Annotated in this window: 48 protein-coding genes and 1 pseudogene; 15 read left to right on the forward strand and 34 right to left on the reverse strand. The window is 68.3% G+C overall.

Going from position 1 to position 44,735, the window contains the following annotated elements:
- Positions 1-188 precede the first annotated feature (188 nt).
- Entirely contained in the window at positions 189-860 is a 672-nt protein-coding gene (locus H5J31_RS29005; RefSeq protein WP_236005448.1) for a hypothetical protein, read from the reverse strand.
- 153 nt (positions 861-1,013) lie between these two features.
- Between H5J31_RS29005 and H5J31_RS29010 the strand changes: the two genes are divergently transcribed.
- The 3 genes from H5J31_RS29010 to H5J31_RS29020 all read left to right on the forward strand — a co-directional run bounded on the left by H5J31_RS29010 (position 1,014) and on the right by H5J31_RS29020 (position 4,197).
- Positions 1,014-1,604, forward strand: coding sequence for a biotin transporter BioY (locus tag H5J31_RS29010; RefSeq protein WP_181775835.1), 591 nt, complete (start codon positions 1,014-1,016; stop codon positions 1,602-1,604).
- A gap of 124 nt (positions 1,605-1,728) precedes the next feature.
- Complete coding sequence (locus H5J31_RS29015; RefSeq protein WP_181775836.1) at positions 1,729-3,786, forward strand: ATP-dependent DNA helicase; 2,058 nt, start codon at positions 1,729-1,731, stop codon at positions 3,784-3,786.
- 57 nt (positions 3,787-3,843) lie between these two features.
- On the forward strand, positions 3,844-4,197 hold the full coding sequence (locus H5J31_RS29020) for a hypothetical protein (RefSeq protein ID WP_181775837.1): 354 nt from the start codon (positions 3,844-3,846) through the stop codon (positions 4,195-4,197).
- A gap of 71 nt (positions 4,198-4,268) precedes the next feature.
- Here H5J31_RS29020 and H5J31_RS29025 read toward each other — a convergent pair whose 3' ends face one another.
- The 5 genes from H5J31_RS29025 to ctaD form a co-directional block, all read right to left on the reverse strand.
- Complete coding sequence (locus tag H5J31_RS29025) at positions 4,269-4,673, reverse strand: OsmC family protein (protein ID WP_181775838.1); 405 nt, start codon at positions 4,671-4,673, stop codon at positions 4,269-4,271.
- An 11-nt stretch (positions 4,674-4,684) separates the two neighbouring features.
- Complete coding sequence (locus tag H5J31_RS29030; protein WP_181775839.1) at positions 4,685-6,439, reverse strand: serine/threonine-protein kinase; 1,755 nt, start codon at positions 6,437-6,439, stop codon at positions 4,685-4,687.
- A gap of 17 nt (positions 6,440-6,456) precedes the next feature.
- On the reverse strand, positions 6,457-7,215 hold the full coding sequence (locus H5J31_RS29035; protein ID WP_181775840.1) for a peptidyl-tRNA hydrolase: 759 nt from the start codon (positions 7,213-7,215) through the stop codon (positions 6,457-6,459).
- Complete coding sequence (gene serB / locus H5J31_RS29040; RefSeq protein ID WP_181775841.1) at positions 7,212-8,441, reverse strand: phosphoserine phosphatase SerB; 1,230 nt, start codon at positions 8,439-8,441, stop codon at positions 7,212-7,214. The genes H5J31_RS29035 and serB overlap by 4 nt, the downstream gene beginning before the upstream one ends.
- 88 nt (positions 8,442-8,529) lie before the next feature.
- On the reverse strand, positions 8,530-10,308 hold the full coding sequence (gene ctaD / locus H5J31_RS29045; RefSeq protein WP_181775842.1) for an aa3-type cytochrome oxidase subunit I: 1,779 nt from the start codon (positions 10,306-10,308) through the stop codon (positions 8,530-8,532).
- 135 nt (positions 10,309-10,443) lie between these two features.
- Between ctaD and H5J31_RS29050 the strand changes: the two genes are divergently transcribed.
- Positions 10,444-11,277: a phosphotransferase gene (locus H5J31_RS29050; protein ID WP_181775843.1), complete on the forward strand. Its 834-nt coding sequence runs from the start codon at positions 10,444-10,446 to the stop codon at positions 11,275-11,277.
- Positions 11,278-11,489: 212 nt separating this feature from the next.
- Here the strand turns inward: H5J31_RS29050 and H5J31_RS29055 are convergent, their stop codons facing one another.
- Both H5J31_RS29055 and H5J31_RS29060 read right to left on the reverse strand, forming a co-directional pair.
- Positions 11,490-12,743 carry a glycosyltransferase gene (locus H5J31_RS29055; RefSeq protein ID WP_181775844.1) on the reverse strand — a complete coding sequence of 418 codons (1,254 nt, stop codon included), beginning with the start codon at positions 12,741-12,743 and terminating at the stop codon, positions 11,490-11,492.
- A 111-nt stretch (positions 12,744-12,854) separates the two neighbouring features.
- A complete protein-coding gene (locus tag H5J31_RS29060; RefSeq protein ID WP_181775845.1) occupies positions 12,855-13,592 on the reverse strand; it encodes an alpha/beta fold hydrolase in 738 nt (245 codons plus the stop codon).
- Between the two features lie 41 nt (positions 13,593-13,633).
- On the opposite strand from H5J31_RS29060, the gene H5J31_RS29065 reads away from it, so the two are divergent.
- A complete protein-coding gene (locus H5J31_RS29065) occupies positions 13,634-14,134 on the forward strand; it encodes a GNAT family N-acetyltransferase (protein WP_181775846.1) in 501 nt (166 codons plus the stop codon).
- 1 nt (position 14,135) lies between these two features.
- Here H5J31_RS29065 and H5J31_RS29070 read toward each other — a convergent pair whose 3' ends face one another.
- On the reverse strand, positions 14,136-14,423 hold the full coding sequence (locus H5J31_RS29070; RefSeq protein ID WP_181775847.1) for a hypothetical protein: 288 nt from the start codon (positions 14,421-14,423) through the stop codon (positions 14,136-14,138).
- 26 nt (positions 14,424-14,449) lie between these two features.
- Positions 14,450-15,202 (reverse strand): AraC family transcriptional regulator, encoded by a 753-nt coding sequence (locus tag H5J31_RS29075; protein WP_181775848.1) that lies wholly within the window; start codon positions 15,200-15,202, stop codon positions 14,450-14,452.
- A gap of 51 nt (positions 15,203-15,253) precedes the next feature.
- Between H5J31_RS29075 and H5J31_RS29080 the strand changes: the two genes are divergently transcribed.
- Positions 15,254-15,817 carry a class I SAM-dependent methyltransferase gene (locus H5J31_RS29080; protein ID WP_181775878.1) on the forward strand — a complete coding sequence of 188 codons (564 nt, stop codon included), beginning with the start codon at positions 15,254-15,256 and terminating at the stop codon, positions 15,815-15,817.
- A gap of 67 nt (positions 15,818-15,884) precedes the next feature.
- Here the strand turns inward: H5J31_RS29080 and H5J31_RS29085 are convergent, their stop codons facing one another.
- Complete coding sequence (locus H5J31_RS29085) at positions 15,885-17,009, reverse strand: alkaline phosphatase family protein (RefSeq protein WP_181775849.1); 1,125 nt, start codon at positions 17,007-17,009, stop codon at positions 15,885-15,887.
- 52 nt (positions 17,010-17,061) lie between these two features.
- On the opposite strand from H5J31_RS29085, the gene H5J31_RS29090 reads away from it, so the two are divergent.
- Together H5J31_RS29090 and H5J31_RS29095 are read left to right on the forward strand one after the other, a co-directional pair.
- The gene (locus H5J31_RS29090) at positions 17,062-17,277 is read left to right on the forward strand and encodes an FmdB family zinc ribbon protein (protein ID WP_181775850.1); all 216 of its coding nucleotides are present in this window, start codon (positions 17,062-17,064) and stop codon (positions 17,275-17,277) included.
- A 97-nt stretch (positions 17,278-17,374) separates the two neighbouring features.
- Positions 17,375-18,304 carry a mechanosensitive ion channel family protein gene (locus tag H5J31_RS29095; RefSeq protein ID WP_181775851.1) on the forward strand — a complete coding sequence of 310 codons (930 nt, stop codon included), beginning with the start codon at positions 17,375-17,377 and terminating at the stop codon, positions 18,302-18,304.
- Between the two features lie 34 nt (positions 18,305-18,338).
- On the opposite strand, the gene H5J31_RS29100 is transcribed toward H5J31_RS29095, so the two are convergent.
- Complete coding sequence (locus tag H5J31_RS29100) at positions 18,339-18,722, reverse strand: DUF6401 family natural product biosynthesis protein (RefSeq protein ID WP_181775852.1); 384 nt, start codon at positions 18,720-18,722, stop codon at positions 18,339-18,341.
- Between the two features lie 53 nt (positions 18,723-18,775).
- Positions 18,776-19,894, reverse strand: a complete 1,119-nt coding sequence (locus tag H5J31_RS29105) for a trans-sulfuration enzyme family protein (protein WP_181775853.1) — start codon at positions 19,892-19,894, stop codon at positions 18,776-18,778.
- Positions 19,895-19,953: 59 nt separating this feature from the next.
- On the opposite strand from H5J31_RS29105, the gene H5J31_RS29110 reads away from it, so the two are divergent.
- Positions 19,954-20,427, forward strand: coding sequence for an Lrp/AsnC family transcriptional regulator (locus H5J31_RS29110; protein WP_181775854.1), 474 nt, complete (start codon positions 19,954-19,956; stop codon positions 20,425-20,427).
- Positions 20,428-20,429: 2 nt separating this feature from the next.
- Here H5J31_RS29110 and H5J31_RS29115 read toward each other — a convergent pair whose 3' ends face one another.
- The 11 genes from H5J31_RS29115 to H5J31_RS29165 all read right to left on the reverse strand — a co-directional run bounded on the left by H5J31_RS29115 (position 20,430) and on the right by H5J31_RS29165 (position 31,429).
- Positions 20,430-21,254 carry a YwqG family protein gene (locus tag H5J31_RS29115; RefSeq protein WP_181775855.1) on the reverse strand — a complete coding sequence of 275 codons (825 nt, stop codon included), beginning with the start codon at positions 21,252-21,254 and terminating at the stop codon, positions 20,430-20,432.
- Positions 21,255-21,264: 10 nt separating this feature from the next.
- Positions 21,265-21,630 (reverse strand): hypothetical protein, encoded by a 366-nt coding sequence (locus H5J31_RS29120; protein ID WP_181775856.1) that lies wholly within the window; start codon positions 21,628-21,630, stop codon positions 21,265-21,267.
- Positions 21,631-22,148: 518 nt separating this feature from the next.
- A complete protein-coding gene (locus H5J31_RS29125) occupies positions 22,149-23,924 on the reverse strand; it encodes a 3-hydroxyacyl-CoA dehydrogenase family protein (RefSeq protein ID WP_181775857.1) in 1,776 nt (591 codons plus the stop codon).
- A 101-nt stretch (positions 23,925-24,025) separates the two neighbouring features.
- Complete coding sequence (gene dhaM, locus H5J31_RS29130) at positions 24,026-24,700, reverse strand: dihydroxyacetone kinase phosphoryl donor subunit DhaM (RefSeq protein WP_181775858.1); 675 nt, start codon at positions 24,698-24,700, stop codon at positions 24,026-24,028.
- Positions 24,697-25,320 (reverse strand): dihydroxyacetone kinase subunit DhaL, encoded by a 624-nt coding sequence (dhaL, locus tag H5J31_RS29135; protein WP_181775859.1) that lies wholly within the window; start codon positions 25,318-25,320, stop codon positions 24,697-24,699. The genes dhaM and dhaL overlap by 4 nt, the downstream gene beginning before the upstream one ends.
- Positions 25,320-26,321: a dihydroxyacetone kinase subunit DhaK gene (dhaK, locus tag H5J31_RS29140; RefSeq protein WP_181775860.1), complete on the reverse strand. Its 1,002-nt coding sequence runs from the start codon at positions 26,319-26,321 to the stop codon at positions 25,320-25,322. Before dhaK ends, dhaL begins: the two co-directional genes overlap by 1 nt.
- 68 nt (positions 26,322-26,389) lie before the next feature.
- The gene (locus H5J31_RS29145) at positions 26,390-27,391 is read right to left on the reverse strand and encodes a DUF3558 domain-containing protein (protein WP_328701643.1); all 1,002 of its coding nucleotides are present in this window, start codon (positions 27,389-27,391) and stop codon (positions 26,390-26,392) included.
- Positions 27,392-27,438: 47 nt separating this feature from the next.
- A complete protein-coding gene (locus tag H5J31_RS29150; RefSeq protein WP_181775861.1) occupies positions 27,439-27,702 on the reverse strand; it encodes a hypothetical protein in 264 nt (87 codons plus the stop codon).
- A 10-nt stretch (positions 27,703-27,712) separates the two neighbouring features.
- Positions 27,713-29,410, reverse strand: coding sequence for a sodium:solute symporter family protein (locus H5J31_RS29155; RefSeq protein WP_181775880.1), 1,698 nt, complete (start codon positions 29,408-29,410; stop codon positions 27,713-27,715).
- A 233-nt stretch (positions 29,411-29,643) separates the two neighbouring features.
- A complete protein-coding gene (locus H5J31_RS29160; protein WP_181775862.1) occupies positions 29,644-30,420 on the reverse strand; it encodes a hypothetical protein in 777 nt (258 codons plus the stop codon).
- A gap of 46 nt (positions 30,421-30,466) precedes the next feature.
- Positions 30,467-31,429, reverse strand: coding sequence for a patatin-like phospholipase family protein (locus tag H5J31_RS29165; protein WP_181775863.1), 963 nt, complete (start codon positions 31,427-31,429; stop codon positions 30,467-30,469).
- Between the two features lie 355 nt (positions 31,430-31,784).
- Here H5J31_RS29165 and H5J31_RS29170 point away from each other — a divergent pair, with 355 nt between their 5' ends.
- Positions 31,785-32,189, forward strand: a complete 405-nt coding sequence (locus tag H5J31_RS29170; RefSeq protein ID WP_181775864.1) for a hypothetical protein — start codon at positions 31,785-31,787, stop codon at positions 32,187-32,189.
- Positions 32,190-32,281: 92 nt separating this feature from the next.
- Here the strand turns inward: H5J31_RS29170 and nucS are convergent, their stop codons facing one another.
- Complete coding sequence (nucS, locus tag H5J31_RS29175) at positions 32,282-32,941, reverse strand: endonuclease NucS (protein WP_034308895.1); 660 nt, start codon at positions 32,939-32,941, stop codon at positions 32,282-32,284.
- A gap of 37 nt (positions 32,942-32,978) precedes the next feature.
- Here nucS and H5J31_RS29180 point away from each other — a divergent pair, with 37 nt between their 5' ends.
- Positions 32,979-33,518, forward strand: coding sequence for an NUDIX domain-containing protein (locus H5J31_RS29180; RefSeq protein WP_181775865.1), 540 nt, complete (start codon positions 32,979-32,981; stop codon positions 33,516-33,518).
- Positions 33,519-33,598: 80 nt separating this feature from the next.
- On the opposite strand, the gene H5J31_RS29185 is transcribed toward H5J31_RS29180, so the two are convergent.
- Entirely contained in the window at positions 33,599-34,372 is a 774-nt protein-coding gene (locus tag H5J31_RS29185; protein WP_181775866.1) for an enoyl-CoA hydratase-related protein, read from the reverse strand.
- A complete protein-coding gene (locus H5J31_RS29190) occupies positions 34,345-35,331 on the reverse strand; it encodes a GlxA family transcriptional regulator (protein ID WP_181775867.1) in 987 nt (328 codons plus the stop codon). The genes H5J31_RS29185 and H5J31_RS29190 overlap by 28 nt, the downstream gene beginning before the upstream one ends.
- 72 nt (positions 35,332-35,403) lie before the next feature.
- On the opposite strand from H5J31_RS29190, the gene H5J31_RS29195 reads away from it, so the two are divergent.
- A complete protein-coding gene (locus H5J31_RS29195; protein ID WP_181775868.1) occupies positions 35,404-35,964 on the forward strand; it encodes a cysteine hydrolase family protein in 561 nt (186 codons plus the stop codon).
- A gap of 63 nt (positions 35,965-36,027) precedes the next feature.
- Here the strand turns inward: H5J31_RS29195 and ehuA are convergent, their stop codons facing one another.
- From ehuA to H5J31_RS29230, 7 genes are all read right to left on the reverse strand, one after another.
- Positions 36,028-36,792 (reverse strand): ectoine/hydroxyectoine ABC transporter ATP-binding protein EhuA, encoded by a 765-nt coding sequence (ehuA, locus tag H5J31_RS29200; protein WP_181775881.1) that lies wholly within the window; start codon positions 36,790-36,792, stop codon positions 36,028-36,030.
- Positions 36,793-36,799: 7 nt separating this feature from the next.
- Positions 36,800-37,456 carry an ectoine/hydroxyectoine ABC transporter permease subunit EhuD gene (gene ehuD / locus H5J31_RS29205; RefSeq protein ID WP_181775869.1) on the reverse strand — a complete coding sequence of 219 codons (657 nt, stop codon included), beginning with the start codon at positions 37,454-37,456 and terminating at the stop codon, positions 36,800-36,802.
- Positions 37,456-38,151 carry an ectoine/hydroxyectoine ABC transporter permease subunit EhuC gene (gene ehuC / locus H5J31_RS29210; protein WP_181775870.1) on the reverse strand — a complete coding sequence of 232 codons (696 nt, stop codon included), beginning with the start codon at positions 38,149-38,151 and terminating at the stop codon, positions 37,456-37,458. The genes ehuD and ehuC overlap by 1 nt, the downstream gene beginning before the upstream one ends.
- 13 nt (positions 38,152-38,164) lie before the next feature.
- Positions 38,165-39,058 carry an ectoine/hydroxyectoine ABC transporter substrate-binding protein EhuB gene (ehuB, locus tag H5J31_RS29215; protein ID WP_181775871.1) on the reverse strand — a complete coding sequence of 298 codons (894 nt, stop codon included), beginning with the start codon at positions 39,056-39,058 and terminating at the stop codon, positions 38,165-38,167.
- A gap of 117 nt (positions 39,059-39,175) precedes the next feature.
- Positions 39,176-41,197, reverse strand: coding sequence for a protein meaA (locus tag H5J31_RS29220; protein WP_181775872.1), 2,022 nt, complete (start codon positions 41,195-41,197; stop codon positions 39,176-39,178).
- 143 nt (positions 41,198-41,340) lie between these two features.
- The gene (locus tag H5J31_RS29225; protein WP_181775873.1) at positions 41,341-41,967 is read right to left on the reverse strand and encodes a hypothetical protein; all 627 of its coding nucleotides are present in this window, start codon (positions 41,965-41,967) and stop codon (positions 41,341-41,343) included.
- A 97-nt stretch (positions 41,968-42,064) separates the two neighbouring features.
- Positions 42,065-42,622, reverse strand: a complete 558-nt coding sequence (locus tag H5J31_RS29230) for a hypothetical protein (protein WP_181775874.1) — start codon at positions 42,620-42,622, stop codon at positions 42,065-42,067.
- 392 nt (positions 42,623-43,014) lie between these two features.
- Between H5J31_RS29230 and H5J31_RS29235 the strand changes: the two genes are divergently transcribed.
- From H5J31_RS29235 to H5J31_RS29245, 3 genes and pseudogenes are all read left to right on the forward strand, one after another.
- Complete coding sequence (locus H5J31_RS29235; RefSeq protein ID WP_181775875.1) at positions 43,015-43,641, forward strand: LysE family translocator; 627 nt, start codon at positions 43,015-43,017, stop codon at positions 43,639-43,641.
- Entirely contained in the window at positions 43,638-44,258 is a 621-nt protein-coding gene (locus H5J31_RS29240; RefSeq protein ID WP_181775876.1) for a LysE family translocator, read from the forward strand. Before H5J31_RS29235 ends, H5J31_RS29240 begins: the two co-directional genes overlap by 4 nt.
- Before the next feature lie 60 nt (positions 44,259-44,318).
- A pseudogene (locus H5J31_RS29245) lies at positions 44,319-44,735 on the forward strand (hypothetical protein); the annotation flags it as partial.

Genomic DNA, 44,735 nt, shown 5'->3' on the forward strand with positions numbered 1-44,735 from the left:
CCACTTTCGCAACGTTCAGTGTTGCGAAAGCCACTTTCGCAACACGCCTTCGCGGCGGCCCGTACTGGGACGATGGGGTCGTGAGTGGCGATTCGGGTTAGAACCCGAATCGCCACTCACGACCCACGGCACCGACCACGCCGCTTTCGCCCTACCCCTGAACCGCGTTTCGCCCTCGCGATAGTGGGTCAGGGCTTCTTCTTGCCGTAGGGATCGCAGCGCGCGGTTCCGAGGTAGATGTCGCCCTTCGCCGGTCCGCCGCCCTGCGGGAACAGCTTGATGTGCAGCATGTGCGTCACGAGGCTCCCGTCGGGCGGCGTCGGCGTGACGGTCTCGTTGACCGTGATCGACGCCAGCGCCGTCCCGCCCTTGCCACCGGCGATCGTCAGCCGGTAGTTCTGCGGGATCGACTCCGGCAGCGTGAAACCGGAGACGTCGCCGAACTCGATGTAGCCGAGGCTGCCGTCCTTCGTGGTGCTGCATTTGGCCATGAACGTGCGGACCTTGATCACCGGACCGCCGAACTGCCTGAGCAGCGTGGTCTCGAACCGCCGCCCGGTCGCCTCGCCGACGGCCACCGCGCCGGTGCGGCCGCAGGACGATTCGCCCCCGCCGAACTTGGCGAAGTCGCCGGTGGCCCCGCCCTGGGTCTTCGCGGACAGGGGTCCGTCGACATCGCACGGCGCGAGTTCGCCGGTGACGACGTGCTCGTCGCCCATCTCCACGTCGAGCGACCCGACCGACGCCGACGCCGTCGCGGGCGCCGCCTCGGCCGAAGCCGTCAGCGGGCCTCCCGCCACCAGCGCCCCGGTCAGCATCGTCACCGACAGCAGCCGCCCCGCGGTCCTGGGTTTCGTCATGGTTGGCAGCTTCCATCAAGTGCATGATCGGCGCAGGGCCACACCACCCGGTCGAGTGGACGGGCGATGACCGTGAGGTGGCCGACATTCGGTCCACGGCCCGGCGTCTGGCGTTAACCTCGGTTCACATTCGTGTACTCATAGGAGGTCTGAGTGTCTTCGCTGTCTGTGGCCGGCCACCGTCCGGTCCTCGCCGACCTCGTTCCCGGCGCCCTGGTCCGTGACGCGGTCCTGGTCGCCGGTGGTGCCGCCCTGACCGGCGCGGCCGCGCAGATCATGATCCCGGTGCCGGGTTCGCCGGTGCCGATGACCGGCCAGACGTTCGCCGCCCTGTTGGTCGGCGCCGCACTCGGCTGGAAGCGCGGCGCGTTGTCGATGGCGCTGTACCTCGCCGTCGGCGCGGCGGGCTTCGGCTGGTTCCAGAACGGCTCCTCGGGCCTGTTCGGCGCCAGCGCCGGCTACATCGTCGGATTCGTCTTCGCCGGCGCCCTGGTGGGCGCGCTCGCCGGCCGCGGCGGCGACCGCACGCCGCTGCGCACCGCGGGCACGATGGTGCTCGGCAACCTCGTCATCTACTCGGTCGGCGTGCCTTGGCTGATGGCCTCGACGGGGCTCGGCCTGTCGACCGCGCTGGAGAAGGGCGTCGTCCCGTTCCTGATCGGCGACGCGCTGAAGATCGCCGTCGCGGCGGCGCTGCTTCCGGGCACCTGGGCGCTCGTCTCTCGCTTCCGCAAGGACGCGTGACCGGTCCTTTCACCGCCCCACGAGCTGCTATGAACGGCCCGTTCCTTGCAAATTTCGCAAGTAACGGGCCGTTCATTGCACGGTGGAGCCGATCTTGACGGTGGGCCCGGCTATCGTCTTGTCCGTGCCCACCCGTGCTGATTTCCCCGGTGTCCTCGAACTCCTGACCCACGCGGTCGAGTCCGTGGGTGGTGCCGAGCGCGAGGGCCAGGTCCAGATGGCCGACGCGGTCGGCCGCGCCATCCGCACCGGCGAGCATCTGGCCGTGCAGGCGGGCACCGGTACCGGGAAGTCGTTGGCCTACCTCGTTCCCGCGATCCGGCACGCGGTCGAGAAGGAGGCCACGGTCGTGGTCTCCACGGCCACCATCGCGCTGCAACGCCAGCTCGTCGACCGCGATCTCCCCCGGCTCGCGAAGGCGCTAAAGAAGCCCCTCGGCCGCGAACCGACCTTCGCGATCCTCAAGGGCCGCCGCAACTATCTCTGCCTCCACCGTCTCGACTCCGGCGCGCCGGACGAGCCGGAGGACCAGCAGCTGTTCGACCCGTTCGCCGTCTCCCGGCTGGGCAAGGAGGTCACGCGGCTGCGGGAATGGTCGTCCGACACCGAGACCGGCGACCGCGACGAGCTCGTCCCCGGTGTCACGGACCAGGCCTGGCGCCAGGTTTCCGTGACAGCGAGGGAATGCCTGGGCGCTTCGCGTTGTCCCATCGGCACCGACTGCTTCGCCGAGCAGGCCCGCGCCGAGGCGGGTAAGGCCGACGTCGTGGTCACCAATCACGCGCTGCTGGCGATCGACGCGCTGCAGGGCTATCAGGTGCTCCCCGAGCACGATCTGGTGATCATCGACGAGGCGCACGACCTGGTCGACCGCGTGACGTCCGTGGCGACCGGCGAGCTGACCAGCGGCATGGTCTCCGCCGCCGCCCGGCGCTGCGGGAAGCTGGTCGACGACGAGGTGGCCGACCAGCTGCTGGAAGCGAGCGACGGGCTGGCCCTGATCCTCGACGACCTGCCGTCGGGCCGCATGGACTCGCTGCCTCAGGCCCTCACCGGCGCGGTCCCGGCCGTCCGTGACGCCGCGCACCGCTGCATCACCGCGCTCGGCAAGGACCGGAAGGAAGAGGTCGAAGGCGCCACGGCCCGCAAACTGGCCCGGTCGCTGCTCGAAGAGGTCCATGACACCGCCGTCCGGCTGCTCGAAGCCTTCGACGACGACAAGGCGCACCAGCGCGACGTCGTCTGGCTGACCGGGGACCGGTTCTCCACCAACCCGCGGCCGCCCGCGCTGAAGGTCGCCCCGCTCGGTGTCGCCGGGCTGCTGCGCGAGCGTGTCTTCAACCAGCACACGACCGTCCTCACGTCGGCGACGCTGACGTTGGGCGGCACGTTCGACACCATGGCCCGCCAATGGGGTCTCCCGCCCGGCGGGGCCAGGGTCGAGAAGGCGCCGGGCGCCGCGACCGACAAGGCCGCCCCGGCCGACAGCGACGATGTCGACGGCCCGAAGTGGACCGGCCTCGACGTCGGCTCACCGTTCGACCACAAACGCAACGGGATCCTGTACCTGGCCAAGCATCTGCCGCCGCCGGGACGGGACGGCCTCCAACCCTCGACGATGGACGAGCTGGCCGAGCTGATCGAGGCCGCGGGCGGGCGCACACTGGGTCTGTTCTCCTCGATGCGCGCGGCGAAACAGGCCACCGAAGAGATGCGGGAGCGGCTCGACCTGCCGATCCTCTGCCAGGGCGACGATTCCACCGGTCTGCTGGTGCAGAAGTTCTCCGAGGACGTGCGCACCTGCCTGTTCGGCACACTGTCGCTGTGGCAGGGCGTCGACGTGCCCGGCCCGGCGCTCCAGCTCGTCGTGGTCGACCGCATCCCGTTCCCGCGTCCGGACGACCCGGTCTCCTCCGCGCGGCAACGCGCCGTGGAGGCCAGGGGTGGCAACGGTTTCCTCACCGTCGCGGCCACGCACGCCGCGCTGCTGCTCGCCCAGGGCACCGGACGGCTGCACCGTTCGACCAGCGACCGCGGTGTGGTGGCGATCCTGGATTCGCGGCTGGCCACGGCCCGCTACGGCGGATTCCTGCGCGCCTCGCTGCCGCCGTTCTGGCCCACCACCGACCCGAAGGTCGCCCGCGACGCCTTGCGCCGCCTCGACGCCGCCGCCCCGGCCTGAGTGGTCTGGAACACGGCCGAGTACCGTAAACGGAACGCCGAAGACAGGGAGAACCGGTTGTCCCACGAGTCGCCCAACGCACAATCCCGGACCGTCAGCGTCGATGACACCGGAGTGCGGCGCCAGCTCGCGGACGGCAGCGAAGAAGCCGTCACGTGGTCGGAGCTGTCCGCGGTGGTGGTCAGAGTGATCCCTGAAGGCCCGTGGAAGGAAGACGTCTTCTTCATGCTCGCCGGCGCCAACGGGAAGGGCACCGCGATCCCCAGCGGCGACCCGGCCGCCGACGCGTTGATCGAGCGCCTGCAGACGCTGCCCGGCTTCGACAACGAGAAGTTCATCGAGGCGATGACCACCGACGCCGACGAGGCGTACGTGGTCTGGAGCTCCGAAGGCCACGCCGCGAAGCACTAGAGCCAAACGCTATGAACGGCCCGTTCCTTGCAAATTTTGCAAGGAACGGGCCGTTCATAGCATCGGGGCACCTACTCGACCGGGAAGCTTTCCGTGACCGGGATGCCCTTCTTGAGCGTCCGGCTCACCGTGCACAGCCGCTCGATGGCGCGGTCGACCGCCGTCGCGAGCGCCTCCCGGTCCTCAGCAGCGAGCGAAGACACGTCGACGTCGAAGGCGACGTGGACGGCGTCGAGTTCCGAAGCGCCTTCGCGCCTGTCCGCGGTGACGCCGACCCGGAACTTCGAGTCCTCCCCGATCCGCCGTGTGATGAGGTTCTCCGCGGTGACGGCCGAGCAGCCCGCCGCCGCGATCTGCAGCAGTTCGGCGGGCGAGAAGGCGCCCTCGGCACCCTTGCGGCCGATCACGACTTCGGCGCCGCGTTCGTTGCGGCCGACGAAGCGGTGCTCGCCGTCGCGCTGGACTTCCAAGGACACGGTCTTCCCTTTCAGAGTGGGGGCAGCTTGGGCGCGATGGCCCTGGCGAGCCGTTCCGCCGCACCGCACATCTCCTGCGGTGGCTTGACCTTGTGCGAAACGTAGATCTCCACCGTTTCGATCATGTCACGGCCCGCCGACTTGAAGGGACGGTGCGGAATCTCGGCCTGACACGCATTCCACCCCTCCTCCACGACTTCGACATAGGCGTCCCGCATGCCGAGAGGGACGCGGGTGCCGTCTTCCTCGTCGTCCGCCCACTCGCGTTCGAACCGGATGTCCACCTGGGTCTCGCGATGGTTCCAGTAGCACTCCCACTTGCCGAAGACCGGATCAGGCTCAGCGGGGCCTTCGAGGACCGGCCGCACCTGGTCTCCGCCCAGCGCACAGGCGTCGATACTCCCCAGAGTCCCGGCGCCGAAAGGAGCGGGACGCCGCGGGATCGGTCCCCGGTTCAGCACCGAGGCCGCGTGCGCGGTCACCGGATCGACGTAATCGCACAGATGGGCGTGCCAGCCCTGGATGTGGCGGGCGTGGACCCAGACCTGGTTGCCGTCCGGCAGCGGGATGACCCGCTCGCATTTCTCTTCGGGGTCGCCCGGCACCTCGCGCACGGTCAGCTGTCCTGGCGCGGGCTTCTCCATCAAGGGCGGGTTCGGAATCGTCAGCTCGAGCCGGATGTCCACGATGTCCCCGTCCTCGGGGCTCTTGCGCAGAAGAATGCTGCAGGCGTTGAAGTTGCCGATGGTCGAATCCACTTCGGGCGTACCGAGTTGCTTCAGCACCGTTGGGTCCAGGAGTGCGCACGGATCCGCTGTCCGCTGGTCGCCGACCGAATCGGCGGGCAACGTGGGCGACGCCATCGAGGCCGGTTCCCGCGTGGCGTAGACCAGGCCGCCCACCAGCACGAGAGTCGCGGCGACGGCACCGATCGCGACTGCGCGTTTCGTCATCCGGAACCGTCGCGCCCGAGCGGGAACGGCGACATCGGCGACCTCGGCCAGGAGTTCGGCGGCCCGGGTGGCCGTCGGCCGCCCGGCGGGTTTGCGCCGCAGCAACTCGGTCAGCACCGGCGCCAGCGGACCGGCCTGGCGCATCGGTTCGAGGGTGTACGACGTCGCCCGCTTGAGCTGGACGAACGGCCCCGCGCTCGCGTCGCCCCACACCGAGGTGCCCTCGACAGCGGCGAACAGCGTCGCGCCGAGCGAGAACACGTCCGCGGCGGCACCCGCCGGCTGTCCTTCGGCCATCTCGGGCGCGACGTAACCGGGAGTCCCGACGTCGAGACCGCCTCCAGTGCGCGTCACCTCCGCCCACTGCGCGATGCCGAGGTCGGTGAGCTTGGCGGTGCCGTCCTCGGCCACCAGGACGTTCCCCGGTTTGAGGTCGCGATGGACCATGCCCTTGTCGTGCATCTCGGCGAGCGCCGCGGCGAGCTGGACGCCGATCTTCGCGACCTTGCCGGGCGAGAGCGGTCCGTCGGTGTCGAGGATGTCCGCGAGACTGCGTGAAGGCAGGTATTCCATGACGAGCCAGCGGTCGTCACCGTCCATCACCGCGTCGAAAACGGTGACCACGTTCGGATGATGCAGACCCGCGCCGATCCGCGCCTCACGCCGGATCTGGCCACTGTCCCCGACCTGGGAGCGTTTGAGCGCGACGACCCGCCCGAGGTCCTGATCGGTGGCACGCCAGACCACACCCATGCCTCCGGCGCCGATCCGCTCCTCCAAGCGGTAGCGCCCGGCGATCAGCCGGTCACCCATGCGGGGAGTATAAGAGGTTAAGCCCTTTGGGCTAGGACAGTGACCGTTCCGGGATCAACCTCGGTGAACCCCGCGTCCCGGACCGCGACGACGCCGTCGCGACGCCAAGAGCCTTCCGGGTCCTCGACCGGGCACAGCGCCTTCCACGTCGCGACCGGCGGCGTCCGCACCGAGCACCGGAACCCGGTCTCGGCCCAAGCGGCCAGTGCGGCCTCGTCCAGCAGCGAAGCGAGGATCATCGTCGCGTGCCCGACCTGGGCGGAGCCCTTGCCGACGGTCATCGAGACCTCGGGGTTCAGCAGCAGCCGCGGGACGCCGTCCGGAGCGGGTCCGGGCTCGTCGGCCGGGAGTTCGCTCCCGGAGATCTGCAGCCGTGAGACCTCTTTCGGCGTATCGACGACACGGCCTGGAACGAGCGCCCGCGCCTCGGCGCCGTCGACCTCGATCGTGATGCCCGGCAGGTCCTGGACGGCCTGCCAATGCGCGCCCCGCGCGCGGCGGGCGACCTTGCGGATCCGGCCGTCCACCCAGGCCTTGAGCGGCTCGTGCCATTCGCCTTCGGGCAGGGCGCGCTCGTCGAGACAGACGGCGACGGCGGCCGCCGCGGCGGCTTCCAGCAAAGCTGTCCGGGACGGCGGTTCGGCGCGTTCCATCCGGAGGATCACCGGCATGGCGCGGACCTCGGCGGGGTCCTCGTCGGAGGTGTCCACCGTGCTTTCCGCGGGCAGGCCGAGCCAGTACGCGTAGCGCGCGGCCAGTGGTTCCAGAACGCTCATGGCCGGGACAGTTCGAGCCCGTCGGCCGCGTCCGCGGCCTCGATCTCGCCTCGGGTGACGCCGAGCAGGAACAGCACGGCGTCGAGGTACGGGTGCGAGAGCGCGGTGTCGGCGACTTCGCGCAGCGCGGGCTTCGCGTTGAACGCGACGCCCATCCCGGCGACCGACAGCATGTCGATGTCGTTGGCCCCGTCGCCGACCGCGACGCACTGCTGCAGCGAGATGTCGTACTCCTGGGCGAACCGGCGCAGCGCGGTCGCCTTGCCCGCGCGGTCGACGATCTCCCCGACCACGCGGCCGGTGAGCTTGCCGTCGACCACTTCGAGCTCGTTCGCGGCGGCGAAGTCCAGGCCGAGATCGTCCACAAGGGACTGGATGATCTTGGTGAACCCGCCCGAAACGACACCGCAGCGGAAACCCATCCGCTTCAGCGTGCGGATGGTCGTGCGCGCGCCCGGGGTGAGCTCGATCGACGCCGCGACCTCCTCGAGCACCGTCTCCGGCAGCCCTTCCAGCAGCGCGACCCGGCGTTCCAGCGATTCGCTGAAGTTCAGCTCGCCACGCATGGCGGCTTCGGTGATCTCGCGGACCTTCGGCTCGACGCCGGCGTGAGCGCCGAGCATCTCGATGACCTCGCCCTGGATGAGCGTGGAATCGACGTCGAAGACGACCAGGCGTTTGGCGCGGCGGGCGAGCCCGGCCCGCTCGACCGAGATGTCGATCCCGGCCTCGACGGCGGCGTCGGCCAGCGCGGTCCGCAGCGCGGCGTCGGCCTCGGGGGTGTCCTGGGCGAGCGAGGCGTACAGCTCAAGCCCGGTGACGGGGTAGTCGGCGACGCTGCGGATCGAGTCGATGTTGACGTTCAGCGCGGCGAGGCGGCGCGCGACGTCGGAGAACGCCCGCGCGGTCACGGGACGGCCGAGCATCAGCAGGACATGCGTCGAGTCCTTCTGGCCGATGGCGAACGGGTCGGCACCGATGGCCGAGCCGATCTTCACCTCGACCTGCATCCCGACCGACGCCATCGCCTGTTCGACGTACTCCTGCAGGCCCTCGGGATCGCGGTAGACGCCGGCGAGCACGCCGAGCACCAGCTGGCCGCGGATGACCACCTGCTCGACATCGAGGACGTCGACGTCGTGCCGAGACAGCACGGCGAACAGGACCGAGGACACGCCCGGCTTGTCGGGACCGGTGGTGGTGATGAGAACTGGTGTCTGCGTCACGGGGCTCAGTCTCTCTTAGCCGGGTACGAAAAAGGCGCGTGCCGCACCTCGGTGTGAGGCAGGGCACGCGCCATTTCCGCTTATCGGGTCACTTCTCGCTGGAGTTGTCCTGGGAGTGATCACCCGGCATGACCGCCTCGGTGAGCACCTGGGACGGCGCCCGGTGGGTGTTGACCTTCTGCTTCCCGAAGAAGCCGATCTCACCCTCCTTGTGGATGCGCTCGACCATATGCGGGTAGTGCAGTTCGAACGCCGGGCGCTCGGACCGGATCCGCGGCAGCTCGGTGAAGTTGTGCCGCGGCGGCGGGCAGGACGTCGCCCATTCGAGCGAGTTGCCGTAGCCCCACGGGTCGTCCACCGTGACGATCTCGCCGTACCGGTAGCTCTTGAAGACGTTCCAGATGAACGGGAGCGTCGAGGCACCGAGGATGTACGCGCCGATCGTGGAGATCGTGTTCAGCGTGGTGAAGCCGTCGGACTGCAGGTAGTCCGCGTATCGCCGCGGCATACCTTCGGCGCCCAGCCAGTGCTGCACCAGGAACGTGGCGTGGAAGCCGATGAACGTGGTCCAGAAGTGCCACTTGCCGAGCTTCTCGTCCATCATGCGGCCGGTGATCTTCGGGAACCAGAAGTAGATCCCGGCGAACGTGGCGAACACGATCGTGCCGTAGAGCACGTAATGGAAGTGAGCGACGACGAAGTAACTGTCGGACACGTGGAAGTCGATCGCCGGCGCGGCCAGCATGATGCCGGTCAGACCGCCGAAGAGGAACGTGACGATGAAGCCCATCGAGAAGATCATCGGCGTCTCGAAGGACAACTGGCCCTTCCACATCGTGCCGATCCAGTTGAAGAACTTCACGCCGGTCGGGACCGCGATCAGGAAGGTCATGAAGGAGAAGAACGGCAGCAGCACGGCGCCGGTCGCGTACATGTGGTGCGCCCACACGGCCACCGAAAGCGCGGCGATCGCCAGCGTCGCCCAGACCAGGCCCTTGTATCCGAAGATCGGTTTGCGGCTGAAGACCGGGAAGATCTCCGACACGATCCCGAAGAACGGTAGGGCCACGATATAGACCTCTGGATGGCCGAAGAACCAGAAGAGGTGTTGCCAGAGGATCACGCCGCCGTTCGCGGGGTCGAACACATGCGCCCCGAGATGCCGGTCCGCCAGCAGGCCCATCAGGGCCGCGGTCAGGATCGGGAACGCCAGCAGGATCAGGATGCTGGTGACCAGGATGTTCCAGGTGAAGATCGGCATCCGGTACATCGTCATACCGGGGGCGCGCAGGCAGATCACCGTGGTGATCATGTTGACGCCACCGAGGATGGTGCCCAGACCGGAGACGACCAGACCGGAGATCCACAGGTCGGCGCCGACGCCGGGCGAGTGGATGGCGTCCGACAGCGGGGTGTAGGCGAACCAGCCGAAGTCGGCGGCGCCACCCGGGGTCAGGAAGCCGGACATCACGATCAGGCCGCCGAAGAGGTACAGCCAGTACGAGAACGCGTTCAACCGCGGGAACGCGACGTCGGGCGAACCGATCTGCAGCGGCAGCACGAAGTTCGCGAATCCGAAGAGGATCGGCGTCGCGTACAGCAGCAGCATGATCGTGCCGTGCATCGTGAACAGCTGGTTGTACTGCTCCTGCGAAAGGAACTGCTGTCCCGGCCGCGCGAGTTCCGAACGGATCAGCATCGCCATCGCGCCGCCCACCATGAAGAAGGCGAACGACGTGACCAGGTACATGATGCCGATTTGCTTGTGGTCCGTCGTGCGGAACAACCGCAGCAGGTACGAACCCTTAACCGACTCGCGCGCGGGGTATGGGCGCGTGGCGATCGGCTTGGGGGCTACGGCCGTCACTCCTGCCTCCAACACTCAAACCTTGTGGTGGTCAACTTTCGGCCGTCGGGCGGGTTCGGGACCCACTCCGGCGGTTAATGGGGATCGTAGCCCTCACTACCCACCGTCGCGCGCACCGGCTGGCAAGATCGCGCCGTGGCCGACGAATACACACGCGCGGGGGTGGCCGCGGCGATCGCGGTGGGTGACCGTTTCGACCTGCCGACCGGCGATCCCGATGTCCTGCATTTCAAGTCGAACGTGCTGGTGAGGCTGGGTCCGGTGGTAGCGAGGGTGCCGGCCACGACACGCTTCGCCCGCGCCGATCCGTCGGCCTGGCTCAGACGGGACGTCGAGCTGTCGAAGCACCTCACGGAACGTGATGTGCTCGTCGTCTCACCGACCACGGATCCCCCGGCCGGACCCCATTTCGCTGACGGCCTGCCGGTCACTCTCTGGCATTACACGCCCCATGAGCCGGGAGACACGCTGTCGCCGCGGGAGGTGGCTTCATCACTCGCCCGGGTCCACGCGGCGCTCGCGGACTACCCCGGTGACCTGCCCGAACTCGGACCGGTCCAAGACCTCCGGACGCTGCTCGACCGGCACGGTTCCTTGATGGGTGGCTCGGCACCGCGGCTGTACGAAGAACTCGAACGGATCGTGGCGTCCCTTCCGGACGGCGAGGCCCGGCCGCTGCACGGTGACGCCCACTCGGGGAACGTCGTCGCGACGGCGGCAGGGCCCTGCTGGCTCGACTTCGAGGACACCTGGCGCGGCCCTCTGGGCTGGGACCTCGCCGTCCTCTATAGGGAAGTCGGCGCTTCGGCTCTCTCCGCGTACCCGGCCGATGTCGCGCCTTCGTCGCTTGAGCCGTTCATGGCACTTCGGCGGCTCTTCGAGATTCCTTGGCGCTTCGCGATCGCGCGGCGGTTCCCGGAACGTCTCGGGGAGGCCGAAGCGGCCCTGGAGCGCTACTTCCGCGTTTAGTCCTCTACTTGCGTTGAGATGCGCGCAAGGAGAGGTAAGGCGAACGTGTCGTGTCTCGGGTCTCGCGTGCTTGAAGACGGATCTCGCGTGCTCGGACGCCGTACACCCGAGTGCGGTGGCCAAGCACGCGAGTCACGTCTCTGAGCACGCGAGATCCGGGTCCGAGCAGACGAGTCACGCCTCCGCGCCCAAGGTCACCCTGGCGAACGGACCTACCCCTCGCCCCTGCCTGCCCGCCTCTCGGGGTGTTGCGACCACTGAACCGACTCCATCAGGAGCTTCGCCGCGACATCGGTACCGTCGACCCGCACCTCACCGCCGACGCGACGAGCCCGCGCGGCGACGTCGGGCCGAAGCACCTCACCCAGAGCGAGCGTCAGCGCCTCGGCGGAAGGCTCCCCGCCGAGAGACGTCCCGATCCCGAGGTCCCGGACGCGCTCCGCGAAATACGGCTGGTCGAACATCTGCGGGACGAGCACCTGCGGCACTCCCGCCCGGGTCGCCGCCGTGGTGGTGCCCGCGCCGCCGTGGTGCACGACGGCCGCGACCCGTGGGAAGAGGGCCTGCTGGTTGACGTCGCCGATGGCGAGGCAGTCGGGTTCGTCGTCGATCAGTGCCAGTTCGGTCCAGCCCCGGTACACGATCGCCCGCCGTCCGTGCGCCCGCGCCGCTTCGATCATCGCCTTCGCGATCTCCTCCGGGGCGCGGATGCTCCCGAAACCGAAGTAGACCGGCGGTTCGCCGTCTTCGAGGAACGCCTCCAGTTCCGGCGAAAGCGGGCTGTGGTCGGGCAGGAGCCAGGCGCCGGTCTGGTGCACGTCCAGCGCCGACGGTTCCCGCCACGGCGCCAGCACCGGATCGGCGGCCAGCCACGGCTGTTCGGTGAAGATGTGGCCCCGGACGTCCTCGACAGGCGGCAGGCCCAGCGTTTCCCGCTGTCCGTCGAGGACCTCGCCCCACTGCTCGTTCCAGCGTTCCGCGTCGTCGGCCCACAAGGCGGGGATGGCGGCGCCGGGATTCTTCGGCGCCCATCCCGCGAATACGGGCGGACGATGGTGCAGGGAAGGCAGCGTTATCGGGCAGTAAGCGGTGAAGAAATAGGGAATGCCTTTCCGTTCGGCCACCGAATGGGCGGCGATGTTCAAAGCCATTCCCGCCACGACGGCGTCACAGTCTTCGACCGCCGACGACAACGTCTCGAACTGGTTCACGACCATGGCCTCGGCCATCCGCCGCCGCCCCTCGGGCGTGGCCATCGCCTTGGTCATCGCGGAATCCGGCTTCGCCGTCGACCGCAGTTCAGGCCCCATGGGGGCAAAGGAGATCCCGAGGCCCTCGGCCCATTCACGGAAATCCGGCGGCGCGCAGAGCCGGACGTCCTGGCCGAGTTCCCGCAACCGCACCGCCAGCGCCACCAGCGGCTGTACCTCACCCCTCGTCCCGATCGTGGACAGGAGTACACGCATGGGAATCCCCCTTCGGCAAAAACATGAAGGCAGGAATTGTGGACCGGGAATGGGGGCTTGCCGCAAGTCCCCCTGTCCGCTATACCTTTAAAGGGGCGAGGGAAACGTCGGTCATTTCGCGGGATACCAGCCCAAGATCGCTTCGACGACTCCGGCCGGATCTTCCAGCGGCGTCAGATGTCCCACCTCCGGCAGCACCACCAGCGTCGCGTCGGGCAGGGTCTCCACCAGCGTGTTCGCCGCTTCCAACGGCGTCAATCCGTCTTCTTCGCCGACCACGACCAGCGCCGGCACGTCCATCGATCGCAGTGTTTCGACCGAATCGGGACGTGCCGCCATCGCGCGTGCGGCCCACGCGATCCCCAACGGCGGCTGCGAGGTGATCAGTTCGCGAAGCCGTTCGGCCACTTCCGGGCGCGGTTTTTCGGCGAGCAGTCCGGGCGTGACGGTTTCGGCCAGCCATCCGGCGCCTTCCGCCTCGACCCGGGCCGCGACGTCGTGCCGCGCCTGGGCGGCTTCAGGGGTGTCCGCGGTCGCCTTCGTGTCGATGAACACGAGCCCGCCCACCCGTTCCGGCGCCAGGCGCAGCACCGCCATCGCCAGGTAGCCGCCCATCGAGCAGCCGCCGAGGACGACCTGGTCGAGTTCGAGCCGGTCGAGCAGCGCCACGACGTCGCGGGCGGCGTCGTCCAGGCTCGGTTCCCGGTCGGTCTCCGGCAGCGGGCTGCGGCCTAGTCCGCGCTGGTCAGGGGTGATCACCCGGAGACGTTCCGAGAGCGGCGCGCGCACCGCGTCCCACATGCGGGCGTCGACGGGAAAGGCGTGCAGGAGAAGCAGGGGGAGGTCCATGAACGATAATTCTGTCGCACCCGGGGTCTACCGTCGGAACGGTGCTGACAGAGATCAAGACGGAGAGGCTGCTGCTGCGACGGCTGCGCGAAGAGGACCGCGAGAACATCGTCGCGCTGCAGGCCGATCCGGAGACCAACAAGTTCAATGTCGAACCGCATACCGTCGAGGGTGCGCGGGAGCTGTTCGACGCCTGGATGAAGCAATGGGCCGAGCACGGTTTCGGCTATCTCACGGTGTCCGCTTTGGACGATCCGGAAGTGATCGTCGGCTTCGGCGGCGTCCGCTATCACGAATGGAACGGCGAGCGCGTGCTGAACCTCGCGTACCGCTTCTGGCCGTTCAGCTGGGGCAAGGGCTACGCGACGGAGATGGCGGCAGCCGTCATCGAGTGGGCGGACCGTGAGGTCCCGGACGTCCCGGTGATCGCCAACATCATGACGTCCAACAAACCGTCGATCCGGGTCGCCGAGCGGCTGGGGTTCAAGATCCACACGGAGGAGGAGTTCGCGGGAGAACCGTCACTGCATCTGCGGCGCTGAGTCACCAGCGGCCCGGGCGGCGCCGGGCACGCGCGTCCCAGCAGGGTTTGTGCCAATGACGGCGGTCGGCGACCCCGCCGGTCTCGTCGGCGGGCCAGACGACCAGATGCGGGGTCCCCGGCCGGATCTCGTGGTCGCAGCCGGGGCAGCGGTAGTCCTTGGTGGCCTGCGCGCCGGGCACGGTCCGGACCAGCCAGTCCCCGTCCTGGGCCGATTCGGAGCGCGCCCAGCCGGTCGACGCGCCGAGGTCTGGGCGTCCACCGCGATCGGGCCGGTTACGTCGTGGCACCCCGGAACGGTATATGGAGCCTCGGCTCAGCCGCCGAAGTAGGCGCCCGGCGTCACACCCACGGCCCGGCGGAAGGCGACGACGAAAGCGCTCGGCGAGGAGTAGCCGATCCGGCGGGAGACCGCGGTCAGCGGCATGCCCTCGGCCAGGAGCGGCAGGGCCGCGCGCAGCCGTGCCTGGACCCGCCAGGCGCCGAACGTGGTCCGGCACTCGGTGAGGAACAGCCGAGCGAGCGTGCGTTCGCTCGCGCCGGCGTCACGGGCGAAGTCCACGAGACCGCGCCTGTCCGCGGGGTCGCCGATCACCGCCCGCGCGACGGACAACGCCCGTTCGTCCGACGGCATCGGCACGGTGATCGGCACGACGTCCACCGGTTCGAGCAGATCGAAGGCGACGGCCTCGGCCCGGCGGCGGGCGTCGTCGCCGAGATCGGCCGAGCCGAGATGCTCCAGCAGTTCCCGCAGCAGCGGCCGGACGGCGACGAGTGTCGGTGACGGCCGGCGCACCGGGCACCGGTCCTCGGCGGCGTAGATCCCGCGCAGGACGGTTTGCGCGGTGGCGCCGGTCCGGTGGACGACGCCGGCGGGGATCCACAGCGCCCGCGTCGGCGGCAGCACCCAGTACTGCTCGCCGACGTTCACGCTCAGGATCCCGCGCGCCGCCCAGGCGAGCTGGTGGCCGTCGTGTTCGTGCCAGGGGAGCCAGGTGCCGGCGGGCAGGTCCATCTCGCCGAGCACCATCGCGGTCGGCATCGGCGGCAGGAGTCCGATTCTCGACATCGGTTGGCAGCCTATCGCCTATCGGTCACGGATAGCTTCGAAGTCATGCCGATGAACCTGGTGCACCGCAAACTCTGCAGTTCCGCGCTTTGGGCGAAGGCCGTCTCCGCCGAGATGCCGGGCAACATCGCGGGCTTCGACCTCGGCGACTCCGTGCTGGAGATCGGGCCCGGCTTCGGCGCGACCACCCGGGCGCTGGTCGACCTCGTCCCGAAGCTCACCGCCATCGAGATCGACGAGGCGTCGGCGGATCTCCTGAAACGCGAATTCGACGGCCGGGTGCGCATCGTCCACGGCGACGGCGCCGCACTGCCCTTCGAGGACGGAGAGTTCTCGGCGGTCGTCTGCTTCACGATGCTGCACCACGTGCCGACGACGGCGTTGCAGGACAAGATCTTCGCCGAGGCGTTCCGGGTGCTCCGGCCCGGCGGCGTCCTGCGCGCGATCGACAGCCTGGCGAGTGCGCCGTTCCGGCTCCTCCACCTCGGCGACACGATGAACGCGCTCGATCCGGTGTCGGTCTGGCCCCGGCTCCAGGACACCGGCTTCACCGACATCAAGGTCGACCACGTGCCGAAACGAAGCGTGCAGTTCTCGGCCCGGAAGCCCGCCTGACGCATTTAGTCCTCTAGATTCGGTAGTTGCACGCGCAAGGACCGCATCCAGAGGACTAAACGCGGGCTTAGCCGCGCGCCAGCACCAAGGGGACGAGTTGTTCGGCCGTGGTCAGCGAACCGTGCTGACCGACCAAAGAGGACTCGACGATCTCGGCCAGTTCGCGGGTGAGCCCGAAGCGGCCTTTCGCCGCCACGACGACGTCGCCGATGCGCGGCCGGACCCGGTCGTTGATCGGCCCGAACCAGCCGGCTTCGGCGGCTTCGTCGCGCGAGAGGATCCACGCGCGGTCGCCGATCACCTCGCGCCAGGCCGCGAGCACGTCGGCCTCGGCGCCCGGTTCGCTGTAGACGTGCCGCGCCCGGACCTCGCCGCCGATGGCGCGGACCCCGCCGAGCAACGCGGGCGTGTCGTCGATGTCGAGCGCGTCTTCCACGGTCACCATGCCGTGGTCGGCGACGACGGCCAGCAGCGCGCCGGGCGGCAGACCGTCCACGATGGACTCCACCAGCCTGTCGACCTGCCGTAACTGCATCCGCCATGCCGAAGAGCCCGGCCCGTAGATGTGACCGAGCATGTCGAGTTCGCTGTGGTAGCCCCAGCAGAACGCGGGCCGCTCCGAAAGGCATCGCAGGATGCCCGCGGCCAGGTCACCGAGCGCGTGGACGCCGACGTACCGGGCGCCGGACTGGGTCGCGCGGGTGAGCGCGGTGTCGGAGAACTTCGCGGACGAGACCACGCTGGTCGCGATCCCGGCGGCCGCGGCGCGTTCGAACGTCGTCGGCAGCGGCTGGACGTCGCGCGGCGGCAACGCGCCCCGGAGATCGCCGCCGTCTTCGTGGCTGGTCCAGCGCAACGCGTTCAAGACCCCGCCACCCGGAACCTCGAAGGTGTAGCCGACCAGGCCGTGCTCCCCCGAGGCGAGCCCGGTGCCGATCGCGCCGAGCCCGGCGGCGGTCGTCGCCGGGAAGCCGACGCGGATCGGCGACTTCGCCAGCTGGGTGAGGACAGGTGCGTCCTCCGCGTACTCGGCCAGCAGTTCCCAGCCGAGACCGTCGATGAGCAGGACGCAGGCGCTGGACGCCTCGCCCAGGCTCAGCGAGTCGGCGAACCCGGCGGCGCCGAGGGCGGAAAGGGCGGACGGGACGACTTGGCCGAGATGCGGCACGTGCGCCGCGACAGGCAGTTCCACCCCGCCCAGCTTGCCATCCCGGAGAAAGGAAGGAGATGGGATACTGCCGGACATGCCGACTTACGCTTACCGCTGCCGCGAGTGCACCGAGACCTTCGAACTGCTGCGGCCGATGAGCGAGTCCAGCGCGCCCGCGTCGTGCCCGGAGGGCCACGAGGACACCGTCAAGCTGCTGACGACCGTCGCGCTGACCGGATCTTCGTCCGGTCCGGCTCCTGTTCCCGCAGGTGGCGGCGGTGGCTGCTGCGGAGGCGGCTGCTGCGGCTGAACCACTCGATCGAGTGGCACCACGTGTGACCGCTTGATCACCGGGTACCTCCTCCCCACCAGTCTGGATCCTCCAGTCGTGGGAAGGGAGAAGCCCAGTGGCCACATCAGCACTGGCGGCCGTCGATTTCGGTCAAGGCGTGTCCAGCGCCTGGAGTTCGGTCGCCACGTTCGTCCCTAAGCTGCTCGCGTTCCTGGTCATCCTGTTCATCGGCTGGCTGATCGCCAAGGCGATCGCGAAGGCCGTGAGCATGGTGCTCGAGAAGGTCGGCTTCAACCGGCTCCTCGAACGCGGCGGCTTCAAGCAGATGCTCGCGCGAAGCCAGTTCGACGCGTCGAACATCATCAGCAAGATCATCTACTACGCGATCCTGCTGATCGCCCTGCAGATCGCGTTCGGCGTCTTCGGGCCGAACCCGGTGAGCTCGCTGCTCAACGACATCGTCGCGTGGCTGCCGCGCGCCATCGTCGCGATCGTCATCGTGGTGATCGCCGGTGCGATCGCCAAGGCGGTCAAGGACCTGATCGGGAACGCCCTCGGCGGCGTCTCCTACGGCAAGGTGCTCGCCACCATCGCCTCGGTGTTCATCTGGGGCCTGGGCGCGATCGCCGCGCTGAACCAGATCGGTGTCGCCACCGCGGTCACGATGCCGGTGCTGATCGCCGTGCTCGCGACCGTCGGCGGGATCGCCGTCGTCGGTGTCGGCGGCGGTCTGATCAAGCCGATGCAGCAGCGCTGGGAGACCTGGCTCGGCCGGGCCGAGGCGGAGATCCCCGCCGCGAAGGCGCAGGCCGAGGCCTACCAGCGAGGCCGTGAGGACGCGAGCCGTTCGGGTGCCGTGCCGTCCGAGCAGGCGGGTGGCTACTCGCCCGTTCCCGCCGGTCACCACGCGGCGACCGAGCCGACGATGACCCAACAGGGCCAGCACCAGCAGTTCCCGCCCAGCCAGGGCCAGGTGCCCCCGCACCAGGATCCCGGCCAGCGGCCCCCCGGTGGGTCAATGCCCCCTCCGCCGGAGTACCGCTGACCTGCAACGGGAACGGGTGGGGCGTCCGGCCGCCCTACCCGTTCCCGGTCGGCTGTGCCCGGCGGTCGTCCATCGTGGCGGCCAGCGAGCACACGCCGACCAGGCGCGCCGTCGTCCAGTCGCTGGTACTCCAGGCGGACAGGTCGGCGGGCGCGCGGAACGTCCAGCCCTTGGTCTTGGCCTCGTCGAGCAGCCCGCGCGCGTAGCCGGCGAGGAGCACCACCCCGGCGACGGCCGCCGAACCTTCGACCCCGGCCGCGAGGATGTCCCTCACCGCGGCCGAGTGCTGATCGAAGACCGCGGACAGCCCGGGAAGCGCCGCCGCCGCGGCGAGCCCGGCCACGCCGATCTGCTCGTGGAGCCGCGAAAGCGTGCTACGAGCCGAAGATTCCACCCAGGACGAGACCAGATCTTTCACCCGACCAGGTTAGCCAGGTCAGGCGATTTGTCGACATGCCGTTGATCACGATCTCAGCAGGCCTTGAGCGCCTGATCCAGGTCGTGCCACAGATCTTCGACGTCCTCCAGGCCCACCGACATGCGGATGAGCTTGTCGGTGACGCCCGCGCCTCGGCGGTCGTCCTCGGCGACGATCCGGTGGCTGATCGACGCGGGATGCTGGATGAGCGAGTCCACGCTGCCGAGGCTGACGGCCGGCGTGATCAGCCGGACCGCGCCGATGAGCGCGTGCGGATCGCCGTCGACCTCGAACGCGATCAGCGGTCCGCCGATGCCCGGATAGTGCACCGCGCTCACGTTCGAGTGCGAGCGAAGCCGCTGGACGAGCTCGGCGGCCGTCGCGGAGGCGGCGTTGACGCGCAGCGGGAGCGTCGAGAGGCCGCGAAGCAGCATGTAGCCGGCCAGCGGGTGAAGCACACCTCCGGTGGCGAAGCGGATCTGCCGCAATACCCCGGCGTCTTCGGTGCTGCAGGCCACGACCCCGCCCATGACGTCGCCGTGCCCGCCCAGGAACTTGGTCGCGCTGTGCAGGACGAACCGGGCCCCGTGCCGTCCCGGCCGCTGGAGCACGGGAGTCGCGAAGGTGTTGTCGACCAGCACCGGTACGTCGCCCGCGGCACGCACGATCTCGGCGATGTCGACCTCGCGCAGGGTCGGGTTCGCGGGCGTCTCGAGCAGCACCAGCCCGGTGTCGGGACGCAGCGCCGCGGCGAGGCCTTCCGGATCGGCCCAGGTCACCTCGGTGCCGAGCAGACCGGATGTGAGCATGTGGTCCGTGCAGCCGTAGACCGGCCGGACGGCGACGATATGCCGCTTCCCCTGTGCGACGGCCGCGAGGAGCGAAGCCGACACCGCGGCCATGCCGGTGGCGAACGCGACGGCGTCGTCGAAGCCTTCGAGTTCGGCCAGCGCCTTCTCGAACCGTTCGACGGTCGGGTTGCTCAGCCGTCCGTAGACCGGGAGCCCGGACAACGAGCCCGTGGTGGCGAATTCGTCGATACGGCCCGCCTCCTCGACGCTGTCCCGCGACGGGTAGGTCGTGGACAGGTCGAGCGGAGCGGCGTGGACGCCGAGGTCCGTGAGGTCGTCACGGCCGGCGTGGACGGCTCGGGTGCGCAGCGTTGCGGTCATACCCGAGATGGTGCGGTTTTATCCGGATCAGGCGCAATATCCTCGGATATCATTCGCAGATGGCGGATTCTGTCGAACTGAGTACGGTCGACCTGCGGATTCTGCGGCTCCTACAGAACGACGCCCGGATCTCGAACAAGGATCTGGCCGCCGAAGTCGGCGTCGCCCCCTCGACCTGTCTCGACCGCGTGAACCGGCTTCGCGAGCTCGAGGTCATCACCGGCCAGCGCGCCGAGGTCGACGCCGCCAAACTCGGCCGCCCGCTCGAAGCGCTCCTGTTCGTGCAGGTCCGCCCGCACCGGCGGGCGCTGGTGGACTCGTTCGTCGAGCATCTGCTGGGCCTGCCCGAGGTCCGCGCCGTCTACCACCTGACCGGACCGGACGACTTCCTCGCGCATGTCGCCACCGCGTCGGCGACCGAACTGCAGCGGCTGGTGCTCGACGAACTCACCGCCCGCGACGAGGTCGCGCGCGTGCACACGAACCTCGTCTTCCAGCACTGGAGCGGGGGACCTTTGCTACCGCCCGGCTGAGGTCAGTCGATGCGGACCTTGAACGGATGCGCGCTGTCCGCCGGGCAGGTGAAGATGTTCAGCATTCCCCGGGCACCCAGCGTCCAGCCCGCCGGTTCGTCCTCGGGCACCTCGCAGCCGCAGTCGACGTCGTGTTCCTCGGTGGCCAGCGCGATCGTCTGCACCAGCCGGGAACCGCAGTCACGGCAGTCGAGTCCGGCCCGGCCGGAGTCGCGCCAGGCCGTCCAGCCGCCGATCTTCGAGTACTGCCCGAGCTCCGGCCAGCCCTCCGGATCCTCGGCCGAGTCCTCGGGGAGGCCGAGCGCGGCCTTGGTCTCCGCCGGGAAGTCGCCGACACGCGGCAGTTCGTCGATCGAGCACGGCTCGAACAGGCACGGCGCGGGCAGCACCGCGGATTCGGGCACCGGCGGCGGTTCGGCGATGTCCCCGACCTCGCCGGAATCGCGCCACACCAGCCGGACGGCGGGACCCCGGTGATACGGACTGTCGTGCTCGTCCGGGCAGAACAGGATCTGGAGGACGTCGGTGCCCTCCGGGAACGGCAGTTCGGGGAAGTCGTCGCGGAAGAACTGCGCCACCCCGGCCATCACCGGGACCGCGCCGTCGAGCGGATGCCCGCTCGCCCAGCCGTCGTCGGAGGCGTCCGGATCGGGCGGCCAGGTCACCGGGCACTCCGGCCACGGCTCGTCCGACGGCCAGAGCAGCGGGCCGCCGAGATGGCTTTCGTCGGGCCGGGGCTCCCCCGACGCCGGGTGCAACCGGATCGCCGTCCGGACCAGATCGTTCAGGCCGGGGATCGGCACCCCGTCGTATGTCAGCTGACGCACCCCGGGGAGCTTAGAGGTCCGGCAGCGGATCTTCAGGTTTTGTCACTTCTCGCATGATCTCGGCGTCGGCGGCGTGGACGACCGCGACGTACTCGTCGTCGATCTCGTAGACGATGCCGTTGAACTTGAACCACGGGGTGGTCGCCGTGTCGACCGGCCCGAGCCGCAGGTTGCGCAGGCTCGACCCGATGACGCGCTTCGGCGTCTTCCGGCTCAAGTACCCCGTCGACAGGATCGTGATCGTCTTGCGGGTGACCGCGACGAACACGCTGGGCCTGGTACTGCCGAACATGTCGGCGGGGAACACGTAGTGGATCTCGTCGTCAGGATCGAGGAGTCCCTTGATCCGCTTCCTTACCCCCGACGAAACCGGCATGTCACCCAAGTTACCGGTCTCGTGGGTCGTGAGTGGCCTTCACGGACCGGATCTGCGATCAGCCGAAGCCAGAATCCACCAGGTACCTAGAACGCTCTCGGTTCTATTGAGGGGTAAGTCAAACGTGTCGTGACGCGGGCGAGGCGCCGGCCTGCGTGACGCGACACCGCACTCGCGTGCTCAGACACGGATCTCGCGTGTTTGGAGACGGAACTCGCGTGCTCAGACGCCGCACACCCGAATGCCGTCCCCAAACACGCGAGTCACGTCTCCGCGCCCACAGCCACCCAGGCGAACGGGCCGGTAGTGATCGCGAGGGGCAAGTGCCGTTCTAACGCGACTCGCCACTCACGACCACCTTGCCCACCCACCCTCCGGAGTTGCGAAAGCCACTTTCGCAACGTTGAACGTTGCGAAAGTGGCTTTCGCAACACCCGCCACGCGGCCGGACGCAACGATCAGCACCGACCACGCCACCTTCGCCTTACCCCTCAATAACCCGAATCGCCACTCGCGGCCTACCTCGCCGAGTAGTCCTTGAAGCCCTTCCCCGTCTTCCGGCCGAGCCGCCCGGCGGTCACGAGGTGCTCCAGCAGCGGCGCCGGCGCGAAGCCCTCTTCGCGGAACTCGTTGAACAGCGTCCGCTGGATCGCCAGCGAGACGTCGAGCCCGACGACGTCGAGCAGTTCGAACGGGCCCATCGGCAGACCGCAGCCCACCTTCATCGCCGTGTCGATGTCGTCGGCCTCGGCGTAGTGGGCTTCGAGCATCTTGACCGCGTCGTTGAGGTACGGGAACAGCAGCGCGTTGACGATGAAGCCCGCCCGGTCGCCGCAGTGCACCGGATGCTTGCCCACCGCCGCGCAGACGGCGTCCACGGTCGCGATCACGTCGGGCGCGGTGGCGATCGTCGAGACGACCTCGACGAGTTTCATCACCGGCGCCGGGTTGAAGAAATGCACGCCCACGACGTCCGACGGCCGCGAGGTGGCGGCCGCGCATTCGATGACCGGCAGCGACGACGTGGTCGTCGCGAGTACCGCGCCCGGCTTCACGACGTCGTCGAGCGCGGCGAAGACGGCCTGTTTGACGGCCAGGTCCTCGGCCACCGCCTCGACGACGAGGTCGACGTCGGCCAGTTCCTCGAACTCCACCGCGGGCGAGATGCGGCCGAGTGCGGCGGCGGCGTCCTCTTCGGACAGTTTGCCCTTGACGACGGCCTTGTCCAGTGACTTCTTCACCCGTGCGACCGACGCGGCGGCCTTTTCGGCACTCCGCGCCCGCAGGATGACCTCGTAGCCGCGTTTCGCGAACACCTCGACGATCCCGGTCGCCATCGTCCCGGTGCCGACGACACCGACCTTGCGCACCTCGCGCGGCTCGGCTCCCTCCACTGTGGACGCTTTGACCGCGTCGGTCACGGTGGGCGAATCGGCTTCGTCATAGGCGTAAAAGCCGCGAGCGGTCTTCCGGCCGAGCTGCCCGGCGGTGATCATCTGCTTGAGCAGCGGCGCCGGCGCGTGGAGCCGGTTGCGGGACTGGTGGTACATCGTGTCGAGGATCTCGTACGCGGTGTCCAGTCCGATGAGGTCCAGCAAAGCCAACGGTCCCATGGGATATCCGCAGCCGAACCGCATCGCCGCGTCGAGATCCTCACGGGTGGCGTAGCGCTGCTCGTACATCCGCACGGCGTGGTTGAGATACCCGAAGAGCAGCGCGTTGGCGATGAACCCGGCGCGGTCGCCGATCACCACCGGCGTCTTGCCGAGGCGTTCCGCGAACGCGACGACGTCGGTGACCACGTCGGGCTCGGTGACGACGGTGCGCACGATCTCGACCAGTTTCAGGATCGGCGCCGGGTTGAAGAAGTGCATCCCGACGACCTTGCCCGGCCGCGCGGTGTGCACCCCGATCTCGGTGATCGACAGCGAGGACGTGTTGGACACGAAGATCGTGTCCGGACCGGTGATCTTGTCCAGCTGCGAGAACACGTCGGATTTCGCTTCGAGGTTCTCCGGGATCGCCTCGATCACCAGGTCCACATCGGACAGTTCGTGCAGCGACGTGGTGTACCGGATCCGGCTCAGCAGCGCCGTCCGGCCGTCGGCATCGAGTTTGTCGCCCGAAACCGCCCGTTCGGTCGAATGCTCCAGATGGCCGCGGCCCCTGGTCACCCCGTCGTCGTCGATCTCCACCGCGACCACGGACACGCCGCTTCGCGCGAGCACCTCGGCGATCCCGGCACCCATGGTGCCGAGACCGATGACTCCCACACTCGAGATTTCCCGCGCCACAACCGGCCTCCGGAGGTTACTCGTCGGTAGTTTCTCCGATCGTGCCATGCCGGGGCGCGGAAAGCAGCAGCTGTCACCCTCCGAATCGAGTCAGGGGAATTTCACTCTCCGAAGTTCCCCTCGACCAGTTCCTTGGCCTTGGCCAGGGCTTCTTCGGCCTGAACACCCTTCGCGCGGACCTCGATCCGGTCGCCCTGACGTGCGCCGAGAGCCATCAACGCGAGCACGCTGTTGGCGTCCGCGGTCTCTTCGCCGAGCCGCACGGTGACCTCGGCGTCCAGTCCGGCGAGACTCCGGACCAGGATCGCCGCGGGCCGCGCGTGCAGCCCGACGTCGTTCCGCAGCGTGAGTTCCACACTGCTTTCGCCGTCCTGCGGTCCGCTGTCGAACGTCAGATCCGGCGGCGCGCCCGCGGACGCGGCGGCTTCGGCGACGGCCTTGCGGTCCGCTCCGCCCTGGGCCGCGACGGCGGCGGCGATCGCGCCCTCGACGAGCGGCGCGTCCACCACGATGGCGGCCGACGGGTCGGCGAGCGATTCGACGGCCAGATCCGCGGTCATCTGCGCGCTGCCGAGGTCGTACAGCAGGACGACGCCCGCGCCCGAATCGGCACGCTGCGTCGCCGCGACGACCTCGTCGTAGTCCGTCCCGATCCCGCCCTCGGACAGACCCCCCGCCGCCGCGATGGTGACGTCCGGCGCCATCTGCGCGGCGAGTTCGGCGAGCCCTTCGGCCAGCTTGGCACTATGGGAGACGAGCACGAGTCCGACGCTCACCGGGCGGCCTCCGCGAAAGCGCGCAGCAGCAGCGCCGTCGAGCGGGCACCGGGATCCATATGCCCGATCGCCCGCTCGCCGAGGTAGGACGCGCGCCCTTTGCGCGGCACGAGGTCCACAGTGGACTCGGCGCCCTTGTCCGCGGCGTCGGCGGCGGCGCTCAGGATCGCCGCGACGTCCGAACCGGCCGCTTCTTCGGCTGCGGAGACCGCGGGGATCAGCGCGTCGACCATGGTCGCGTCTCCCCCGACGGCCTTGCCACGCGCCTGCACCCCTTCGAGTGCCGCGCGCAGTGCTTCGACGAGCAAAGCACCGTCGACTTCGGAGGCGTCGCCCAGTTTGGTCGACGCGCGCAGGAAAGCCGTACCGTACAACGGTCCCGCCGCGCCGCCGACCTTCGAGATCAACGTCGTGGCGGCGAGCTTCAGGACCGCGGCGGGGGTTTCGGGGGTCCCGGCGTCCAAAGCGGACACGATGGCGGCGAACCCGCGGTCCATGTTCTCGCCGTGGTCGGCGTCGCCGATCGCGCGGTCGAGGTCGATGAGCTCACCGCGATGTTCGGCGATCACCGCGGCCGCCGCCCGCAAGGCGGCGGCGAGTGTCTCGGCGGTGCAGGCCATCAGACTCCCCACCTCAGGGCCGGGGTGTTCACCGGCGCGTCCCACAACTCGGTCAGCTCGTCGTCCAGTTTCAGCAAAGTCAGGCTCATCCCCTGCATCTCGAGACTGGTGATGTACGGCCCCACCAGGCGCCGCTCGACCACGATCCCACGCTCGGCCAGCAGCCGCTCGGCGATCCCGTGCGCCAGATACAGCTCGACCAGCGGGGTGCCGCCCATCGAGTTCGTGAACAGCAGCACCTTGTCGCCCTCGGCGAAGGGCAGGTCCGTCACCACCGCTTCGACCATCCGCGCGACGAGTTCGTCGGCGGACAGCGCGGGGGTCCGTTCGATACCGGGTTCGCCGTGGATGCCGATGCCGAACTCGATCTCGTCGTCGGCGAGGTCGAAACTCGGCTCGCCCGCGTGCGGCACGGTCGGCGCGGTGAGCGCGACGCCGATCGACCGGACCTGGCCGATCACCTTGCGCGCCAAGGCCTCCACCGCGTCGAGCGAGTCACCGCGTTCCGCCGCGGCGCCGGTGACCTTCTCCAGCAGCACCGTTCCGCCGACGCCCCGGCGGCCGGCGGTGTACGTCGAATCCTTGACCGCGACGTCGTCGTCGATGACCACGCTGCGCACGTCCAGCCCTTCGGCCGCGGCGAGTTCCGCGGCGGTCTCGAAGTTGAGCACGTCACCGGTGTAGTTCTTGACGATCAGCAGCGCGCCCGCGTCCCCGGTGGTGGCCTTGACCGCCGCCTCGACGGCGTCCGGCGTCGGAGAGGTGAACACCGCGCCCGGGACGGCGGCGGCCAGCATGCCCTGTCCGACGAAGCCACCGTGCAGTGGTTCGTGGCCGGAACCGCCACCGGAGATCACCGCGACCTTGCCTGCCACGGGTGCGTCCACCCGCACAACGATCGCCGGATCGTCCTCCACGCGCAGGACGTCCGCGTGCGCCGCGGCGAGTCCGCGCAAGGATTCCGCGACCACCGTCTTCGGGTCGTTGATGATCTTCTTCATGGCGGCCTCCGACACGTCGGCGGGTGGGGTGTCCCCTTCCTACCTCTCCCGGCCGGATGCCGCCAGCGTCAGGGCTTCGGGAGCTTCGAGATCACCGATTCGGCGATCTTGACGGCCTTCCCGCAGGACGCGGCTTCGTCCTTCTTCTCGTCGTAGTTCTTGTAGATCACGCTGACGATCTCGACGTCGTCGTCGACGACCCACGGCTTGTGCGCCCACTCGAGCTTGCACTCGGCGTCGCTGCCGCTCCCGACCTTCTGATAGGCGGTGACGCCGGCGATCTCGACCTTCTTGGTCCCGTCACGTTCCTGGGGCGCCAGGCCCGGGCGGAACCCGATCGAGATCCGCGGGTTGGAACCCGGGGTCCAGTCGCAGGAGTGGAAGGTGGTCGGCGAGGTCGCGCCGTGCGGCACCACCTCACCGAGGACGGCCGCGTCCGCCACGGTGCACGGGTCGACCGCGGTCAGCGTGCCCGCGCTGGAGGGGAACTTCGCCGGGGACGAGTGCAGGCTCTTCACGGCCTTCGCCGCCACCGAACGGGCCGCAGCGCAGGGGTCGCCACCGTCATAGGTGACCGAGAAGTTCACTCCGCGCTCGGGCTTGCGCAGCGTCATGATGCCGACGTCGCAGCTCTTGCCGTCCTTGGCCTTCCGCTCGACCTGCGGCAGTCCTTCCACCGCCGTGACGGTCACGCCCTGGCTGGAGGTGTACGTCGACGCGCCGATGTCGACACCGACGGTGAGCTTCTTGCCACCCGCGTCGGTGACCTTCGCCCGGCAGGCGCCGAACGAGGTGGATCCCGGGATCGGGTCCTCCGGGGTGCCGAGGCTGCTCAGCGCTTCCTTGCTCACCAACGGGCACGGGTCGACCGTGCGCAGGACCGCCGGGGTGACGGCGGGATCGTTGATGTCCCCGCTCGGCACCTCGCCACCGGGGCCGGCTTCCGCGGCCACGGTGGTGCGGGCGAAGTTGGACTTGCCGAGGTTCTGACCGCAGGCCGGCAGCGCGCCGAGTGCGGCCACCAGGGCCAGCACGGACGCGATCCGGCGACGTCGAGCGTTGAGCAGCACGAAGTGCACGGTAGCCGGACCGCCCCGACGCTGTCCGGACAACCCGGCTATTCGCCGCCCTCGCCCTCGGAGGAGGGCGGGACGACGATCGGGCGGACCTTGGCCCACAGCAGGAACAGTGCCGCGAACACCAGCATGCCGATGCCCGCCCACAGGTTGATGTTGACGTCGGCGGCCTTGGCCAGCTCCTCTTCGGTGGTGAAGCCGATGCCCATGATCGTGAGCACCAGCCCGTAGCCCCCGATGAGCAGGGCGATGATCAGCCGGATGTCGAACACGCCGGCTTTCTTGGGCGTCTTGGACTCAGCCATCTCCGGCCTCCTAGAAGATGATGTTGAGCGCGATGGTCAGGATCAGCACGATGCCGGCGAGCAGCCCCGGCTTGCGGTACCAGCCCGCGTCGTCGCCGGTTTCGTCGTGCTTCAGCGACTCCTTCGGAGTGAGGGAGTAGACGAGGCCGACCAGCTGCGCCTCGGGCTTCGGGGCCGTGGCGAGCGAGACCGCGACACTCACCACGATGTCGACGGCGAACGCCGTACCGGCCGCCACGAAGCTGACGCCCTGCCCGGTGAGGCCGAGAATCCCGGCCTGCGACAGGAGCCACACGGTGATCGCGGACGCGGTACCGGAGACCAGGCCGACCCAGCCCGCCGTCGCCGTCATCCGCTTCCAGAACATGCCGAGGATGAAGGTGGCGAACAGCGGCGCGTTGAAGAAGGAGAACAGATCCTGCAGATAGGTCAGGATGTTCCCGGAGTTCGACGCGATGAACGCGGTGCCGATCGCCAGCACCGTGCCCGCCGCGGTGACCAGGCGGCCGAGACGGAGGTAGTAGCCGTCGGACTCGTTCTTCTTCACGTACGACTGCCAGATGTCATAGGTGAAGACGGTGTTGAACGAACTCAGGTTCGCCGCCATACCGGCCATGAACGACGCGAGGAGACCGGCGATCGCGACGCCGAGCATGCCGTTGGGCAGCAGGTCGCGCATCAGCAGCAGGATCGCGTTGTTCGCGGTGACGCCACTGGGCGCCTCACCGCCGTCGAGCAGGATCTGCTTGTCCTGGACGTACTCGGAAACGGTGACCGCGGCGATCATGCCGGGGATGATCACGATGAACGGGATCAGCATCTTCGGGAAGGCGCCGATGATCGGCGTCCGCCGCGCGGCCGACATGCTCTTCGACGCCATCGCGCGCTGGACCTCGACGAAGTTCGTCGTCCAGTAACCGAACGAGAGCACGAAACCGAGACCGAAGACGAGGCCGAGGATGGAGAGGAAGCTGTTGCCGAAGCCGGTGAGGTTGTCACCGGGCCACGAGTGCAGCTGCGCCTCGCCGCCGGGGTCGGCGCTGAGCTTGTCGACCAGGCCCTGCCAGCCGCCGACCTTCACCAGGCCGACGATGGTCAGCGGCAGCAGCGCCGCGACGATCACGAAGAACTGCAGGACCTCGTTGTAGATCGCGGCGGAAAGGCCACCGAGCGCGGTGTAGGAGAGCACCACCGCGGCCGCGACGATGATCGACACCCACAGCGGCCAGCCGAGCAGGAGGTTCACCACGCTGGCGAGCAGGAACAGGTTCGCGCCGGCGATGAGGATCTGCGCGCTCGCGAAACTGATGCCGTTGACCAGGTGGGCGGGTTTGCCGAACCGGCGGAGCATGAACTCCGGGACACTGCGGACCTTCGAGCCGTAATAGAACGGCATCATCACGATGCCGAGGAACAGCATCGCCGGGATCGCGCCGATCCAGAAGTAATGGACCGTCGGCAGGCCGTAGAGCACACCGTTCGCCGACATGCCCATGATCTCGACCGCGCCGAGGTTCGCCGAGATGAAGGCGAGACCGGTGACCCAGGCGGGCAGGGAACGGCCGGAGAGGAAGAAGTCCAGGCTGCTCGAGACCGACCTTCGCGCCATGTACCCGATGCCGAGCACCAAGGCGAAATAGAAGGCGAGCAGGACGTAGTCGATAGGACTGGCGTCGAGCCGCAGATTCGCATCGGCCAGCACGTGCAACCGACCCACCTCCATACTGAAAATGTCCACGAGAAACGCCGGTATCGCGTCAATCGCGGACCATACTGCATGGATTCAGGAACGGCAGCGTGGGTGGGCGGGGTCAGCCCGTACGTGTCTGTTTTGGGGCTGTTCTTGACAATTCTTGTCCTGCGACGGCTTCTCGGAGGCACGGAAAAGGGCCGGTCCCGACGTCTCCGCCGAGGCCGGCCCTTCCCGTGACCGGCGGGGGTTTACCGGTCCGTGGGCAGGCCTACTTCGCCGTCCTCCTTGATCAGCCGGGCGAGGACGTCATCCGGCATATACGTGCGATGCGGGTATCCCGGACCCCACGAGTTGAGGAACGGGACGGCGCCGAGTTCGTCGGCACGCGGATTGCCCAGCACCTCGTGGACCTCGTCGACGGTCTTCGCCCAGCGGTACGCCTGGATGCCGTTCTTCACGTCGGGCGTGTAGGCGGCCCGCTTGACGTGATCGTCTTCGGCGTAACCCTCCGACCAGGTTACGTGGCCCAGTTCGAGCAGGACCTCGGCCGCCGCGCGGACGGACGTGCCGTTGTTGTCGCCGGGATTGGTCTCGTCCCATTCGTCGCGCAGCTTCGACTGGTCCCACAGCCAGCGCGCGGCGTAGAGATCGCCGTTGAACAGCGTCATGCAACGCGACCAGCCGAATCCGACGCAGGCACCCTCACGGCCCTGGTCGTAGAACGCGTACTGGGTTTCGCCGTCGGTCGATTCACCGGGTTCGAGGCAGACGCAATGGCCACCGCGGATCCGGGTCAGCGATTTGGCGCCGCCCTTCGCGACGAAGAATTCACCGGACTTCTCGTCCTTCTCGGGGACGTCGAATTCCTTGTACCAGTTGACACCGATGACGACCGGCGACCGGGTGGGCCGGTCCTCGGTGGCCAGCGCGGTCAGCGGATAGCGCTCGATGTGGCGCCAGTCGTCCGGGATGAACCGGCCGAGGCGATCATCCGCCGGGTCACTGCCGATCGGGCGATAACGCATGGGATCCTCCTATCCCTCATCCCACCGGAATACCGCCGGCGAGTTCTCATTGCGGCACGATCTTTTCCAGGAACCGCCGAGCGGCCTCCCGCCCGTTTTCGAAGAGGTGTTTCTTCTCCTCGGCCCCGAGCCCGAAGTCGACGGCGGAAACCCCGGTCGTGTCGACGTACACCGTCCTCCGGTTCACACCCTCCTCGTGCAACCGGTAACGATTCCAGTCCGACATCAGGGTTTCGAGCGAACCGATGGCGATCCGCAACGCGCTCTTCACCGGTTTGTCCCTGCCGCCCACCGGTTCCCCGGAAAGCTTCACGCCCCAAGTCGGCCAGCGCGCGGGTTTCGCGTCGGTCCGGTCGAAGACGGTGATCGGGAAGTTCGACAGCAGGCCGCCGTCGACCCAGGTGACGGCACCCTCCGGGCGGACGTCGAACTGCACCGGCCGGAAGTAGAACGGGATCGACATCGACGCGCGGACCGCGTCGACGATCTTCTCCTCGCCGGGATCACGGCCGTACTGCGAATAATCCCAAGGCAACCGGACGAGCACGCGACGAGTCAGGTCACTGACGTGGACGACGAGCGAATACCGTTGGTGGGCACGCAAAGTACTTTCGGGATCCTCGATGGCGAGATCCGCGAAAGTGCGCACGCCGACCTCGTCCAGCAACGGCGTCAGCCATTCGGCGAGATAATCGCCGGTGTGCATCCCGTCGTGCAGGATCAGATCGACGCCGTCACCGATCGCGCCGGTGACCTTGTCGAGCAGGGACTGATCCTGGAACCGGCGGCAGTCCATGTCGTTCATGACCGCTTCCAGACCGCCGAGATCCTTCCCGGCCTTCTGATAAGCGGCGACCAGCGTGGCCACGATCGCGCCCGCACTCGTCCCGGCGATCCGCGGGAAGACGTAACCGGCCTCGTGCAACTCCAGCACCGCGCCCAAGAGCCCGATACCTTTGACGCCGCCGCCTTCCAGCACCAGATCGACGCGTTTCACGGAATCCGTCATGAACCATCACCCCTGCACCGCAACCGCCGTATGTCGACGGCACCCCTCGCGGAAATCGAGTGTGACACAACGCAAGACAAGCGAATCCCGCGTTCACCCGAATGGCACAGAAATAGCTGGTTCTTTTACTGATCGAGTCGAGTTCGTTAATTTCCCGCCGCCCTTTAGGGCATTGGAGTGGCGTGAGAAAGAATGCAGATACCGATTCGAGGACTCGATTGGATATCGGCTGTTCAGCGCTGCACCTCACGCAGTTAGTCCTCTGGATGCGGTACTTGCGCGTGCATGTACCGCATCCAGAGGACTAACTGCGACGGTCGCGTAACATAGCGTCGCCATCGATCGACTCCGCAGCATGAACCGTGCGGTGATCGTCTCCCTTGTCGTGGTTCTCGCCGCCCTCTCGGCGAGTTGCGCCGAGCAGCAGAGCGCTTCCTCGACCAATACGAGCAAGTCTTCTTCCGCGGCAACGACATCGACTAGGCCGACTTCTCCAGCGAGCTCAAGCCCAGCCAGCACGGCCATCTCGACAACGCCGACGAGCGAGTACCCGAAGTTCGTCCCCAAGTCGAAGGTCGACAAGCGGTACACCCAGTACATCGAGAGCGAGAAGATGGTGATGCTCGCGCCGGGCGTATATGCCGAGCCGTCCCCGGACGGTGTGCTGGGCACTCTCGACGACTACAGCTCCTACCTGGGCAGCTGCACGGCGATCAAACGCTACTCGGAAACCCACCCCGGCGGGCACACCTGCTGGTAAGCCCTCGCCCTCACGCAGTTAGTCCTCTGGATGCGGTACTTGCGTGTGCATGTACCGCATCCAGAGGACTAACTGAGGGAGGAGGGGAGCGATCAGAACAGGCGGAACTCGTCCGACTCGATGCCTCGCAGGGCGTCGTAGTCCAGGGTGAGGCACCGGATCCCCCGGTCCTCGGCCAGCACCCGAGCCTGCGGCTTGATGATCTGCGCCGCGAAGACGCCCTGGACCGGCGCCAGCAGCGGGTCACGGTTCAGCAGTTCGAGGTATCGCGTCAGCTGTTCGACGCCGTCGATCTCGCCGCGCCGCTTGATCTCCACGGCGACACTGGCACCATCGGCGTCGCGGGCCATGATGTCGACCGGCCCGATCGCGGTCGGGAACTCGCGGCGCACCAGGGTGTAGCCGTCACCGAGGGTCTTGATGTGCTCGGCGAGCAGTTCCTGCAGATGCGCCTCGACGCCGTCCTTCTGCAGGCCCGGTTCCGCGCCGAGTTCCTGGGCGTGGTCGTGGAAGATCTCGTCGATCGTGATGACGAGCTTCTCCCCCTGCTTGTTCTCGACGATCCACAGCTTGCCGTCCTCGATCAGCCAGCACGGCGGGCTCATCCAGTTCAGCGGCTTGTAGGCACGGTCGTCCGAGTGCACGGACACCGACCCGTCGGCCTTCACGAGCAACAGCCGCGTGGCCATCGGCAGATGGGCGGTCAGACGGCCGGCGTAGTCGACCTGGCAGCGAGCGATCACTAGGCGCACCCCGCGAGGGTAGGACAAGCATCGCGATACTGGTCGCATGGACCCCATTCAGCGTGTCAGCTCGCGCGAGGTGTACCGGAACAGCTGGATGACCGTGCGCGAGGACGCAGTCCGGCGGCCCGATGGGTCCGAGGGGATCTACGCCGTCATCGACAAGCCCACCTGCGCCGTGGTGATCCCCTTCGACGGCGCTCGGTTTCACCTGGTCGAGCAGTTCCGCTATCCGCTGGGCCTGCGCCGCTGGGAGTTCCCCATGGGCACCGCCCCCGACCTCGCCGACGTCCCGCCGCCCGAGCTCGCGGCGCGCGAACTGCGCGAGGAGACCGGGCTGATCGCCGGCTCGATGACCGACCTCGGCCTCACCGACGTCGCCGCCGGCATGTCGAGCCAGCGCGGGCGCGTGTTCCTCGCCACGGACCTCACGCAGGGGGAAACCCAGCGGGAGATCGAGGAGCAGGACATGCGGACGGCGTGGTTCGAGCGGGACGAGTTCGAGAAGATGATCGCTTCGGGTGACATCACCGACGCGCAGACGCTGGCCGCCTACACGCTTCTGCTGCTCCGTGAACGCCGCTGATCCGCTCACGCGCGTGCTATGAACGGCTCGTTACTTGCAAATTTTGCAAGTAACGAGCCGTTCATAGCATCCGGGAGAGGTCAGTCGGGCCAGACCGGGGAGCGCTTCTCCAGGAAGGACGCCCTCCCCTCGCGCGCCCCGGCCAGCTGCGACGCCGACGCCATCACTTCGAGCGCCAGCGCGTAGGCGTCGGCCTCGGGACGGTCCAGCTGCGCGTACAGGGTCTGCTTCCCCAATGCCTTGCTCGCCCGGCTGCCTCGCGTCGCGCGCTCCAGCAGCGAAGCGACGGCGTCGTCCAGCGAGTCGTCGGGGACGACGCGGTTCACCATGCCCCAGTCCAGCGCGGTCGCCGCGTCGATGACGTCGCCGGTGAGCGCCAGTTCCATCAGCCGCTTCCGCCCGATCGACCTGGCCACGGGGACCGCGGGGGTGTGGCAGAACCAGCCGGCCTTGCCGCCGGGCAGGGCGAACCCGGCCGATTCGGCGGCGACGGCGAGATCGCAGGACGCCACCAGCTGGCAGCCCGCCGCGGTCGCGAGCCCGTGCACCCGCGCGACGACGACCTGCGGCACCGACTGCATGGTGCCCATCAGATCCGTGCACAGCCGCAGCAGCTCGCGCACGCCCATCAGGTCACGCGCGGCGACGTCGCCGAAGTCGTGTCCCGCCGAGAACACCGGCCCGGCGCCCGCCAGGACGATGCCGGTCGCGTCGGTCTCCCCTGCCTCGCGGAACGCCGCGAGCAGCTCGGCCAGGTGATCCGCCGACAGCGAGTTCCGCCGCGCGGCGCGGTTCATGGTGATCGTGACGGTGTCGCCGTCACGCTTCACGAGGATGTGCTCGTACTCGACCATGCTTCGACGGTAACCGACCGGAACGTCCGGCGATACGAATCGGGTCCGACGCCGACCTCGGCGCGCAGCCGTCGCCGCAGGTTGGCGGCGGTGCCGAGGCCCGATCGCTGCGCGACCCGTTCGACCGGGAGTTCCGTCGTCTCCAGCAGGCGGCGCGCGAGGCGCACCCGCTGCGCGCGCAGCCAGCGTCCCGGCGTCACCCCGGTGGCGGCCGCGAACTCGCGATGGAAGGTCCGCTCGCTCAGCCCCGCGTGGCCGACGAGGTCGTCGACGCCGATGTCGTCGGCGATCCGCTCCAGCGCCCAGTCCATTGTGGACGACACGCTCGGCCTCGAAGGATTGGGCGGCAAGGGATTGTCGACATACTGACGTTGCCCGCCTTCCCGCGCGGGCGGCATCACGAGACGGCGGGCGAGCGCGGCCGCGACCTCGGCGCCGTGATCGCGCCGCACCAGGTGCAGGCACAGGTCCAGGCCGCCGACCACGCCGGCGGACGTCAGCACGTCACCCTCGTCGGTGAACAGGACGTCCCGCTGGACGACGGCGTCGCGGGCGGCGGTTTCGAGCGCGTCCAGCAGCCGCCAATGCGTGGTGACCGAGCGGCCGTCGAGCAACCCGGCCGCGGCCAGGGTGAAGGCGCCGGAGCACAGCGACGCCACGGTGATCCCGGCCCGATGCGCCTTACGCAGCGAGGCGATCGCGGCGGCGGGCACTTCGGCGTGCGGATCGACCCTGCCGGGTACGAGGACGAGGTCGCAGCCGTCGAGCCCGGCCAATCCGTGGGTCGCCTCGACCCGGCCGAACGGGTGGATGGCGACCGGCGTGCGGCCCGGCGAGCACAGGCGGACCTCGAACGGCCCGATACCGCTGTCGGTCCGGTCCACGCCCCAGACCTCGCCGATCACGCCCAGGTCGAAGGACCGGCTGCCCGGCAAGAGGAGGACGCCCACGATGCGCATGGCAGAAAAGTATCGCATCGCGCCTCTTCTGCCACTCCCTTCCCGCCGGCCGGACGCACGAGACTCGGAGCCATGACCACTGAAACCAAGGCCCTGCTCGTGATCGACGTCCAGCGCGGCTTCGACAAGCCCGTCTGGGGTCCGCGCAACAACCCCGGCGCGGAGGCCAACATCAAGGCGCTCGTCGACGCCTACCAGGAGCGTGGACTGCCGATCGTGCTGGTGCACCACGATTCCGTGAGGCCCGGCTCGTCGCTGCAGCCCGGCCAGGAGGGCAACCACTTCAAGCCCGAACTCGACGGCGTGCGCGCGGATCTGGTGTTCGGCAAGAAGGTCAACTCGGCCTTCCACGGCGACATCGACCTCGACGGCTGGCTGAAGACGCGCGGCATCACCTCGTTCGTCCTCGCCGGGATCCAGACGAACTTCTGCTGCGAGACCACCGCGCGCGTCGGCGGGAACCTCGGCTACGACGTCACTTTCGCGCTCGACGCCACGTTCACCTTCGACCTCGCCGGGCCGGACGGGAGCGTCCTCACCGCCGACGAGCTCTACCGGGCGACCGCGACGAACCTGCACGGCGGCGGCTTCGCCACGGTCACCTCGACGAAGGAGATCCTCGGAGCGCTTTAGGACTCGTGAGTGCTTTGGGTCGTTCTAACGACCCAAAGCACTCACGAGCCCCGCGGCTCCCGCTCAGGCCCGGTCGATGACGGCCTTGAGGAACCGCCGCGTCCGGTCGTGGTCCGGATCGTTGAACAGCTTGTCCGGCGCGGCGTCCTCCAGCACCTGTCCTTGGTCGAACATCATCACGCGATCCGAAACGTCCCGCGCGAACTGCATCTCATGCGTGACACAGAGGATCGTGATGTCGGTGGACGCCGCGATCTCGCGCAGGACGCGCAGGACGTCGGCGACCAGTTCGGGGTCGAGTGCCGAGGTGACCTCGTCCAGCAGCAGCACGTCCGGCCGCATCGCGAGCGCCCGTGCGATCGCGACGCGCTGCTGCTGGCCGCCGGAAAGCCGGGTCGGATGCTCGTCCTTCTTCTCCGAAAGGCCGACCATTTCCAGCAATTCGACGGCCCGCGCCTCGGCCTCGTCGCGGGGAACGCCGAGTGAATGGATCGGCGCCTCGGTGATGTTGCGCAGTACGTTCATGTTCGGGAACAGGTTGAACTGCTGGAACACCATGCCGATCCGTTTGCGCACGGCCCGCAGGTACTTCTCGTCCGCGGGCACCAGTTTCTCGCCCTGTTTCCTATGACTCAGGTAGTCGCCGCAGACCTCGATGGTGCCGCCGTCGACCCGTTCCAGGGTCATCAGCAGCCGCAGGATCGTCGTCTTCCCGGACCCGCTCGGCCCGATCAGCGAGACGAATTCCCCCGGCGCGACGGTGAAATCGAGGTCCCGCAGCACGACGTGGTCCCCATAGGACTTGACCACCTGCGAGAACCGGATCATCGGGGAATCAACTGTGGGCGGCACGACGCTCCAACCTTCTCACCAGAATCGACGCCGGCAGGCTCACCAGCAGGAACAGTACCCCGGCCAGGGTGTACGGCTCGATGACGCGGAACGTTTCGGCGCCGACCTCTTTCGCCCGGTTGAGCACGTCGAGGACGCCGATCCCCAGGAGCAACGGGGTTTCCTTGAACATCGAGATCGTGTAGTTGCCCAGTGCGGGCAGCACCCTCGGGACCGCTTGCGGGAGAACGACGGCCGTCCACACCCGTTGCCGGGGCAGGTTCAGCGCGGTCGCGGCCTCCCACTGTCCTTTCGGGACTGCTTCGATCCCGGCCCGGTAAACCTCGGCGGCATACGTCGCGTAGTGCACGCCGAGCGCCACGACACCGGTGACGAACGCCGACATCGTGAACCCCGTCAGCGGCGGAACCAGGTAGTAGATCGCGAACACCTGGATCAGCAAGGGAGTGCTGCGGACGAACTCGATGAACAGCCGGACGGCTTGGGACAGCACGGGAATCCCCGTGCGGCGGATCAGCGCGAACAAGAGGCCGAGGGCGTAGGCGACCACGGAGGCCAGCAGGGTGATCTCGACGGTGACGAGCAAACCCTCCAGCAGCAAGGGAATCGCGTCGAACGCCGCTTCCCAGCTCCAATCCATCACACACCCCCCGCGGTGGCGGTCATCTTGGCCGGAGCCCGGCCGAGGCGCCGCGCCATGACCTTTTCCAGCGCCCGCATCCCGGTGGTGATCAGCAGGGCGATCAGGAGGTAGAGCACGAGTTCGGTGCCGTAGATCCAACCGATCTGGGCGCCGAACACCGGCCGCAGCAGTTCACCTTGCCGCGCCATCTCGGCGACGGAGATGAACGAGAGCAGGGCGGTGCTCTTCAGCAGCTGGATGAACAGGTTGTTGAACGGTGGCAGCATTTCCGCGAACGCCTGCGGCAGGATCACCCGCCGCATCCGCTGGGCGGGAGACAGATTGAGGGCGACGGCGCCCTCGAACTGCGCTCGCGGGACCGAGTTCACCGCGCCGCGGACGATCTCCGCGCCGTAGGCCCCGTGATTGAGGCCCAGCACCAGGATCCCGGCGAACATCGGCACCAGCTGGAAGCCGACCAGTACCGGCAGCACGAAGTACAGCCAGAACAGCTGGACGACCTCCGAAGTGCCGCGGAAGATCTCCACGTAGACACGGGAAATCCCCCGCACCAGACGAAGTGGCGACCTCAGCGCGAGTCCCGCGACCAGGGAAAGCACCACGGTGAGCGCGATCCCGCCGAGTGCCGCGATGACGGTCTCGGTCAGTCCGTCGAGGATGGACGTGACGATGTGCGATACCGAAGACGACATGACGTCCGCCCCGTTACACCGCGCAGAGTTTCTCGGTGGTGACCTCGGCCTTGGGCAGGTTGTCCGCGGAGAACCCGAACGGCGTCACGATCCGGGTCCACTCGCCGCCGTCGTGCAGCTTCTTGAGTTCGGCGTTGAACGCCTCGCGCAACGGGTTGTCGTCCTTGCGGAAGACGAACGCGCCGGCGGAAACGACCGGCTGGCCGTTCTTGATCGGGTCGAAACCGGGCGTGACCTCGGCGGCCGCACCGGCGTTCTTCGCCAGCACGTCCTTCAAGGAGATGTCCGTGAGGGCGGCACAGTAGACGCGGCCGTCGGTGACCGCGCGGAGCATGTTGTCCTGCGAATCGAGGGTGACGATCTGGTCCTCGGCGACACCGGAATCCGTGGCGTAGCCCTTTTCGACGGCGGCCGAGAGCACGGCGACCTTGACCTTCTTGGCCGCGATGTCCTCGAATTTCCGGACCTGCTGCGGATTTCCCTTGGGTACCAGCAAAGCCGTCAGCGCCGAGTAGTCGGGGATGGAGAACGCCGCGGCGTCACAGCGCTCCTTCTTGATGTTCATGCCCGCCGCGACGATGTCGTACTTCCTCGCGTTGAGCCCAGGAATCAGCTGGTCGAAGGAGACGGCTTCGGCCTCGACGTTGTCGATGCCCATCGCCTTGAAGACCGCGCGCGCCACTTCGGGCGCTTCACCGGTGACCTTGCCGCTCTGATCCGTGAAGCCGTACGGCGCTTCGTTCGCGATACCGATCTTGATCTTCTTCGCGTCCTTGGCCGCCTGCAACGCGTCCCCGGAGGACGTCGAAGTGCACGCGGACAACAGCACCGGGCCACCGATCGTCACCGCCCCCAGAACGGCCGACCGCCGGAAGAATTCCCGCCTGGACCACTCGCCGTGCGCCATAGCCGCACCCCTTTTCGATTAATCGGTTCAATCGAAACGTAGGTGGGCACCTTTGCCCGGGCAATGTGAGTGGCTCTCCCACCAGTCGCCGTTACGGTACCGAGATTTACGGTGACTTTAAGTACTCAGGCCGTGGCGCTCGCGCACCAATCCGACAATTCCGTCCATGATGTCGGTGAGTTCGTAGTCCTTGGGCGTGAACACCTTCGCGATCCCGCGCTCCAGGAGGAGCTTCTCGTCGTCGGGCGGGATGATGCCGCCGACGATGACCGGGATGTCGCCCGCGCCCGCCGCGCGCAGGCCGTCCACGACCTGCGGGACGACTTCGAGGTGCGAGCCGGAAAGCACCGAAAGCCCGACCACGTGCACGCCCTCCTGGACCGCGGCCGCGACGATCTGCTCCGGGGTCAGCCGGATGCCCTGGTAGACCACCTCGAAACCGACGTCGCGTGCCCGTACGGCCACCTGCTCGGCGCCGTTGGAATGCCCGTCGAGACCGGGTTTGCCGACCAGGATCCGCAGCCGCTCGCCGATTTCGGTACTCGTCGACTTGACCCGGTCGCGGACCCGGCGGAGCTCTTCGTTGCCTTCACCCGCCGCGGCCGAGGCGGAAACCCCGGTGGGAGCCCGGTATTCGCCGAATACCTCGCGCAGTGCCCCGGACCATTCGCCCGTGGTGACCCCCGCGCGGGCGCAGTCGATCGTGGCCTCGAACAGGTTTTCCGACGTCTTCGCGATGGTCTTCAGCTTCTCCAGCGACGACTCGGCGGCCGCGTTGTCGCGGTGCGCCCGCCATTCCTCGATCGCGCTGACGGCCTGCTTCTCGACGGCCGGGTCGATCGTCTCGATCGCCTTCGCACCTTCGGCCTGCAGCGGCGAGGGCTCGGTGGTCTCGAACTTGTTGACCCCGACCAGGATCCGCTCGCCGTTCTCCATGCCACGCCGCAACTCCGCGAGCGACGCGACGAGTTGCGACTTCATGTAGCCGCTCTCGACGGCGGCGACAGCGCCGCCGAGGTCCTGCACCCGCGCGATCTCCTCACGCGCGCCGGCCATGATCTCGTCGACCTTGGCCTGGATGACGTGCGAGCCGTCGAAGATGTCCTCGTACTCCAGCAGATCGGTTTCGAACGCCAGGACCTGCTGCATCCGCAGCGCCCACTGCTGATCCCACGGGCGGGGCAGGCCGAGCGCCTCGTTCCAGGCGGGCAACTGGATCGCGCGAGCCCTGGCACCGCGGGAAAGCGAGACCGCGAGCATTTCCAGCACGATGCGCTGGACGTTGTTCTCCGGCTGGGCCTCCGTCAGGCCCAGCGAGTTCACCTGGACGCCGTAGCGCAGCCGCCGCGCCTTCGCATCAGTTACGCCGTAACGCTCTTTGGTGATCTCGTCCCATAGCGCCGTGAACGCGCGCATCTTCGACATCTCTTCGACGAAACGCACGCCGGCGTTCACGAAGAAGGAGATCCGCGCGACCACCTTCGCCATGTCGGCCTGCTCGACCTGGCCGGAATCGCGGACGGCGTCGAGGACGGCGATGGCGGTGCACAACGCGTACGCGACCTCTTGCGTCGGCGTCGCACCGGCTTCCTGCAGGTGATAGCTGCAGATGTTGATCGGGTTCCACTTCGGCACGTGGTGCACGGTCCACGCGATCATGTCGGTGATCAGGCGGAGACTCGGGCCCGGCGGGAAGATGTAGGTGCCGCGGGAGAGGTATTCCTTGATGATGTCGTTCTGCGTGGTGCCGGTGAGCTTGGCCAGCACTTCGTCCACGTCGCGGCCCTCGGCTTCGGCCTGCTCGCGCGCCACGGAGACATAGAGCGCCAGCAGCCACATGGCGGGCGCGTTGATCGTCATCGACGTGTTGGCCTCCGCGAGCGGGATGCCGTCGAAGAGCCGCCGCATGTCGCCGATATGCGAGACCGGGACGCCGACCTTGCCGACCTCGCCCTTGGAGAGCTGGTGGTCCGGGTCGTAGCCGGTCTGGGTGGGCAGGTCGAACGCGACGGAGAGACCCGTCTGGCCCTTGGCGAGGTTCCGCCGGTAGAGCTCGTTGGACGCGGCCGCGGACGAGTGACCGGCGTAGGTCCTCATCACCCAGGGACGGTCCCGTTCACGATCCGTGGGATAGGGCACGGTGCACCTCCGGCACTGGACGACCGCCTGAGTGTACCGGCCAGTAACATCGGTCGCGCAGTTGAATCGAACACAGTCGGGTCATCTTGTGCCTGGAAGGTACCCAGGCCTCCGGGGGGCGACACGAGGCCTGGGCACCGGTATCAGACGACTTCGAGGCCGATCCGGAATCCGTCCGGGTCGAAGGCGTTGGCGTCCAGTGCGAAGCCGCTACGGCCACCGCCCTGGCTCGCCCAGCGGGTGAACGTCGGCACGCCGTCGGGCTCGCCGCCGTCGACGGCCAGGATGGACAGGCGCAGGTCGCTGATCTGCACCCCGGGCGGCAGCGGCCGCGTTTCCAGGAACAACCGGTACTGGTCGGGGTCGAACGAGTTGCTGTCGGTGATGGTGTCGGTGGAACCGCCGCCCTGACTCGCCCAGGGCGTGTAGGTGACGGGGCCGATCTCCCGGCCGCCGCGGTCGTTGGCCTGCCCGCCGATCCGGAAATCGACCTGGCCCAGCACACCGCCGCCGAACGCCGGATCGAGGTTGATCCGGGCACCGTCCGGATCGAAGTTGTTGCTGTCCCCCGCCCACGGCGACACGCTGGTGCCGAAGTTCGCGAACCCGGTGAACTGCTCGACGCCGAAGCCGCCCCGGCCGCCGTTGTCGGCGAACTGGATACCGATCCTGAAGTTGGGCGGCGCCGCTTCCGCCATCGCCGGTGCGACGGTGAGGGCCAGGCCACCGGTGGCCAGCAGGACACCCAGTCTGCCCATGATCTTGCGCATTCGTTTCTCCTGTCCGCCAAACCCGCGTTTCCGCGCTGACCAGGAGAGATTCACATCCGGCACCACCCGGAGATGTTGTGGAAGTGTTGTGGCCGGTTCAGTCTTCCGCCGTCTGCCGCGCCCGTGCCTCTTCGACGGCTTTCGCGAGCTTTTCGCGTACCTTGGCGACCTCGCTGACCCCCACCAGGACGACCGGCGTCTTGCGGTCCTTGCCCGCGGAGCCGTAGTTCGCCGACGCCCACGCCAGCACGCCGAGCCTGCCGAACGTGATCGTCCCGGTCTTGCCGGGCCCCGGGGTGACGACGGGGTCGTCCAGCCCCGCCAGCGACGCGGACTCCTCCCGGCGGCGCACCAGGAAACTGGTCGCGATGACCCGGCCGTCCGTCACCGCGTAGGTGGTCGAGGCGAGCCGGAGGTAGCGGATGAGCGGCCTGCCGACGAGGTGGAACACGCCCGCGACGGTGAGCACCGCCCACGCGGCCTTGTAGAACGTCGAATCGTGGTTGTAGAAGAAGAACAGGGTGACGCCGGCCAGCCAGAGCAGGCCGACGGGAACGTTGAAGTAGTCACCGGGATTGAAGAGAGGCCTGCGCACCGGCTGTCCGGCCCAGATGACCCGCTCGCCTGGAAGGAGGTCGATCTGCCCCTCATGCATGCCAAGGCACACTACCCGTCACGGGAGCCGGTGGCAGTGTCCGTTCGTCGGTGGCTTCGCCTGCCGAACGGACCTGACGCGGTGATCAGCTGCGGGGTGTGATTTATGGGGCGGGAGGGCGAAGACAGGACTCGTGTGCTCGGGCACGGGACTCACGTGCCTGGATGCCGCACTCGGATGTACGGCGCCAAGCACGCGAGATCCGCCTCCAAGCACACGAGATCCGTGTCCGAACACGCGAGTGCGGTACCGCGTCACCCAAGCACCATCTCGCCCGTGACACGACACGTTGACCTACCCCTCAAGGGAACCCGAATCGCCACTCGCGACCCGGCCGCTGTGACCGAAATCCGCGAGACGCCGGCCGGGCACGGCGTCTAGCGTGGGCGACTGTGACATGGAGTTCGTACAGCAGCTATCTGGTCATCGTCACCCTGATCGTCCTCGCCCCCGGGCCGGACACGATGGTGATGCTGAAGAACTCGCTGTCGGGCGGCACCCGGGGCGGGTTCCTGGCCACGGCGGGGATCTTCGCGGGCAACGCCATCCAGGGCACGGCCGCCGCACTCGGTCTCGGCGTCGTCATCGCGCAGTCGCAACCGGTGTTCGTGACGCTCAAGTGGATCGGTGCCGCCTACCTGGTCTTCCTCGGTTTCCAGGCGCTGCGCGGCGCGTGGCGGGGCGACTACTCCGGCGTCGAGGCGGTGAAACACCAGCGGGCGAGCGGATTCCGCCGCTTCCGTGAGGGTTTCCTCTCCAACATCACCAACCCGAAGGTCCTGGTGCTGTACCTGTCGGTGCTGCCGCAGTTCCTCGACCCCGTGACGACGTCGACGTGGGACGCGCTGGCGCTCGCGTACACCGTCGCCGTGCTGGGTTCGGCGTGGTTGATGGCGCTGTTGTTCTTCGTGCACCGCGTGCGGACCTGGCTGGAACGACGCAAGGTCCGCCGCGCGCTCGACGGCGTCACCGGAACCGCGTTGGTCGGTTTCGGCGCTGTTCTGGCGTTCGAGTCATGACCTGGGGCGTCTACGGCGGTTTCGCGCTGATGATGCTGGCGCTGGCGCTCGTCCCGGGTCCGGACAACATGGTGGTGCTGAAGAACGCGCTGTCCGGCGGTGTCCGCGGGGGCGGCTGGGCGTGTTTCGGCGTCGCCGTCGCGAACCTCGCGCAGGCCACCGCCGCCGCGCTGGGACTCGGCGCGGTCATCATGAACTCGCGTCCGGTGTTCGAGGCCGTGAAATGGGCCGGCGCGGCCTACCTCTGCTACCTCGGGATCCGGGCGCTGATCGGCGCCTTCCGCGGGGACTACGGCCGGCTCGCCGAAACCGCCGCCGCCCGAAGCGGATTCCGTCGCTGGCGCGAGGGCTTCCTCTCGAACGTCACCAACCCCAAGGTGCTGGTGCTGTACCTGTCGGTGCTGCCGCAGTTCCTGATCCCGGGCGTCACCACCACCGGTGACGCCCTCCTGCTGGCCTACACGATCGCGGCGGCGGGCACGGTGGCCCAGCTTCTGCTGTTGTTCTTCGTGCACCGCGTGCGGACCTGGCTGGAACGACGCAAGGTCCGCCGCGCGCTCGACGGCGTCACCGGAACCGCGCTGGTCGGTTTCGGAGCTGTTCTGGCCTTCGAGTAACCCTCACGGCCGCTCACGCGATAGTCCACTTGTCGTAATGGCGCGGCCTGGGAGGCCCCTATGCACAAGAAGACCTGCGGCGTCCTCGCCGGCGCCGCCTTGGCGATGCTCTTCCTGGGGGCCGGGCCCGCCGACGCGGGCGAAGGCGGCAATGGCAAGACACCGCCCGGGCACGCCCAGGACACCACCGAACCCCAGCCTCCGTCCAAGGCGGACTTCTCCGGCCATGGCGCGAACAAGCACGGCCCGTACGACTCCACCCGGGACGGATCGCCGTCCGCCAACGGGAACGGCGGCGGAGAAGCGGCGGGTAAACCGTGTGCGGGCTGCGTCGGCAAGGCGGACAACAAGAACCCGCCGGGCCAGCTGCCGGGTGGGCAGGACGCCGACTCCGGCTACGAGTGCGACTCCAACCACGGTGTCGGACGCGGCAACCCCGCGCACACCGGTTGCCGTCCGGCCGAGGCTCCGCCGGGT

The sequence above is a fragment of the Amycolatopsis pittospori genome (assembly GCF_013870525.1).
GTDB classification, from domain to species: domain Bacteria; phylum Actinomycetota; class Actinomycetes; order Mycobacteriales; family Pseudonocardiaceae; genus Amycolatopsis; species Amycolatopsis pittospori.

What these genes read in the sequence shown, in the direction of transcription:
- H5J31_RS29195 (WP_181775868.1), top strand. Translation starts at nt 35,404, where the DNA reads ATGACCACTGAAACCAAGGCCCTGCTCGTGATCGACGTCCAGCGCGGC.
- H5J31_RS29090 (WP_181775850.1), top strand. Translation starts at nt 17,062, where the DNA reads ATGCCGACTTACGCTTACCGCTGCCGCGAGTGCACCGAGACCTTCGAA.
- ehuD (WP_181775869.1), bottom strand. Translation starts at nt 37,456, where the DNA reads ATGGATTGGAGCTGGGAAGCGGCGTTCGACGCGATTCCCTTGCTGCTG.
- H5J31_RS29035 (WP_181775840.1), bottom strand. Translation starts at nt 7,215, where the DNA reads ATGAGCGTTCTGGAACCACTGGCCGCGCGCTACGCGTACTGGCTCGGC.
- H5J31_RS29150 (WP_181775861.1), bottom strand. Translation starts at nt 27,702, where the DNA reads ATGGCTGAGTCCAAGACGCCCAAGAAAGCCGGCGTGTTCGACATCCGG.
- ehuC (WP_181775870.1), bottom strand. Translation starts at nt 38,151, where the DNA reads ATGTCGTCTTCGGTATCGCACATCGTCACGTCCATCCTCGACGGACTG.
- H5J31_RS29240 (WP_181775876.1), top strand. Translation starts at nt 43,638, where the DNA reads ATGACCTGGGGCGTCTACGGCGGTTTCGCGCTGATGATGCTGGCGCTG.
- H5J31_RS29160 (WP_181775862.1), bottom strand. Translation starts at nt 30,420, where the DNA reads ATGCGTTATCGCCCGATCGGCAGTGACCCGGCGGATGATCGCCTCGGC.
- H5J31_RS29060 (WP_181775845.1), bottom strand. Translation starts at nt 13,592, where the DNA reads ATGGACCTCCCCCTGCTTCTCCTGCACGCCTTTCCCGTCGACGCCCGC.
- ehuA (WP_181775881.1), bottom strand. Translation starts at nt 36,792, where the DNA reads ATGATCCGGTTCTCGCAGGTGGTCAAGTCCTATGGGGACCACGTCGTG.
- H5J31_RS29180 (WP_181775865.1), top strand. Translation starts at nt 32,979, where the DNA reads ATGGACCCCATTCAGCGTGTCAGCTCGCGCGAGGTGTACCGGAACAGC.
- H5J31_RS29075 (WP_181775848.1), bottom strand. Translation starts at nt 15,202, where the DNA reads ATGTCGAGAATCGGACTCCTGCCGCCGATGCCGACCGCGATGGTGCTC.
- H5J31_RS29170 (WP_181775864.1), top strand. Translation starts at nt 31,785, where the DNA reads ATGAACCGTGCGGTGATCGTCTCCCTTGTCGTGGTTCTCGCCGCCCTC.
- H5J31_RS29105 (WP_181775853.1), bottom strand. Translation starts at nt 19,894, where the DNA reads ATGACCGCAACGCTGCGCACCCGAGCCGTCCACGCCGGCCGTGACGAC.
- ehuB (WP_181775871.1), bottom strand. Translation starts at nt 39,058, where the DNA reads ATGGCGCACGGCGAGTGGTCCAGGCGGGAATTCTTCCGGCGGTCGGCC.
- H5J31_RS29230 (WP_181775874.1), bottom strand. Translation starts at nt 42,622, where the DNA reads ATGCATGAGGGGCAGATCGACCTCCTTCCAGGCGAGCGGGTCATCTGG.
- dhaK (WP_181775860.1), bottom strand. Translation starts at nt 26,321, where the DNA reads ATGAAGAAGATCATCAACGACCCGAAGACGGTGGTCGCGGAATCCTTG.
- H5J31_RS29120 (WP_181775856.1), bottom strand. Translation starts at nt 21,630, where the DNA reads ATGCCGGTTTCGTCGGGGGTAAGGAAGCGGATCAAGGGACTCCTCGAT.
- H5J31_RS29185 (WP_181775866.1), bottom strand. Translation starts at nt 34,372, where the DNA reads ATGGTCGAGTACGAGCACATCCTCGTGAAGCGTGACGGCGACACCGTC.
- H5J31_RS29005 (WP_236005448.1), bottom strand. Translation starts at nt 860, where the DNA reads ATGACGAAACCCAGGACCGCGGGGCGGCTGCTGTCGGTGACGATGCTG.
- H5J31_RS29190 (WP_181775867.1), bottom strand. Translation starts at nt 35,331, where the DNA reads ATGCGCATCGTGGGCGTCCTCCTCTTGCCGGGCAGCCGGTCCTTCGAC.
- H5J31_RS29110 (WP_181775854.1), top strand. Translation starts at nt 19,954, where the DNA reads ATGGCGGATTCTGTCGAACTGAGTACGGTCGACCTGCGGATTCTGCGG.
- H5J31_RS29165 (WP_181775863.1), bottom strand. Translation starts at nt 31,429, where the DNA reads ATGACGGATTCCGTGAAACGCGTCGATCTGGTGCTGGAAGGCGGCGGC.
- H5J31_RS29225 (WP_181775873.1), bottom strand. Translation starts at nt 41,967, where the DNA reads ATGCGCAAGATCATGGGCAGACTGGGTGTCCTGCTGGCCACCGGTGGC.
- H5J31_RS29030 (WP_181775839.1), bottom strand. Translation starts at nt 6,439, where the DNA reads ATGGGTGACCGGCTGATCGCCGGGCGCTACCGCTTGGAGGAGCGGATC.
- dhaL (WP_181775859.1), bottom strand. Translation starts at nt 25,320, where the DNA reads ATGGCCTGCACCGCCGAGACACTCGCCGCCGCCTTGCGGGCGGCGGCC.
- H5J31_RS29080 (WP_181775878.1), top strand. Translation starts at nt 15,254, where the DNA reads ATGAACCTGGTGCACCGCAAACTCTGCAGTTCCGCGCTTTGGGCGAAG.
- H5J31_RS29055 (WP_181775844.1), bottom strand. Translation starts at nt 12,743, where the DNA reads ATGCGTGTACTCCTGTCCACGATCGGGACGAGGGGTGAGGTACAGCCG.